We start from the raw sequence: 57671 nt of genomic DNA on the forward strand, positions 1-57671 counted from the left end.
CCACCAGCGACCAGGCGACGAAGCGCACCCACCAGCCGTTGACACCGGTCATCTGGTAGTCCAGGAAGAAGAAGCTCGCGCTGCCGTCGCCGAAGAAGGAGAGGTCGGTGAAGGGGTCGCGGTACTGCTTGCCCTGCAGCCCCTGCGCCGCGCCGGTGTAGTCGGTCAGCAGGGCTGAACGGCCGACGTACCGGATGATCTCGGCTGCCGAGATGGTCACGATCGCGAGGTAGTCACCGCGCAGCTTCAGGGTCGGCATGCCGAGCAGGAGGGCGAAGAGCACCCCCGCCAGGAGCCCCACCAGCGCTGCGACGGGCAGGGGCAGGCCCTGGATGATGGAGATGGTGAACCCGTAGGCACCCAGCAGCATGAACCCGGACTGGCCGATGTTGAGCAGACCGGTGAAGCCGAAGTGCACGTTGAGCCCGATGACCGCGATGGCCACGGCCGCCGTCTGCGGGCTGATCGCCTCGCGCACCATCGACCGGGCGATCGCGCCCGGGGCACCCGGCACGAACTCGCCCACCACCAGCAGGACCAGGAATCCGGCGAGCATGCCACCGGCGATGAGGAGGGCCCGCCGTGCCGCGCGGCTGCGCCGGGTCGGCTCCTCGCGGCCCTGGGTCTCGGTGTCGATCGTCATGTCGATGCCTCCTTCAGCCGACCCGCTGCGCCTTGCCGAGCAGGCCCTGGGGCCGCACGAGCAGGAGCAGGATGAGGATCAGCATCGCGGTCGCGTACTTGAAGTCGCCCGGCATGCCGAGCGCAGGTGCCAGCTCCACGACCAACCCGATGATGAGCGAACCGATCAGGGCGCCGAAGGCGGTGCCGAGTCCCCCCAGGGTGACGGCGGCGAAGAGGAGCAGCAGGATCTGCATGCCGGAGTCCCACTTGATGCCGTTCATCACCAGGGCGTACATGATCCCCGAGAGCCCGGCGAGGGCGGCCGACACGGTCCACACGAGACGGATCACCCGGTCGACGTCGATGCCCGAGGCGGCCGCGAGGTCGGGGTTGTCGGCCACCGCACGGGTGGCCCGACCGATCCGGGTCTTCAGCAACCCCAACCCGACCGCTGCCAGGACCACGACGGCGATGCCCATGGCGGAGAAGGAGATGGTGGTCATCGTGATCGGCCCGATCTCCGTCACCGCGGCATTCTCCTTGGTGACCCGGACCGTCCCTGCGCCCACGAAGAACTGGAAGCAGTACTGCAGTGCGAGGGAGAGGCCGATCGTCACGATCAGCAGCTGGGTCAGGCCCAACCCACGACGCCGCAACGGTTGCCAGATCACTCTGTCCTGGGTCCAGCCCACCGCCGCACAGATCGCGACGGTGATCGCGGCTCCCACCCAGAGGTTGAGACCGCCCACGTTGACGAAGCCGTAGGCCAGCATGCCGCCGAGCGTGACCTGCTCGGCGTGGGCGAAGTTGGAGAGCCGGGTCGTGCCGTAGATGAGGGAGAGACCGATCGACGCGAGCGCCAGCATCAGGCCCAGGCGTACGCCGTTGGCGGCACTCTGGACCAGGTAGTCGCCGAAGGTGCGCTCGGAGCTGTAGGAGGTGGTCCGGACGGGGATGAGGCCCGCGGTGGTCTTGCCCAGCTGGACCTGGACCGTGGCCGTGCCCTCGGTCGCCACGTTGTCGGGCAGGGAGTCGGCAACGATCTCGATCTCCCACTGGCCCTCCTCCGTGGCCTGGAGGTTCCACCGTCCGGTGTCACTGGTCGTGACGGTCTCCTCGACACCCGACGGGGAGGTCAGGACCAGGTCGACGTCGGGCAGGACCCCCTCCTCGGTGCGCAACGTGCCCGCGATGCACGCCGACTCCTCCGACGGCATGCACATGGTCTCGACGGCGTGCGCCGGTGGACCCAGGAGCGCGAGGAGCGCGAGCACCATCAGTGGCACCCCTCGTCGCGTGCCGTGCTGGAGAACGCGTCGCGCCCACCCTCCGGGCGGTCGTGGATGCTGCTTCACCGGGCCTCCGTTCCCACGCCCCCCACGGACGCACTGGGAAGTGTAGGTGCGGAACGCCGTTCGTGTGCAGCACGTCACACCGCCGGAGCGCAGTGATGCCAAAAAGTGACCTTCTTGGCCCAGCGGCACCAGTCCCCCGTGCCGGGATCAGCCCTTCGCGACTCCGGGACCGTGCTCGATGACCCCGTCGGCCACCTGACGCATGGAGAGGCGGAGGTCCATGGCGGTCTTCTGGATCCACCGGAAGGCCTCGACCTCGCTGATGCCGAGCTCGCTCTGGAGCAGGCCCTTGGCCCGGTCCATCGACTTGCGGGTCTCGAGCCGTTCGGCGAGGTCGGCCACCTCCGACTCGAGGGCGCGGACCTCGGCGAACCGGGCCACCGCCATCTCGACGGTGGGCGCCAGGTCGGAGCGGCTGAAGGGCTTCAACAGATAGGCCATGGCGCCCGCGTCCCGGGCGCGTTCGACCAGCTCGCGCTGGCTGAAGGCGGTGAGGATCACCACCGGACAGATCCGCTGGGCGGCGATGCGCTCGGCGGCGGCGATCCCGTCGAGCACCGGCATCTTCACGTCGAGGATCACCAGGTCGGGGCGGAGCTCCTCGGCCAGCTCCACCGCCCGCTGGCCGTCAGCCGCCTGCCCGACGACCTCGTAGCCCTCCTCCTGGAGCATCTCTGCGAGGTCCATGCGGATGAGTGCCTCGTCCTCGGCGATCACGACGGTGGGGGCGGCTACGGGCGATGCGGTCACGACCAGAGGTTATCCCCTGCCCCGAGGTGCCCCGACAGCCCGCACCTGGAGTAAGTTGTGCTCCGCACGCGGGCCCCGGTATCCCAACCGGTAGAGGAAGCGGTCTCAAACACCGTCCAGTGTGGGTTCGAATCCCACCCGGGGCACCCGTGTGGTCAGGAGTCCTTGCGGTAGGCCGGGGCCACGGCGTTGATCGCGTCCCCCACCCGGTGGACGCGCAAGGCGTTCGTCGAGCCGGGGATGCCCGCCGGGGTGCCGGCCGTGATGACGATGAAGTCGCCCTCCACGACGCGCCCCGAGGCCAGCATCACCTCGTCGATCTGCAGCACCATCTCGTCGGTGGTGGCCACGTGGGCAGTCTGCAGCGTGTCCAGGCCCCAGGTCAGGGCCAGCCGGTTGCGGGTCGACTCCAACGGCGAGAAGGCCAACATCGGGATCGCACCGCGGTAGCGGGCCAGCCGCTGGGCCGAGTCGCCGCTCTGGGTGAAGGCGACGAGGTACTTGGCGCCCATGCGGTGAGCGACCTCGTTGGCGGCCTTCGAGATGATCCCGCCCTTGGTGCGGGGCTGCCAGTCCACCGCTGCCATCCGGGCCAGGCCATGGTCCTCGGTGTTCTCGACGATGCGGGACATCGTGCGCACCGCGGCAATCGGGTGGCGCCCCACGCTCGTCTCCCCGGACAGCATCACCGCGTCGGCGCCGTCGAGCACGGCGTTGGCGACGTCGGAGGCCTCGGCGCGGGTCGGGGCGGGTGCGCTGATCATCGACTCCAGCATCTGGGTCGCGACGATCACCGGCTTCGCGTGGCGGCGGGCCAGCTCGATCAGGATCTTCTGGAGCAGCGGCACCTGCTCCAGCGGGCACTCCACCCCGAGGTCTCCACGGGCGACCATGAGGCCGTCGAAGGCGTCGATGATCGACTCACGGTTGTCGATGGCCTGCGGCTTCTCGATCTTCGCGATGACCGGGACGGTGACTCCCTCCTCCGCCATGATGGCCCGGACGTCGTCGGCGTCCTCGGCCTGGCGCACGAAGCTCAGCGCGATGAAGTCGACGCCCTGACGCAGCGCCCAGCGCAGGTCCTCGGAGTCCTTCTCCGACAGGGCCGGCACCGAGACCGCGACGCCGGGCAGGTTGATGCCCTTGTGGTTGGAGACCGCTCCCCCGACGACGACCTTCACGTGCACGTCGGGACCGTCGACGTCGACGACCTCCAACCGGACCTTGCCGTCGTCGACCAGGATGGGGTCACCGGGAGCGACGTCGCCGGGCAGGCCCTTGTACGTCGTGCCGCACTCGACGCTGTCGCCCTCGACGTCGCGAGTGGTGATGGTCCAGGCCTGCCCCGGCACCAGCACGACCGGACCGTCCCGGAAGACGCCCAGCCGGATCTTGGGGCCCTGCAGGTCGGCGAAGACCCCGATGGCCTTGCCGGTGGATCGGCTGACCTCCCGCACCATCGCGTAGGTCCTCGCGTGGTCGGCGTGGGTGCCGTGACTCATGTTGAGCCGAGCGACGTCCATGCCTGCCTCGACCAGCTCACGGATCTTCTCAGGGCTGTCGACAGCCGGGCCAAGGGTGCAGACGATCTTTGCTCTACGCACGGGCAGGAGTCTACCGACCCGCCCTGCTGGGTCGTGTCACCGCGATGTCACGCGCGTGAACATCGGCCCACTCACCCACCGCTGATGCCGAACGGCCGGGCCGCCCCCCGTGGGGGCGACCCGGCCGCGCCGGTCGTAAGTGCCGCTCAGACGGCCAGCGGTCGCTCCGTCGGGGGGATCGGAGCCGGCAGCTCCGTCGTCCCGGTGAGGAACTCGTCGACCGCGGCGGCGGCCGCGCGGCCCTCGGCGATTGCCCACACGATGAGAGACTGTCCACGCCCCGCGTCGCCGGCGACGTACACACCCTCGACCGAGGTGGCGTAGCGGTCGTCGCGGACGATCGTGCCGCGGGCGTCGATCTCCACACCCAGCTGCTCGACGAGACCGGGCTGCTCAGGACCCACGAATCCCATGGCGAGCAGCACCAGGTCGGCCGGCAGCTCGCGCTCGGTGCCCGGGACCGGCTGGAACGACCCGTCGACCTCGACGATGCGCAGGGCCTTGACCCGACCCTCCTCGTCGCCGACGAACTCGGTGGTGGAGATCGAGTAGACCCGTTCGCCACCCTCCTCGTGGGCCGAGGAGACCCGGAAGATCATCGGGTAGGTCGGCCACGGCTGGCCGGCCGGCCGCTCCGTGCTCGGCTGCGGAAGGATCTCGAGCTGCGTGACGCTGGCGGCGCCGTGGCGGATCGAGGTGCCGAGGCAGTCGGCGCCCGTGTCGCCTCCACCGATGATGACCACGTGCTTGCCGTCGGCGCGGATCTGGCCCTCGACGGTCTCGCCGAATGCCTCACGGTTGGCCTGCGGCAGGAACTCCATCGCCTGGTGGATGCCGTCGAGCTCCCGCCCCGGGACCGGCAGGTCACGCGGGACGGTGGAACCGACGGCCAGCACGACGGCGTCGTAGCGCTGACGGAGCCGCTCACCGGTCAGGGTGCCCTGACCGACCTCCACACCGCTGCGGAAGATCGTGCCCTCGCGGCGCATCTGGTCGAGGCGACGGTCGAGGTGCTTCTTCTCCATCTTGAACTCGGGGATGCCGTAGCGCAGCAGGCCCCCGGGCTTGTCGGCCCGCTCGTAGACCGCGACCGTGTGACCGGCCCGGGTGAGCTGCTGGGCGGCGGCCAGACCTGCGGGTCCGGAGCCGACCACGGCCACCGTCTTGCCCGAGAGCCACTCAGGGGCCTCGGGGCGGACGTACCCGGAGTCCCAGGCACGGTCGATGATGGAGACCTCGACGTTCTTGATGGTCACCGCCGGCTGGTTGATGCCGACGACGCAGGCCGTCTCGCACGGGGCCGGGCAGAGCCGGCCGGTGAACTCGGGGAAGTTGTTCGTCTTGTGCAGACGGTCCATCGCCCCGTCCCAGTCGTCGCGGTAGACCAGGTCGTTCCACTCCGGGATCAGGTTGCCCAGGGGGCAACCCTGGTGGCAGAACGGGATGCCGCAGTCCATGCAACGGCTCGCCTGCGTCCGGATGATCGGCAGGAGGGCACGCCCGGCGCTGCCGGGGTAGACCTCGTTCCAGTCGTTGACTCGCTCCTCCACCGCACGACGGTCAGCAACCTGACGCTCGTGCTTGAGGAAGCCCTTCGGGTCAGCCATGAAGCACCTCCATGATGCGCGCAGCAGCTTGGTCCTCGTCGAGACCCTCGGCGAGGGCCTCGGCGCGTGCGACGAGCACGCGACGGTAGTCCCGAGGCATGACCTCGGTGAATCGGCCCACGGACGCGGGCCAGTCGGCGAGCAGCTCCTCGGCGACCGTGGAACCGGTCTCCTCGAGGTGCTCCCGGACGATCGCCTCGAGCTCGGCGACCCGCTCGCCCTCGACGGGCGAGAGGTCCACCAGCTCGTGGTTGACCCGGATCGGGTCGAGGTCGAGCACGAACGCGTAGCCGCCCGACATGCCGGCCGCGAAGTTGCGTCCGGTCGGACCGAGCACGACCACGCGACCGCCGGTCATGTACTCACAGCCGTGGTCGCCCACGCCCTCCACGACCGCGGTGAGGCCGGAGTTGCGCACGCAGAAGCGCTCCCCCACCTGACCACGCAGGAAGATCTCCCCCGACGTGCCGCCGTAGCCGATCGTGTTGCCGGCGATGACCTGCTGGCTGGCGTCGTACGTCGCCTCGCGCGGCGGGCGCACCACGATCCGGCCCCCGGAGAGGCCCTTGCCGACGTAGTCGTTGCCGTCGCCCTCGAGGCGCAGCGTGACCCCCTTCGGCACGAAGGCGCCGAACGACTGGCCGGCCGAGCCGGTGAAGGTGATGTCGATCGTGCCGTCGGGCAGGCCGGCGCCGCGGTGACGCTTGGTCACCTCGTGGCCGAGCATGGTGCCCACGGTCCGGTTGACGTTGGAGATCCGCACCTGGGCACGGACCGGCTCGCCGGTCTCGATTGCAGGCCGGGCCAGCTCGATGAGCTGGTTGTCGAGGGCCTTGTCGAGGGCGTGGTACTGGGTCTTCGTGCAGCGCAGGTCCTGGTCGGCGAACTGCGGCGGGTTCTCCACCTTGTGCAGGATCGGCGAGAGGTCCAGGCCGGAGGCCTTCCAGTGGTTCTCGGCGGCGACGGTGTCGAGTGCCTCCACCTGGCCGACCGCCTCGTCGATGCTGCGGAAACCGAGCTCGGCGAGGAGCTCACGCACCTCCTGGGCGATGTACTCGAAGAACGTGACCACGAACTCCGGCCGGCCGCTGAAGCGCTGGCGCAGCACCGGGTTCTGGGTGGCCACGCCCACCGGGCAGGTGTCGAGGTGGCACACCCGCATCATCACGCATCCGGAGACCACCAGCGGGGCGGTGGCGAAGCCGAACTCCTCCGCGCCCAGCAGGGCGGCGATGACGACGTCGCGACCGGTCTTGAGCTGGCCGTCGGCCTGCACGACGATGCGGTCGCGCAGCCCGTTGAGCAGCAGGGTCTGCTGGGTCTCGGCGAGGCCGAGCTCCCACGGACCACCCGCGTGCTTGAGCGAGGTCAGCGGGGAGGCGCCCGTGCCGCCGTCGTGGCCGGAGACGAGCACGACGTCGGCGTGCGCCTTCGACACCCCGGCCGCGACCGTGCCGACACCGACCTCGGAGACCAGCTTGACGTGGATCCGCGCCTGGGGGTTGGCGTTCTTCAGGTCGTGGATCAGCTGGGCCAGGTCCTCGATGGAGTAGATGTCGTGGTGGGGCGGCGGGCTGATGAGTCCGACGCCGGGCGTCGAGTGCCGGGTCTTGGCCACCCAGGGGTAGACCTTGTTGCCGGGCAGCTGGCCACCCTCGCCGGGCTTGGCGCCCTGCGCCATCTTGATCTGGATGTCGTCGGCGTTCGTGAGGTACTCGCTCGTGACGCCGAAGCGGCCAGAGGCCACCTGCTTGATCGACGAGCGCCGCTCCGGGTCGTACAACCGGTCCGGGTCCTCGCCACCCTCGCCGGTGTTGGACTTGGCGCCCAGCCGGTTCATGGCGACGGCGAGGGTCTCGTGCGCCTCCTTGCTGATGGAGCCGTAGGACATGGCACCGGTCGAGAAACGCTTCACGATCTCGCTGATCGGCTCGACCTCGTCGATCGGCACAGGCGTACGCCCCAGGGCTTCCGCGTCCTTGAAACGGAAGAGCCCGCGCAGCGTCATCAGGCGCTCCGACTGCTCGTCGACGCGCTGGGTGTACTGCTTGAAGACGTCGTAGCGGCCCTCACGCGTCGAGTGCTGCAGCCGGAAGACGGTCTCGGGGTCGAAGAGGTGCGGCTCCCCGTCACGACGCCACTGGTACTCGCCGCCGGTCTCCAGCTCACGCTGGTGGGTGGGCACGGCCAGACCACGGGGGTAGGCGGTGGAGTGGCGGCGCGAGACCTCCTCGGCGAGCGTGTCGATGCCGATGCCACCGAGCTTGGAGGTGGTGCCGGTGAAGTACTTGTCGACCAGCTCCTGGGAGAGGCCGATCGCCTCGAAGATCTGGGCGCCGGTGTAGGACGCGACGGTCGACACACCGATCTTGCTCATCACCTTGACGACGCCCTTGCCCAGACCCTTGACCAGGTTCTTGACGGCGACCTCGGGCTCCACGGTGACGTAGTAGCCCTCACGAGCCAGGTCCTCCACGGACTCCATCGCCAGGTAGGGGTTGACGGCCGAGGCGCCATAGCCCAGCAGGAGGGCGACGTGGTGGACCTCCCGCACGTCGGCCGCCTCGACGACGAGCCCGACCTGCGTACGCGTCTTCTCGCGCACGAGGTGGTGGTGCACCGCGGCGGTGAGCAGCAGTGACGGGATGGGAGCCAGGTCTGCGGTCGAGTGCCGGTCGGAGAGCACGATGATGCGCGCGCCACTCTCGATGGCGACCGAGACCTCGCGGCAGATCTCGTCGATCTGCGCCGCCAGCGCCCGGCCACCGCCCGCGACCTCGTAGAGCCCGCGGGCGACGTGGGTGACGAACTCTGGCCGCTCGCTGTCCTGGTGGAGGTAGCGCAGCTTGGCCAGCTCGTCGTTGGAGAGCACAGGGAAGGGGATGACCACCTGGCGGCAGGAGTCCGGAGAGGGCTCCAGCAGGTTGGACTCCGGGCCGACCGTGCCCCACAGGGAGGTCACGAGCTCCTCTCGGATGGCGTCCAGCGGCGGGTTCGTCACCTGCGCGAAGAGCTGCTGGAAGTAGTCGAAGACCAGGCGCGGCTTCTCGCTCAACGCCGCGATGGGCGTGTCGGTGCCCATCGAGCCGAGGGCCTCGCCCCCGGTGTTGGCCATCGGCGCCAGGATGATGCGCAGCTCCTCCTCGGTGTAGCCGAACACCTGCTGGCGCCGGGTGACCGACGCGTGGGTGTGCACCACGTGCTCGCGGTCCGGCACGTCCTTGAGGTTGATGAGGCTGTCGCGCAGCCACTCCTCGTAGGGGTGCTCGTCGGCCAGGGTCGCCTTGATCTCGGCGTCCTCGACGATGCGGTGCTCCTCGGTGTCCACCAGGAACATCCGGCCCGGCTTGAGCCGACCCTTGCGCACGATCCGGGACTGGTCGATGTCGAGCACGCCGACCTCGGAGGAGAGCACGACGAGACCGTCGTCGGTGACCCAGTAGCGCGAGGGACGCAGGCCGTTGCGGTCGAGCACGGCGCCGACCTGGGTGCCGTCGGTGAAGACCACGCACGCGGGGCCGTCCCACGGCTCCATCATCGTGGAGTGGAACTCGTAGAAGGCGCGCAGGCGCGGCTCCATGAGCTCGTTGTTCTCCCAGGCCTCGGGGATCATCATGAGCACCGAGTGGGGCAGCGACCGGCCCCCGAGGTGGAGCAGCTCCAGCACCTCGTCGAACGAGGCCGAGTCGGAGGACTCCGGGGTGCAGATCGGGAAGAGCCTCTCGAGGTCGCCGCCGAACTCGTCGGAGGCGAGGAGTGCCTCACGGGCGCGCATCCAGTTGCGGTTGCCCTTGACCGTGTTGATCTCACCGTTGTGGGCGATGAACCGGAAGGGGTGGGCCAGCGGCCAGCTCGGGAAGGTGTTGGTCGAGAAGCGTGAGTGCACGACGGCGATCGCCGAGGCGACCCGCTCGTCGGAGAGGTCGGGGAAGACCTGCCCGAGCTGCTCGGTGGTCAACATGCCCTTGTAGGCCATGGTGCGCGAGGAGAGCGTCGGGAAGTAGGCCTCGGTCAGGCGCTCGGCGCGCTTGCGCAGGCAGAACGCCTGGCGCTCGAGGTCCATCCCGGTCACCGCGGCGCCGGGCGAGGAGACGAAGAGCTGGACGAAGGTCGGCATCACCGACAGGGCGGTCGCCCCCAGGACCTCGGGGTCGACCGGGACCTCACGCCACCCGAGCACCTCCAGGCCCTCCTCGCCGGCGATCTTCTCGATCGCCAGGCGGGTGTCGGCCACCGCGGCGGCGTCACCGGGGATGAAGGCGGTGCCCACGGCGTACGCACCGGCGGGCGGCAGCGCGAAGTCGACGACCTCGCGGAGGAAGGCGTCGGGCACCTGGATGAGGATCCCGGCGCCGTCGCCCGAGTTGGTCTCGGCGCCCGCGGCGCCCCGGTGCTCCATGTTGATGAGTGCTTCGAGCCCCTGGGCCACCACCGAGTGGCTCGGCACGCCGGTGAGGGTGGCCACGAAGGCCACGCCGCAGGCGTCGTGCTCGTAGCTCGGGTCGTAGAGCCCTTGTCGAGGCGGGAATGCGTGCATGGGCATTTCTCCCGTCGTCCTGGTGGTCACCACCCGCCAGGGGCGGGTGCGCCACGAAGTGCAGATCGCGCGGGACGACGTTGGCCCGGACGACGAACAGTAGCACCCCGACGCTCGAGGACGCCGAAACGGGGGAAGGGGGCCCCTTCAGGATCAGCCGTCGGACCGCGGGTCGTCAACACCCTGCGGTGCCGCGGACTCGAGGGGGGTCCCGGCGTCTCCCTGCAACGCTGACGGACGGCCGCTCCCCCGCCGCCCGAGGACGACGAAGGCGACCAGGGCAACCGCGAAGAGCACCAGCGAGGTCCAGGAGTTGAGGCGCAGGCCCAGCAGGTCGTCGTACTGGACCGTGTCGATGCGGAGGTTCTCGATCCACCCGCGACCGGCGGTGTAGACCATGACGTAGAGGGCCACGACCTGTCCCGGGTGCAGCCTGTGCCGACGATCGATCCAGAGCAGCAGCAGGCACCCGGCGACGGCCCACAGCGACTCGTAGAGGAACGTCGGGTGGAAGGCGACGTCAGCCCCGACGAACTCGTAGGGACGGTGGTCGTCGTCGATCTCGAGTCCCCACGGCAGGTCGGTGGGCGCGCCGTAGAGTTCCTGGTTGAACCAGTTGCCCCACCGCCCGATGCCCTGGGCCAGCAGCACGCCGGGGGCGAGGGCGTCCAAGAAGGGCAGCACCGTGATGCCCTTGAGCCGGGCACCGATGACGACGCCCAGCGCGCCGAGGGCGACCGCGCCCCAGATGCCCAGGCCGCCCCGCCACACGTACAGGGCGGTGATCGGGTCCTGCCCCTCCCCGAAGTAGAGGTGGTGGTCGGTGACCACGTGGTAGAGCCGCCCACCCACGAGGCCGAACGGGACCGCCCACAGGGCGAGGTCCTGGACGTCGCCGGGCGTGCCGCCGCGCGCGACCCAGCGCCGCTCGCCCATCCAGACCGCCACGACGACTCCGGCGATGATGCACAGGGCGTAGGCGCGCAGCGGGAAGGGCCCCAGCTGCCACACGCCCTGGTCGGGGCTGGGGATGGTCAGGGGCAGGAGCACGTCGAGCAGCATGGGGCCTCTCAGCGGGTCAGGAGGATCTCGATGTCGGTCGACATCTGACGAGCCGAGATGTCCTTGGTCCAGACGATCTGCCCCATGCCCTCGGCGTCGAGGCCGACGACATGGTCGGAGTGAACGACCTCGTAGCCGCCGCTGGGCAGCTTGTCGCCCTCCTCGACGGCCACCTTCACCGAGAGGCCGCTCTCGACCACCGCGTCGAGGTCACCGGTGAGTCCCTCGAAGGAGGGGTCGTAACGGTCGAGGTAGGCGCGCAGCGTCTTCTCGTCGTCACGGGCCGGGTCGGTGGTCACGAAGACCACGTCGACGCGCTCGCGCAGGTCGTCGTCGAGCTGGGTGACCGCGGACGTGATGGTGGACATCACGATGCCGCAGATGTCCGGGCACCGGGTGTACCCGAAGAAGACCAGCGTCAGGTCGTTGTCGACGTCAGACAGCGACCGCGCCTCCCCCTCCGTGGTCCGCAGCGGCACGGAGGACGCCTCGTAGGGCTGGTCGAGCTCGGCCCCGCTGATGCGGGCAGGCTCCTCGGTGGCCCCGCCGTCGCCGCAGGACGCGAGCGCCAGCAGGGCGACCAGGGCCGTGACCAGGGCCGCGAGCGACCGCGCGGCCCGGGTGGCCGGGCTCGTGAGAGGCGTCACCGGCGTACCCCGGCAGCCAGCTCCTCGGTCAGCGCACCGAGGGCCTTGAGCCCCGCGACCGGGTCGTCGAGGTGCTGCTGGAGCACCCGCACGAAGGCCGAACCCACGATGACGCCGTCGGCGAAGGCAGCGATCTCGTGGGCCTGGGCCCCGGTGCTGACGCCGAGGCCGACCCCGACGGGCAAGTCGGTGGTGGCCTTGGTGCGACGCACCAGCGGCTCGGCCAGGTCACTGGTGGTGGCGCGCGCCCCGGTCACCCCCATCACGGCGGTGGCGTAGACGAAACCGCGGCAGGCGGCCGTGGTCATGGCGATGCGGGCGTCGGTCGACGACGGGGCGACCAGGAAGATCTTGTCCAGCCCTCGGGCGTCGGCGGCGGCGATCCACTCCTGGCCGGAGTCGGGGGTGATGTCCGGGGTGATGAGGCCCGCGCCACCGGCAGAGGCCAGGTCCGTGGCGAACCGCTCGACGCCGTAGCGCTCGACCGGGTTCCAGTAGGTCATCACGACGGTGGGGGTGCCGGTCGCGGCCACCGCCTCGACGACGCGCAGCACGTCGCGGGTGCGCGTGCCGGCCTCGAGGGCGTGCTGGGCCGCGGCCTGGATGGTGGGGCCGTCCATCACCGGGTCGGAGTAGGGCAGACCGATCTCGATCACGTCGCAGCCGGAGTCGACGAGGACCTTCATCGCCTCGATCGACCCCTGCACGTCGGGGAACCCGGCGGGCAGGTAGCCGACCAGGGCGGCCCGCCCCTCGTCGCGGGCGCGGGCGTAGGCGCGTGCGGTGGTGTTGACGCTCACTTCGCGCCTCCGTCCTGCTGGTCGGGGCCGCCGAGGCCGAACCACTCGATGGCCGTGCCCATGTCCTTGTCGCCGCGACCGGAGAGGTTGACCACGACGGTGGCCTCCGGTCCCCTCTCCGCCACCAGGTCGGGGATCACCTGCAGGGTGCCGGCCAGGGCGTGGGCGCTCTCGATCGCTGGGATGATGCCCTCGGTGCGCGCCAGCAGCGCCATGGCTTCCATCGCCTCGGCGTCGGTGACCGGGAGGTAGGTCGCGCGACCGACCTTGGCCAGGTGGGAGTGCTGCGGGCCGACCCCGGGGTAGTCCAGGCCCGCGGAGATCGAGTGGGACTCGACGGTCTGGCCGTCCTCGTCCTGGAGCACGTAGGTGCGCGCGCCGTGCAGCACACCCGACTCCCCCGCGTGGATCGTGGCGGCGTGGCGACCGGTCTCGACACCGTCACCACCGGGCTCGAAGCCGTAGATCTTCACGTCCTCGTCGTCGAGGAAGGCGGTGAAGAGGCCGATGGCGTTGGAGCCACCACCGACGCAGGCGGTCACGGCGTCCGGCAGGCGACCGTACTGCTCCAGGCACTGGGCCCGCGCCTCGTCACCGATGCCGCGACAGAAGTCGCGCACCATGCTGGGGAAGGGGTGGGGGCCGGCAGCGGTGCCGAAGAGGTACGCGGTGTGGTCGACGCTGGCGACCCAGTCGCGCAGCGCCTCGTTGATCGCGTCCTTCAGCGTTGCGGAGCCGGACTCGACCGGGACGACGGTGGCCCCGAGCATCTGCATCCGGGCGACGTTGAGCGCCTGGCGGCGGGTGTCGACGGCACCCATGTAGACGGTGCAGTCGAGGCCGAAGTAGGCGGCCGCGGTGGCGCTGGCGACGCCGTGCTGACCGGCACCGGTCTCGGCGATGACCCGGGTCTTGCCCATCCGCTTGGTGAGCAGCGCCTGGCCGAGCACGTTGCGGATCTTGTGGGCGCCGGTGTGGTTGAGGTCCTCGCGCTTGAGCAGGACGCGGGCGCCGACCTGCTGCGAGAGCCGCTCGGCGTGGTAGAGCCGGCTCGGCGTGCCCGCGTAGTCGGCGAGCACGTCGTCGAAGGACTTCACGAACGCCGGGTCGGCCATGGCGTCCGTCCACGCCTCGGTCAGCTCGTCGAGCGCCGCGACCAGGGCTTCGGGCATGAACCGCCCGCCGAAGTCGCCGAAGAAGCCTCGCTCGTCGGCCCCGTAGGGCCCGGGGGCGGCGGTCACAGTCCCACTCCTGTCATGGTGCGCACGGCCTGCTCGGGGTCGCCGTCCTTGACGAGGGCCTCCCCGACCAGGACCACGCGGGCGCCGTCGGCGACGAAGCCCGCCACGTCGTCAGCTGAGCTGATGCCGGACTCTGCCACCTTGACGCGGTCGTCGGGCACGAGTGGCGCCAGCCGCGAGAAGGTGGCCGAGTCCACCTCGAGGGTCTTCAGGTTGCGGGCGTTGACACCGATCAGGTCGGCGCCGAGCGCCACCGCACGTTCGGTCTCCGCCTCGTCGTGGACCTCGACGAGCACGGTCAGCCCCAGCTCGCGTGCCTCGTCGTGGAGGCGTCGCAACGTCTCGTCGTCGAGCGCGGCCACGATCAGCAGCGCCAGGTCGGCCCCCGCGGCCCGGGCCTCGACGAGCTGGTAGCTCTCGACGATGAAGTCCTTGCGCAGCACCGGCACGTCGACGGCAGCGCGCACGGCGCGCAGGTCGTCGAGCGACCCCTTGAAGCGACGCTCCTCGGTCAGCACCGAGATCGCCGCGGCTCCGCCCCGGGCGTACGCCGCGGCGAGCTCGGCCGGCGCCGGGATGTCGGCGAGGTGACCCTTGGAGGGGCTGCTGCGCTTCACCTCCGCGATGACGCTCGAGCCGGGAGCGGAGAAGTGCGGCATCGGGTCGCGCGGCGGATCGACGTCGGCGAGCGCCGCCCTCACCTCACGCAGGGGCGTCTCGGACTCGCGGCGGGCGAGGTCGATCCGGACACCGGCGACGATGTCGTCGAGGACGGACACGCAGTTCCTCCAGGGCAGGCAGGACGGGACGGGACGGACGTGACCAAGCCTCTCACCTTGACCCAGTGGCTGCGCGACCAGTCCGAGCCGGACGGCGCAGGACGAGCGATGGAGGGCGCGGCTGCGGTCAGGGGGCGAGCCAGGCGACCGGCGCCCACGGGATGTTGCGCAGCACCGTGAAGACCACCAACGCGGCGGCGACGGTCCACCACACCGCGGCCGAAGGCGACGGGAGGAGGGGGACGCCACCGCGAGCGGCACGCCAGAGCGCCACGAGCCACAGGACACCGGCCACGGGCGCCGCCGCCACCAGCACCACGTTGCTCGACGCGGCGGCCGCCAGGTCGAGGTCGGTGAGGTGGTGGACCGCGCGCAGGCTGCCGCAGAAGGGGCAGGCCACCCCGAGGAGGGCGGAGGGACAGAACCCCCAGCTGCCCTGGACGTGCGGGTCGCGCAGGTGGAGGGCCAGGGTGGCGAGCGCGACGCCGGCTCCGGCGCCGAGCACGGGCGCGACCCGTCCCACCCACGTCGTGGGCGAGGAAGTGAGCGTCTCGGCCACCCCGGTCACGTCAGTGCCTCCCGGTCCCTCGGGATCAGTGCTTCTCGACGTTGTAACCCATCTTCGCCATCACGAGGAAGACGGGGAGGGCGAGGACTGCCAGCACCACACCGACCCAGAAGAGGGCCATCGAGACGGGGCTCAGCATGAGCGCGATGCTGCCCAGCAGGAACCCGACCGAGGCGACGCCCACCGCGGACCAGGCCGCCATGGTGTTGCCGTGACCGGGGGTGGTGCCGTCGTTGTCAGCCATGAGAAGTGAACTCCTGATCCAGCGGGTCTCGAACGCCCGCACCGCGGGCCATGCACAGTCTAGGGGGCCGCTCAGAGGGTCGGGTCCCGGCCCTCGTCGATCGCGCGCCACAGGTCCGCGGGGTCGCCCTCCTCCGCCGCGACCTTCTCCGAGGCCGGGGCTGCGGCAGCACGCGAGGCCGGAGCGTCGTAGCGTCCGCCCATCTCCGGCCAGCGCGGGGCCCTCAGCACCGCGACCACGTGGGCCGGCAGCAGGAGGAGCACGGACAGGCCGGCGAGCACGAAGGCGGCGCTCCACTCCACCTCCCACGCCGTCGCCAGGTCGGCGACCCCGGCCCGGTCGCGGACGTCGTCACGCAGGCTCAGGGCACCGACGACCCAGGCGACACCGATGCCCACGGTGGCGAGCAGCCCCATCCCGGCCACGGCTCGGCGCCACCGCCCACGGCTGACCAGCACCACACCCCACGAGGCCAGGGCCACCAGGCCCAGGGCCCCGGCGGCGGGCATCTCCCCCAGTCCCGGGTTGTTCTCGGTGAACCAGTCCACGGCCCCCTGCCCCGTCCCGGGAGCCGTCAGGGTGACCCACCGCTGGTGGCCGGTCGCCGCCGCCAGAGCGGCACCGAGCACCCCGGCGAGCACCGTGGGGCCGAACGAGCGGTCAGCCATCGGTGCTGGTCGCGAGGAGCAGGTCGGCGTCGAAGCAGGTGGCGTCGCCGGTGTGGCAGGCGCCGCCGACCTGGTCGACCTTGACCAGGAGCGTGTCCTTGTCGCAGTCCAGGCGCACCTCCTTGACCCACTGCACGTGGCCCGAGGTGTCCCCCTTGACCCAGTACTCGCCGCGGCTGCGCGACCAGTAGGTCGCCCGTCCGGTCGTCAGGGTGCGCGCGAGGGCCTCGTCGTCCATCCACCCCAGCATCAGCACCTCACCGGTGTCGTGCTGCTGGACCACGGCGGGGACGAGCCCCTCGGCGGTGCGCTTGAGGCGGGCGGCGATGGCGGGGTCGAGTGACGTCACCCCTCCAGTATCGCGCGGGTGGTCCCGCCCGTTGCCGTCACCGCCCGTGCTGGGCCACCCAGGAGGCGTGGAGACGGGCGTACACACTGCCGCTCTCGGCCACCAGGAGCGCGTGGGGACCGCGCTGGACCACCCGCCCTCGGTCGACCACGACGACCTCGTCGGCCTGTTCGGCCGTGGTGAGGCGGTGCGCGATCGTGACCGACGTGCGTCCGGACATCAGGCGCTCGAGCGCCCTCCCGATGCGCACCTCCAGCTGAGGGTCGACGGCGCTGGTGGCCTCGTCGAGCACGAGCAGGTCGGGATCGGCCAACCTGGCCCGCAGGAGCGCCACCAGCTGGCGCTCCCCCGCGGAGAGCGAGTCACCGCGCTGGCCGACCCGGGTGGACAGGCCGTCGGGCAGCGAGGCCAACCAGTCAGCCATGCCCAGCTCCGCGGCGGCCGCCTCGATGTCGGCGTCGGTGGCGTCTGTACGTCCGTAGCGGACGTTGGCGGCCAGGGTGTCGTCGAAGAGGAAGCCCTCCTGGGGCACGAGGACGACACCGCGACGCAGGCTGGACGCGGCGATCTCGCGCACGTCCACGCCGTCGAGCAGCACGCGGCCCCGCGTCGGGTCCATCAGTCGGGTCAGGAGCTTGGCGATCGTCGACTTGCCGGAACCGGTCTCCCCCACCACCGCGACGCGAGTGCCGGCGGCGAGGTCGAGGGAGACGCCCCGCAGCACCTCGGGCCCACCCGGGTAGGCGAACGAGACGTCCTCGAGGTGCACGTCGATGGGGCCCCGCGGCAGGACCACCCCGTCAGCACCCGGGTCGACCACGTCGGCCGGCGTCTCCAGGATGCCGATCACCCGGCGCCAGCTCGCGATCGCGTTCTGGGCGTCGGTGATGATCTGGGTGCCCATCTGCACCGGTCCGACGAAGAGGGTGACGAGGAAGGCGAAGGCCAGCACCGTGCCGGCGCTCATCTGGTCGGTGATGCCCAGCAGCACGCCCACCACCAGCACGCCGGCGTTGGCGAGTCCGGCGGAGATCCCGCCCAGCGAGAAGGAGATGACGGTGAACTTCTGCGCCCGGGTGCTCGCCGCCTTGAACCCGTCGATGGCCGTGTCGATGCGGGCCTGGGTGCGGTCCTGCACGGCGTGCGCACGCACCACGGAGGCCCCGACGACGGGCTCGGAGACGGCCGACAGCATGGTGGCCGCCTGGCGGCGCACCACGCCGTAGGCGTCGGCGAGCTTGCGCTGGAAGTAGCGGATGGAGGCGAAGAGGGGTGCGAAGCACAGCCAGACCACCAGGCAGAGCTGCCAGGAGTAGACGGCCATCACCACGGTGGCCACCAGCACCTGGCCCACGCTGATCACCAGGAGCAGCCCGCCGAAGACCAGGAACTGGCTGATCTGGTCGACGTCGCTGGTGACGCGCGAGACGAGGGCGCCGCGCCGCTCGGTGCTCTGGGTGGCGATCGAGAGGTCGTGCACGTGCCGGAACGCCTTCGTGCGCAGCGAGGCCAGGCCGTTCTCGCTGGCCGTGAAGAGCCGCGCCGTCATCAGGTAGGACGCCAGGCTGGTGACGACCAGGCCCAGGAAGGCGGCCAGGCCCATCCGGGTCACGAAGGCGACGTCGGGCCCCCCCGCTCCGCCCAGTCCCCGGTCGAGGGTCTGCTGCACCGCGATCGGCACCACGACCTGTCCCAGCGAGGCAATCACGGCGAGCACGAGCGTCCACCTCACGCCCTTCGTCAGCTCGGGGCTGTGGGCCAGGCCGCGGCGGATCGTCTCGACCGCCCCGATCTCCTCACCGCTGGAGACGCCGCTCATGCCTGCACCTCCTCGTAGGCGTTGACGAGACGGGCGTAGGTCTCACTGCGACGCAGCAGCTCGGCGTGCGTGCCGGAGTCGACGACCCTGCCTCGGTCGAGGTGGACGACCTCGTCGGCAAGGGCGATGGTCGCCTTGCGGTAGGCGATGACGACCAAGGTGGTCGCGGCCGCACCTTCACGCAGCGAGGCGAGGATGCGCTGCTCGACCTCGGGGTCGACCGCGCTGGTCGCGTCGTCGAGGACCAGCAGTCGTGGGCGTCGCAGCAGCGCCCGCGCCAGGGCGATGCGCTGGCGCTGCCCACCGGAGAGCGAGGTGCCGCGCTCCCCCAGCTGGGTGTCGAGCCCGGCCGGGAGGCGACGCACGAACTCGTCGGCCTGAGCGGTGCGCAGCGCGGCCCACACCTCCTCGTCGCCGACCTCCGCCCCCAGGGTCACGTTGCCGCGCACGCTGTCGTCGAAGAGGAAGGCCGTCTGCGGCACGACGGCGACGACCCGGGCCAGCTCGCCGGGTGCCAGGTCGCGCAGGTCGACGCCGTCGACGCGGACGGCCCCCTCGTCGGGATCGAGCAACCGCGCCAGCAGGAGGGTCAGGGTGCTCTTGCCGGAGGCGGTGGCCCCCACCACGGCCGTGGTCCGTCCGGGCAGCACCTCGAGGTCGACGTCCCGCAGCACCGGCACCTCGGGCACGTAGGCGTACCGGACGTGGTCGACCCGGAGGTGGGCCCCGGTGGCTGCCACGGGAGCGGGCGCCACTCCGTGGGGCATGGCGCCGGTGGCGTCGAGGACCGCCCGGGTGCGTTCGAAGCCGACGACACTGCGCGGGAACTCCCCCAGCAGCCAGCCGATCGCGCGGATGGGGAAGGACACGATGGTGAGGAGGTAGGCGACGGTGACGACGTCACCGGCGTCGCTGGCTCCCGAGCCCACGCGGGCAACGCCGACGGCCAGCACGACCAGGACACCGAGGTTGGGCAGGGCGGCCAGGACCGGGTCGAAGGCGGCCCGCACCCGGCCGGCGCGCACGTTCACGTCGCGCAGCTCGCGCACCCTGGCGTCGAACCGGGCGGTCTCCTCGGCCTCACGTCCCAGCGTCTTGACCACCATGGCACCGTCGAAGGACTCGTGCGCCACCTCGGCGACCTCGGCACGCAGGCGCTGCGCGCGGGTCATCAACGGCGAGGCCAGGCGCTGGTAGACGACGTTGGCCACCACGACCGCGGGGAAGACCAGCAGGCCGACCAGCGCCAGGACCAGGTCAGCCGCGAGCATCTGGGCCACGGCGATGACCATCATCACCACCGTGCCCAGGGCCATCGGGAAGGGCGCGATGGGCGCCCAGGCCGCCTCGACGTCACTGGAGGCGTTGGAGAGCAGCTGCCCGGTGGGGTGGCGCTGGTGCCACTCCATGGGGAGCTCGAGGTACTTGCGGGTGACCGCGCGGCGGGTGTGGGCCTGCATCCGGTACTGCATGATGCCGGCCCCGAGGCGACGGGCCACGATGCCCACCGCACGCAGGATCGCCACCCCCACGAAGAGGGCGACGACCGCGACCAGCATCGACGGGGCGACCTCACCCTCCTCGAACGTGGGCAGCACGACGTTGTCGGTGGCCCATCCCAGCACCCAGGCGTCGGCCACGGTCAGGACCGCGAAGAGGACACTGCCCACGGTCGACAGGGTGAACACCACCGGCTCGCGGCGCACGGCCACCCACAGGACGCGGAAGCCGGCAAGCGTGGTGGCGCCACGGCGCCGTGCCCCAGAAGTCACGTGGTCGTGAACCCGAGCAGGGGCCGCGGCATTCCCCGACGCCTCAGCGGACCGGGTGGCCCGAGGCCGCCAGGGCGCCCTTGACCTCGGAGATGCGCAGGGTGCCGAAGTGGAAGACCGAGGCGGCCAGGACCGCGTCGGCACCGGCGTCGACGGCCGGGGCGAAGTGCTCGAGCCTGCCGGCTCCGCCGGAGGCGATCACCGGGGTGGTGACCTCGCGGCGCACGGCCTCGATCAGCTCCAGGTCGAAGCCGTCCCGGGTGCCGTCGGCGTCCATCGAGTTCAGCAGGATCTCGCCGACGCCCAGCTCGGCGGCCCTCACGGCCCACTCGATCGCGTCGAGGCCGGCGGACTGCCGTCCGCCGTGGGTGGTGACCTCGAACCCGGAGTCGGTGCCCGGAGCACGGCGGGCGTCCACCGAGAGCACCAGGACCTGGTTGCCGAAGCGGTCGGCCACCTCGCGGATCAGCTCGGGACGGGCGATCGCCGCGGTGTTCATCGCGACCTTGTCGGCCCCGGCCCGCAACAGGCGGTCGACGTCCTCGACGGCGCGCACTCCCCCACCGACGGTGAGCGGGATGAAGATCTCCTCGGCGGTGCGCGAGACGATCTCCATGGTCGTCGCACGCGCCTCGTGGGAGGCGGAGATGTCGAGGAAGGTCAGCTCGTCGGCGCCCTCGGCGTCGTAGATCCGGGCCAGCTCGACCGGGTCACCGGCGTCGCGCAGCTCCTGGAAGTTGATCCCCTTGACCACCCGGCCGCCGTCGACGTCGAGGCACGGGATGACGCGGACCGCGAGGCTCATCGCTGCTCCCGCCTTGCGTCCGGCAGGGTCAGGGCCAGGGCCTCCTCGAGGGTGAACCGACCCTCGTAGAGCGCGGTACCGGCGATCGCGCCCTCCACGCCCAGGTCGACGAGGTCGGCCAGCGCGGCGATGTCATCGATGGTCGAGATGCCGCCCGAGGCGATCACCGGTCGGTCGGTGGCGGCGCAGACGTTGCGCAACAGCTCGGTGTTGGGCCCCTGCAGCATCCCGTCCTTGTCGACGTCGGTGACGACGTAGCGGGCGCAGCCCTCGGCGTCGAGCCGAGCGAGCGTCTCGTAGAGGTCTCCACCCTCGGAGGTCCACCCACGCCCGGCCAGGGTCGTGCCGCGCACGTCGAGCGCGATCGCGATGCGGTCACCGTGCTCGGCGATGGCGCGGGCGCACCACTCCGGGTCCTCGATGGCGGCAGTACCGATGTTGACGCGCTCGCAGCCCGTGGCCAGCGCCTTGCGCAGCGACTCGTCGTCACGGATGCCCCCGGTCATCTCGACCTTGATGTCGAGGGTGCGCACGATCTCGGACTTGATCTCGAAGTTGTCGCCCTTGCCGAAGGCGGCGTCCAGGTCGACCAGGTGCAACCACTCGGCCCCGGCCTGCTGCCAGCGCAGGGCGGCATCGAGCGGGCTGCCGTACTGACCGCCGGTGCCCTCCACCCCCTGGGAGAGCTGGACGGCCTGGCCACCGGAGATGTCGACGGCGGGCAGGAGCTGCAGGTAGTTCGTCATGTCGTCCTTGTCAGGAGAGGGGCCGCGAGGGCTCAGGTGAGGGTCCGGACCCAGTTGTGCAGCAGCGCCGCACCGGCGTCACCGGACTTCTCGGGGTGGAACTGGGTGGCCCACAGGGGGCCGTTCTCGACGGCTGCCACGAAGCGGTCACCGCCGTGCTCGGCCCAGGTCACCAGGGGCGCCGCCGTGCGGTCGTTGGTGACCAGCTCCCACTCGCGGACCCCGTAGGAGTGCACGAAGTAGAAGCGCTCGTCCTCGACCCCGGCGAAGAGCTGCGAACCGGGTGCGGCCTCGACCGTGTTCCACCCCATGTGCGGCACGACCGGCGCCTGCAACCGCTCGACGGTCCCGGGCCACTCGTCGCAGCCGTCGGTCTCGACACCGTGCTCGACACCCCGGGCGAAGAGGATCTGCATGCCCACGCAGATCCCCAGCACGGGGCGCCCGCCCGCGAGCCGACGACCGATGATCCGGTCGCCCTTGATCGCGCGCAGGCCCCGCATGCACGACTCGTACGCCCCCACGCCGGGCACCAGGAGTCCGTCGGCCGCCAGGGCGGCGTCGAAGTCGTCGGTGAGGGTGACCCGCGCGCCCGCGCGCTCCACCGCGCGCACGGCCGAGCGCAGGTTGCCCGACCCGTAGTCGAGGACGACGACGGAGGGCGCCGTCACGCGGTGGCCCCGCTGCCGTCGCCCTCGAGGGTCCCCTTCGTGGAGGGCACACCGGTCTCGCGCGGGTCGAGGGCGGCCGCGTCGCGGAAGGCGCGGGCGAAGGCCTTGAACTGCGCCTCCACCAGGTGGTGCGGGTCGCGCCCGGCCAGCACGCGGACGTGCAGGGCAATCTGGGCGTGGAAGGAGATCGACTCGAAGACGTGGCGGGTGAGCGACCCCTGGTAGTCACCCCCGATGGCCACGTAGATCTGCCCCTCAGGCTCACCGGTGTGCACGCAGTAGGGGCGGCCCGACAGGTCGACGACACCCTGGACGAGGGCCTCGTCCAGGGGCACGGTGGCGTCACCGAAGCGTCGGATGCCGCGCTTGTCACCCAGCGCCTGGCGCAGGGCCTGGCCGAGGATGATCGCGGTGTCCTCCACCGTGTGGTGGGCGTCGATGTGGGTGTCGCCCTCGGTCTTCACGGTGAGGTCGACCAGGGAGTGACGACCGAAGGCGTCGAGCATGTGGTCGAAGAAACCGACCCCGGTCGACACGTTCGTGCGACCGGTGCCGTCGATGTCGACCTCGACGAGGACCGAGGACTCCTTGGTGGTGCGCTCGATCCGGGCGGTGCGGCTCATCGGGTCTCCTTGACGGTGGTGGGTGGGTGCGTGGCGATCACGTCGGTCAGCGCCGCTCGGAAGGCGGCCATCTCCTCGCCGGTGCCCACCGACACGCGCAGCCAGCCCTCGGGGCCGGTCTCACGGATCAGGACGCCGGCGTCGAGGAGCGCCTGCCACACGGCGTGGCGGTCGGCGAAGGTGCCGAAGAGGACGAAGTTGGCGTCGGAGTCGGCGACCGCGCACCCCTGGTCGCGCAGCCACTCGACGGTCGAGTCGCGCTCGATCCGCAGGTCGGCCACCCTGCCCAACAGCTCGGGCGCGTGCCGCAGCGCGGCCAACGCCGTCGCCTGGGTGACCGCCGACAGGTGGTAGGGCAAGCGCACGATGCGGATCGCGTCGACCACCTCCTGGCGCGCCGCCAGGTAGCCCAGGCGAGCGCCGGCCAGCGCGAACGCCTTGGACATCGTGCGCGTGACGACCAGGTTGCGGTGGGTGTCGATGAGCTCCAGGGCACTGGGCACCCCGTCTCGCCGGAACTCGCCGTAGGCCTCGTCGATCACCACGAGTCCGTTGCCGGCCGCCTCGCAGAGCATGGAGACCGCCTCGGGAGGCAGCGCCGTGCCCGTCGGGTTGTTGGGACTCGGGAGCAGCACCACGGCCGGCTGCAGCTCCTGCACGAGCTGGCGGGCCTTGTCGAGGTCGAGGCTGAAGTCGTCCTCGCGCCGCGCCGCCACCCACTCGGTCAGGGAGTTGCGCGCGTACTCGGGGTACATCGCGTACGTCGGGGCGAAGGACAGTGCCGTGCGTCCGGGGCCACCGAAGGCCTGCAGGATCTGCATCATCACCTCGTTGGACCCGTTGGCCGCCCAGACCATGTCGGGCGTGAGGTCGCGACCACCGTCGCTGTTGAGGTAGTCGGTCAGGCCACGACGCAACGCGGAGAACTCCCGGTCGGGATACCGGTTGAGCCCGAGGGCCGCCTCCCGCACCGCCGCCGCGACGTCGTCGGCGGCCGCCGGCGAAGGACCGTACGGGTTCTCGTTGGTGTTGAGCTGGACCGGGACGTCGAGCTGGGGCGCACCGTAGGGCTCGTCCCCCACCAACGCGTCGCGCAGCGGGGGCCAGGGCAGCGAGCTCACTCCACGTCACCCCGGTCGCCCGCGAAGCGCACCTCGACGGCCTGGCCGTGGCCGGGTAGGTCCTCGGCCGTCGCGAGCGTGACCACGTGGCCCGCGACGTCGGCCAGCGCGCCGCGGGAGTAGTCGATGACGTGGACCGACTTCGTGAAGGCCCGCACCGACAGCCCGGAGGAGTGGCAGGCGCACCCAGCCGTCGGCAGGACGTGGTTGGAGCCCGCGCAGTAGTCGCCCAGCGACACCGGCGCCCACGGACCGACGAAGACGGCGCCGGCGTTGCGTACGCGAGCAGCCACCGCGGCGGCGTCGCGCGTGTGGATCTCCAGGTGCTCGGCGGCGTAGGCGTTGACCACGTCGAGGCCCTGCTCGACGTCGCGCACCAGCACCACGCCGGACTGCTGACCGGTGAGCGCCGTGCGAATGCGCTCGACGTGCTTGGTCGCGGCCACCTGGGCCTCGAGCTCGACCACCACGGCCTCCGCCAGCTGCTCGGAGTCGGTGACCAGCACCGACGCGGCCATCGGGTCGTGCTCGGCCTGGGAGATGAGGTCGGCCGCCACGAAGGCGGGGTCGGCGGAGTCGTCGGCCAGGATGGCGATCTCGGTGGGACCCGCCTCGGAGTCGATCCCGACGACGCCGCGCAGCTCGCGCTTGGCCGCCGCGACGTAGATGTTGCCCGGCCCCGTCACCAGGTCGACCCGGGCACAGGGGCCGGCGCCGTGGGCGAACATGGCGATCGCCTGCGCGCCTCCGACGGCGTAGACCTCCTCCACCCCGAGCAACGCACAGGCCGCCAGGATGGTCGACTCCGGCAGTCCGCCGTTGTGCTTCTGCGGAGGGCTCGCCAGCGCGATCGAGCCGACCCCGGCGACCTGCGCCGGGACCACGTTCATGACGACGCTGCTCACCAGCGGCGCCAGACCCCCGGGCACGTACAGCCCGACGCGGTCGACCGGGACCTTGCGGTGCACCACCGTCGCCCCGGGGGCGAGCTCGGTCGTGACCTCGCCCTCGAGCTCTGCCTCACAGGTCGCCCGCAGCCGTCGGACGGACTCCTCCAGGGCACGACGCACGTCGGGGTCCAGGGCGTCGAGAGCCTCGACGAGGGCGGCGGACGGCACCTGCACCTCCGTCTGCTCCACCCCGTCGAACTGGCGCGTGTACTCCAGGACCGCCTCGAGGCCCCGCGTACGCACCGCGTCGATGACCGGGCGGACGGCATGGGTCGCCGCCTCGACGTCGAACTCGGCACGAGGGACGCTCGCGCGGTAGTCCGTGGAGGCCTCTGCGGCCCGGAGGTCGATGCGGCGGATCATGCGGTCAATGATAGGTCTCGGCCGCGTACGGACACCCATCCGTGTCCACCGGCTTCGTCACACCGCGCTGCTCACGCCCCGCTGCCGGCACGCGCACCGTCCGGCGAGTGCAAGTCGGGCGTGGCACGACGGTGCCGTCTTCCCGGCCCACCCAGGAAGATGCCGATCAGGCTGATCAGCGCCCCGACGGCCGGCGCGAGGGTCGCGGTGGAGGCGAAGGGCCACCACTGCCGCTCCACGCCGGCGAGGCGCAGGTCGGAGATGATCGGTTCCCAGTCGCCCGCGGTGCGTGCGATCGCGTGCGGGTCGTCGGGACCGAGCAGGTGACCCACCTGGTACATCACCCACGCGTGGACCAGGGAGCCGAGCACGACCCCCGCGAGCACGACCAACGGCGCTCCGCGCACCCAGCGGGCCGCGACGGCCCCCAGGGCGATGCCCGCGACCAGACCCACGACCGTGTACCACCCCGTGGCCGAGGCGTCCTGCAGGAGACCGTCGCGGTCGAGGTACCACTCCCCCTCCCACGCGGCCCCGGTCGGCGGCGTCCACACCAGCTCCCACAGCCAGCCGGTCACCACACCCGTGAGGGCTCCCGCCACGACGAGACCCAGGAAGACCACGGCCTCTCGCCTCGAGGACGTCGACGTCCGAGGGGACCTCACGCCGCTCACGACCCCAGGCACCCAGGGCCCAGGAGCTGCTTGAGGTCGGCGAAGAGGGCCGAGGTCGGGGTCACGCGCAGGCGGTCGTCGAGCTTCATCACCGTGGTCGACGAGCGGGAGAGCAGTCGCAGGTGCACCTCGGTCATGCCCGGGTGCGAGGAGAGCACGTCTCGCAGCGAGTCGACGACCGGGGGCGTGCACCGGGTCGAGGGCAGCGACACGACGACGGGGCCACTCGGGCCCTCACTGAGGTCGGGCACCGAGACCTCCTGGCCGCGCAGCTCAGGCTGCTCCTTGTCACGCGACAGCGTGCCCCGGACCCGCAGGATCGCGTCCTGCACGAGGTGGGGCGTCGCGAGCTGGTAGGCGCTGGGGAAGAGCAGCACCTCGATGCCACCCTCGAGGTCCTCCAACGTCAGCGTCGCCCAGGCGTCTCCGCGCTTGGTGATCTTGCGCTGCACCTGGGTCACGAGCCCCGAGACGGTCACGGGTGCGCCGTGCTGACGGTCCTCGTCCATGAGCAGCTGGCCGATGGTGCAGTCGGTGCCACTCGACAGGACGTGCTCGAGACCCATCAGGGGGTGGTCGGAGACGTAGAGACCGAGCATCGCCCGCTCATGGCCCAGGAGCGTCATCTTGTCCCACTCGTCGACCTCGGGGATCGAGACCGCGACCCCGAAGCCGCCGGAGTCGTCCTCGTCCATCAGCCCCGCGAAGAGAGAGTCCTGACCGATGGCCTCGTTCTTCTTGATGTCGACGAACTGGTCGACGGCCGACTCGTGCACCAGGTGCAGCGCCCGGCGCCGGTGCTTCATGTCGTCGAAGGCCCCGGCCTTCACCAAGGACTCGATCACCCTCTTGTTGCACACCAGCGAGGGCACCTTCGACATGAAGTCGTTGAAGTCGACGTAGCGCCCCTGGGAGCGGCGGGCCTCGATGATGCCCTCGACCACGTTGGCCCCGACGTTGCGCACCGCCGTGAGTCCGAAGCGGATGTCGCGACCCACCGCGGTGAAGTTCGCCGCCGACTCGTTGACATCGGGGGGCAGCACCTGGATCTTCATCCGTCGGCACTCGTTGAGGTAGATCGCCATCTTGTCCTTGTCGTCCTTGACGGACGTCAGGAGGGCGGCCATGTACTCAGTCGGGTAGTTGGCCTTGAGGTAGGCGGTCCAGTAGGTGATGACGCCGTACGCCGCGGAGTGTGACTTGTTGAAGGCGTAGTCGGAGAAGGGCAGCAGGATGTCCCAGAGCTGGGTGATCGCCTCCTGGGGGTAGCCGCGCTCGAGCATGCCGGCCTGGAACCCGGCGTACTGCTTGTCGAGCTCCTCCTTCTTCTTCTTGCCCATCGCGCGTCGCAGGTTGTCGGCGGCGCCCAGGGTGAAGCCCGCCAGCACCTGGGCGATGGCCATCACCTGCTCCTGGTAGACGATGAGGCCATAGGTCTCGCCCAGCACCGGCTCGAGCGCCTCGGCCAACGCCGGGTGGATCGGCTCGATGGGCTCGCGCCCGTTCTTGCGGCGGGCGTACTTGTTGTGCGAGTCGGCGCCCATCGGTCCGGGCCGGTAGAGCGCGGAGACGGCCGTGATGTCGGCGAACTTGTCGGGCTGCATCGAGCGCAGGAGCGCACGCATGCCGTTGGAGTCGAGCTGGAAGATGCCCAGGGTGTCGCCCCGGCCCATCAGCTCGTAGGTCGCTCGGTCGTCGAAGCCGACCTCCTCGAGGACGACCTTCTCCTGGCGGTTGGCCTCGATGTTGCCCAGGGCGTCCTCGAGGATGCGCAGGTTGGACAGGCCCAGGAAGTCCATCTTCACGAGCCCGAGTGACTCGCACATGGGGTAGTCGAACTGCGTGATGACCGCGCCGTCCTGCGGGCGGGACATGATCGGCACGATGTCGATGAGCGGCTCGCTGGACATGATCACGCCCGCCGCGTGGACGCCCCAGTTGCGGATCTGGCCCTCCAGGCCGAGCGCCGTCTGGTAGATGCGACGCACCTCGGGGTCCTGCTCGTAGAGCGCCCGGAACTCCTGGCCGTCGTTGTAGCGCTTGTGCTGGGGGTCGAAGAGGTCCTTGAGCGGGACCCCCTTACCCATCACGTCGGCCGGCAGCGCCTTGGTGATGCGGTCGGAGATCGCGAAGCCGTGGTCGAGCACACGCGCGGCGTCCTTGATGGCCGCCTTGGCCTTGAGCCGGCCGAAGGTGGCGATCTGCGCGACCCGCTCCGCGCCGTACTTGTCGGTGACGTACTGGATCACCTCACCTCGGCGCGCGTCGTCGAAGTCGATGTCGAAGTCGGGCATCGAGGGACGCTCGGGGTTGAGGAACCGCTCGAAGAAGAGTCCGTGCTCGAGGGGGTCGAGGTCGGTGATGCGCAGGGCGTAGGCAGCGATCGAGCCCGCACCCGAACCACGTCCGGGACCGACCCGGATGCCGTTGTCCTTGGACCACTGGATGAAGTCTGCGACCACCAGGAAGTAACCGCAGTAGCCCTTCTGGGCGACGACGCCGAGCTCCATCTCGACGCGGTCCTTGACCTCCTGGGTCAGGCGGTCGCCGGGGTAGCGGTGCTCGATGCCACGCCAGACCTCCTTGCGGAACCAGGACTCCTCGGTCTCCCCCGCCGGGATCTGCGCGTTCGCCATGTAGCCGCCGGTCGACTCGGTGAACTCGATGTTGCAGCGTTCGGCGATGAGGAGCGTGTTGTCGCAGGCCTCCGGCATGCCGAACTGGTCGGCCCACAGCGCGCGCATCTCCGCGGCGGACTTGATGTAGTAGCCGCCCCCGTCGAACTTCAGCCGGTTGGGGTCGGAGAGCCGCTTGCCGGAGGCGACGCAGATCAGGGCGTCGTGGGCGTCGGCGTCCTCGGGGTTGTTGTAGTGCGAGTCGTTGGTCGCGATGGGTGGCAGCCCCATCTGCTTGCCCAGGCGCAACAGGTCGTCACGGACCCGCTTCTCGATGGAGATGCCGTGGTCCATCAGCTCGAGGAAGACGTTCTCCTTGCCGAAGATCTCCTGCAGCTCGCCGGCCTCACGCACCGCCTCGTCGTACTGGCCCAGGCGCAACCGCGTCTGGATGGCCCCGCTGGGGCAGCCGGTGGAGACGATCAGGCCCTTGCTGTGCTCGGCCAGGATCTCCTTGTCCATGCGGGGCTTGTAGAAGTAGCCCTCCAGGCTGGAGCGCGACGAGAGCCGGAAGAGGTTGTGCATGCCCTCGGTGTTCTCGGCCCACATCGTCATGTGGGTGTAGGCGCCGCCACCGGCGACGTCGTCGCCACCCTCCTCGGCCGTGTCGCCGCGTCCCCACTTGACCCGGCGACGTTCCCCGCGAGGAGTCCCGGGCGTGAGGTAGGCCTCGATGCCGATGATCGGCTTGACGCCGTACTTCTGCGACTTCTTCCAGAAGTCGTACGCGCCGTGCAGGTTGCCGTGGTCGGTCATCGCGATCGACGTCATCCCCAGGTCGGCGACCCGGGAGAAGAGGCCGTCGAGCAACGAGGCTCCGTCCAGCATCGAGTACTCGGTGTGGACGTGCAGGTGGGCGAACGAGTCGTTGGCGACCGACATGGGTGGTTCGCGGGCTCCTTCCGAGGAACGACGGTGAGCCCCACGACGGGCTCGAAGGTCCAAGCCTAGGCGAGTCCACCGACAGGAGGCACGCGACGCCACGTGACCCTCACCTCGGACTCACCACGAGGTGACTCCCACGCCGGGACCAGCTCCACCTCGTCCAGCCCGCGAGCACGGTAGAACGCCCGCGCGGACGAGTTGGAGGCGTGCACCCACAGGCCGAACCCGTCGCGCAGGAGGCCCTTCACCAGGTCCAGGAGCGCAGTGCCGACGCCGCGGCCGGCAGCCTCGGGGAGCACGTAGAGGTCGTCGAGCCAGCCCTCACGCATCGCGTCCGGACGCACGAGCCGCACGTAGCCCACCACCTCGCCGCGCTCCTGGGCCACCCAGAACTCGTCGCCGTCCCACCCCTGGGCCAGCTCCTGCGCCGCGGTCGCCAGGGTGACGTCGGGCATCGCCGCCACCACTCGGGCGCGCCGCTGGACGACGGCCATCGCCGGACGGTCATGCGGGGAGGCCGGCCGCAGGACCAGACCCTCCTCAGCGGCGTCAGTGGGCCTCACGGATGACGTCCAGCGCGTGGGCGAGGTCATCGGGGTAGCTCGACTCGTACTCCACGTAGTCGCCGGACTCGGGGTGCTCGAAGCCCAGCTTGACCGCGTGCAACCACTGGCGCTCGAGGCCGACCCGACGCGCGAGCACGGGGTCGGCGCCGTAGGTGATGTCACCGACGCAGGGGTGCTTCAACGCCGACATGTGCACCCGGATCTGGTGCGTACGACCGGTCTCGAGGTGCACCTCGAGGAGGCTGGCGAAGCGGTGGGCCTCGAGCGTCTCGTAGTGCGTGACGCTCGCGCGGCCGTCGCCCATCACGGCGAACTTGTAGTCGTACTTGGGGTGGCGACCGATGGGGGCGTCGATCGTGCCCTCCCACGGGTCGGGGTGGCCCTGGACCAAGGCGTGGTAAGTCTTGTCGACCGTCCGCTGGCGGAAGGCGTTCTTCAGGACCGAGTAGGCCCGCTCGGACTTGCAGATGACCATGACCCCGGACGTACCGACGTCGAGTCGCTGGACGATGCCCTGGCGCTCGGAGGCTCCCGACGTGGAGATGCGGAACCCGGCTCCGGCCAGGTGGCCCACCACGGTGGGGCCGCTCCATCCCGGGCTGGGGTGCACGGCCACACCCACCGGCTTGTCGACGACCACGATGGCGTCGTCGTCGTGGATGATCTTGATGCCCTCGACCACCTCGGGCACGACCTCGAGGGGGTCCACCCGGGCCGGGATCACGACCTCCAGCATCGCGCCCGCGTGGACCCGGTCGCTCTTCATGACCTCGGATCCGTCGACCTGCACGTGACCCTCGGCAATCAGCTCGGCGGAACGGCTGCGCGACAGACCGAACATCCGCGCCATCGCGGCGTCGACCCGCTCGCCGGCGAGCCCCTCGGGCACCAGGACGGTGCGGTGGTCGGCGTGGGTGCTCATCGCCCCTCCCCCGCGGGCTGCGTCGGCTCGTCGTCGGGCCGGGTGCCGTCCAGGGCGATCCCGCGCAGGCTCTGCACGATGATCACGCCGGCGGCGACGTTGATGCAGACGTCGGCCAGGTTGAAGACCGGGAAGCTGCCGAAGCTGAGGAAGTCGATCACGTGACCACGGAACGGCTCCGGGTCGCGGAGAAGACGGTCGGTCAGGTTGCCGACCACGCCGGCCAGCAGGGCGCCGAGCCCGAAGGCCCAGAGCCTGCTCCCGATCCGACGGGAGATGACGAGCACGACCGCGGTCGCGACCATCGACAGCCCCGTGAAGACGATCGTGTACTCGGTGCCGGTGCTGAAGGCCGCCCCCGGGTTGAAGACCAGTCGCAGCGTGAACCAGTCACCGATCACGGGGACGGATCGGTCCTCCAGCGCCGCCAGCGCCCAGGCCTTGGTCGCCTGGTCGGCGAGGTAGCCGGCGAGGGCCACTGCCGCAAAGAGGGACCAGAGGCCCTTGGACGGACTCGACGTGTGGTCGCTGGGGCTCAGCGACGCTCCTCGCGCTGCTTGCATGACAGGCACAGTGTGGCACGCGGGAAGGCCATGACCCGCATCTTGCCGATCGGCTGCTGGCACGACTCGCAGACGCCGTAGGTCCCGGCCTCGATCCGGGCCAGGGCACGGTCGACCTGCGCCAGCATCTCGCGCTCGTTGAGCATGAGGCTGAGTTCGTGATCCCGCTCGAAGCTCGTGGCGCCGACGTCAGCCTGGTCCTGCCCGGCGCCGTCTCCGGCGTCCTTCATCAGGCCGTTGAGCTCACGCTCCTGCTGGTCGAGCATCTGCACCAGGCGGGCGCGGTTGTCGTGGAGCTCGGAGAGCACCTCGTCCAGCTCGGCCGCGGTCCACTCACCCTCCCCCTCCTTGACGGCCAGGGCGGACGCCGACTCCTGACTCGAGGTCTTGGCGGCCGGGCTCTTGCGGGTGGTGGGAACCATGGTCAACTCCCCCTTCAGGGACGCTGCTGGTGTGGCGGAGGCCACATCGTGTGCTGCACGGTAGTGGTTCCCGGTGGAACCCTCAACGTGCCTTCCCCACGGCGTGTCGTTTCAATCCCCTCCGGGGCGTCCCCGGCCCCGGACGCGACGACGGCCGGCCCCGCGGCCGGCCGTCGTGCTCAGAACCTGGTGCTGGGAGAGGGAGGATCAGCCCTCGTCGTCCCCGAGGATGGACCGCAGACGCTTGGGCGCCGGCGCCTCGCCGGGCGTGGGGTTCTCCAGGCTGCCGGTGCCCTCGAGGGCCTCCAGCTGCTGGGAGAAGTAGGTCTTGAGCCGCGACCGGTACTCGCGCTCGAAGGAGCGCAGGGTCTCGACCTCACCGTTCAGCTTGTCGCGCTCGGTCTCGAGAGCACCGAACATCTGCTGGCGACGCTCGGCCGTCTCGGCGTCGAGCATCTGGGCGCGCTGACGAGCCTCGGCCTCGAGGCGGTCGGCCTTGCCCTTCGACTCGGACTCGAGGCGCTCCGCCTTCGTGCGGGCCTCGCCCACGATGCGGTCGGCCTCGTTCTTGGCGCTGTCGACGAGCTCGTCGGCGTTGCGCGTGGCGATCTCGAGCAGGCGTGCCGCGGCGTTGGACGCCTCGGCCACGGTCTCGACCCGCAGCGTCTCCGGAGTCGGCTGCGCGGCGACCACGGGGGCCACGACCGGCTCGGGGGCACGCACCGGCTCGGGCTCCGGCTCCGGCTCCTGGTGCTGGATCGCGAAGGGAGCAGGAGCGGCCGGGGCAGCGTTCTGCGCCGCCGCAAGCTTCGCCCGCAGGTCCTCGTTCTCCTTGGTCAACCGAGCGAGCTCCGCCTCGACCTCGTCCAGGAACTGGTCGACCTCACCCATGTCGTAGCCCTCGCGGAGCCGGACAGGAGTAAAGCGCTTGTTGCTCACGTCCTCAGGCGTCAGCGGCATGACCTCACCCAATTTCTTATCGACGACTAGTGGTTCTGACGTGGGAACAATAGCGCCCGTTCGGGCGCCGTGGTGCAGCACCCGTGAGGCTGGTGCGTCCAGATGGACGACCCACGCGTCGCCCATCCTCGCACGGGTCGGGCCTCAGACCCCGATGAAGACCGCTTGGACGACGCTGAGGAGCAGCCAGCAGGCGATGAAGACGATCATGAAGCTCAGGTCGAGCCCGACCTGACCGATGCGAACGACCGGCACCCAACGGCGCACCAGCTTGATCGGCGGATCAGTGGCGGTGTAGACGCCCTCGAGGGTCACCAGGAGCGCCCCCCGGGGCACCCACTGGCGGGCGAAGACCTGCACCCAGTCGACCACCAGACGCACGATCAGCAGGATCAGGAAGATCCAGATGACCGCGTAGAGCAGGACGCCGATCGCCTCCACCCGGCCTCAGCTCTGGTTGAAGAAGCCGCCCTCGACGAGCCGCTCCTTCTCCTCGGCCGCCACGGAGACGTTGGGCGGGCACAGCAGGAAGACCTTGTTGGTGATGCGCTCGATGCTCCCCCGCGTCGCGAAGACCAGGCCCGCGGCGAAGTCGACCAGACGCTTGGCGTCGGAGTCGTCCATGTCCGAGAGGTTCATGATCACCGGGACGCCCTCGCGGAAGTTCTCACCGACGGTGCGGGCCTCGTTGTAGGTGCGCGGGTGGAGGGTCGTGATCCGGCTCATCTCAGTCACCGTCGTCGGGGTCGGGACCGGCGCCGGGCGACGGCGTTCGGCCAGGTCGGAGACGGGTGCCGGACGGTGGTCGCCGGCCTGCCCCGCCATGGTCGCCTCGGTGTCCGCGGTGTCGTCCGCGTAGTCGTCGTACCGACCGGTGTCCTCGAGCAGGCCGAGGTACTCGCCGATCCTGCGCATCGCGCCGCTCATGAGCTCTTCCTCCGGTACATCGCGGTGCCCGTCATGGACACACCACTGATTCGTGACATTACAAGATCACCGGTCTCGGACCGAGGATCGCGGAGCCGACGCGCACGTGTGTCGCGCCGTGCGCCACCGCCTGCTCCAGGTCGCCGCTCATCCCTGCCGAGAGCACGGTGGCGGACGGGTGGTCGGTGAGGAAGGCGTGACGCACCTGCGCCAGCCTGGCGAACGCGTCCGCGGGGTCCTCCCCCAGCGGCGCGACCGCCATCAGGCCGGCCAGCTCGAGCCGCGGATGGTCGCCCACCGCGGCGGCCAGGGTCGAGAGGCCGGCGGGATCGACCCCGGCGCGGTGCACGGCCCCGGGCGGATCCAGGCTCACCTGCAGCAGGACCCGCAGCTCCCGCTCACCGGCACCGCGTGCCAGGGGACCCAGGAGCTTGGGGCGGTCGACGGACTCGACCACGTCGGCGTACGCGGCGACCGCGGCCGCCTTGTTGCTCTGCAGGCCGCCGATGAAGTGCCACGACAGGTCGAGGTCGGCGCACTCGCGCGCCTTGGCCTCGGCCTCCTGGTGCCGGTTCTCCCCCACGTCGGTGACACCCAGCTGTGCGAGCAGGCGCACGTCGCTGGCCGGGAAGAACTTGGTGACCACGACCAGCGTGACCTCCTCCGGGACACGGCCCACCTCCCGGCAGGCCCGGTCGATCCGCCCACGGACCCGGTCGAGGCCGGCGGCGAGCTCGTCCCTGCGGCTGGTCACGCCGCCACCCAGACGAGCCCGGCCATCCGACCGGCCGCGGCGCCCTGGCGGCGGTGCGACCACAGCAGGTCGTCCTCGAGGGTGCAGCCACCCACGTCCTCGTGCTCCACGTCCAGCGCGTCCAGCTGGGCGCGTACGCCTGCCCCCAGGTCGAGCGACGACGTACCCCAGGTGGTGTGGGCCGCGGCAGCCGGCACGGCCTCTGCCACCTGCGCACGCATCTCCTCGGGCACCTCGTAGCAACCACCGCAGACGTGGGGACCCACCCACGCCCGGAGCCGGGTGGCCCCTCGGCGTCTGAGGGCCTCGACGGCGGCGTGCACCACGCCGCGCAGGACACCTTCACGCCCTGCGTGGACCGCGCCCACCATTCCCTCCCGCGGGGCGGCCAGCAGGACCGGGACGCAGTCGGCGGCACGGGTCATCAACGCCAGCCCGGGGACGTCGGTGGTGAGGGCGTCCGCGGTCGGCACCCCCGCGGCGTCGCGGACGTGGGCCACGTCGGCGCCGTGCACCTGGTGCATGCGCGCGATCCCGGCTCCGATCGCGGCCTCGAGGCGGGACAGGTCAGCCTCGAGGCGCAACGGGTCGCAGGAGGCACCCTCACGTACGTCGACGGACGCGTCGGTGAAGGCGACCTGCACGGTCGTCGAGGTCGACTCGTCAGTCCACGTCCTGCGTGCGGTGAACATCGCCGCACCTCACTTCAGGAAGTCGGGGACGTCCAGCTCGTCGTCGTCGAACTCGACCCGGCGCTGGACCCGGGGGCGCTCGGCCCGCGGTGCCTCGGCACGCTCCTCCTGACGCTGACCCTGGCCGCCCTGGCTCTGGCCGCCCTGGGAGCCCACGCCGGCCCCCTGGACCGTCGGACGGGCTGCCTGGGGCTGGGCCTGGTCCTGCCGCTGGGTCTGGCGCTGGGCCGGAGCTGCCTGCGGGGCCCCCTGCGACTGCGCGATCTGTGCGGCGGCGGCGCGGGTCTCGGACTGGCTCTGCTGCGGACGGTTGAACCCGGACGTGTTCTCGCGGCGCTTGGGCATTCCGCCGTCGAAGCCGGCGGCGATCACCGTGACCCTGACCTCGTCGCCGAGGGCGTCGTCGATGGTGGCGCCGAAGATGATGTTGGCCTCCTCGTGGGCCGCCTCCGAGACGAGCGCCGCAGCCTCGTTGATCTCGAAGAGGCCGAGGTCGGAGCCACCGGCGATGGAGAGCAGGACCCCGTGGGCGCCCTCGATGGACGCCTCGAGGAGCGGGCTGGAGACAGCCATCTCGGCCGCGGCCACGGCGCGGTCCTCGCCGCGGGCCGAACCGATGCCCATCAGCGCGGAGCCGGCGTTGGCCATGACGGACTTGACGTCGGCGAAGTCGAGGTTGATCAGGCCGGGGGTGGTGATCAGGTCGGTGATGCCCGAGACACCCTGCAGCAGGACCTGGTCGGCCTGCTTGAACGCGTCGAGCACCGAGACGTTGCGGTCGCTGATCGACAGCAGCCGGTCGTTGGGGATGACGATGAGGGTGTCGACCTCCTCACGCAGCCGGGCGATGCCCTCCTCGGCGGAGTTGGCGCGGCGGCGGCCCTCGAAGGAGAAGGGGCGCGTCACCACACCGATGGTCAGGGCGCCCAGGGAGCGTGCGATGCGGGCGACCACGGGGGCGCCACCGGTGCCGGTGCCACCGCCCTCGCCGGCCGTCACGAACACCATGTCGGCGCCCTTGATGACCTCTTCGATCTCGTCGGCGTGGTCCTCGGCGGCGCTCGCGCCGACGTCGGGGTTGGCGCCGGCGCCGAGGCCTCGGGTGAGCTCGCGGCCGATGTCGAGCTTCACGTCGGCGTCACTCATCAGCAACGCCTGCGCGTCGGTGTTGATGGCGATGAACTCGACGCCCTTGAGGCCGACCTCGATCATCCGGTTGACGGCGTTGACGCCGCCTCCGCCGATGCCGACGACCTTGATGATCGCCAGGTAGTTCTGGGCTGCTGCCACGGTTCGTGCCCTTCTGTTCGGAGCCGGTCCTGCCACCGGCGCCAGGTGTCTCGTGCCTGTCGTGCCCCGGCGGCCTCCCCGCCCGTCCACTCCGTGAGCGTCCGGGCGAAAACCCTAACCGTGAGCCTGAGGGTTATAGTTATGTCAACCTCGTCGTGGTCACGACAGTAGGCGGGGCCCCCGGGCCCACCCCAGCCGGACACGCCGACCGCGCCCGAAATTGTGCGGAAGTTGGCGGGTCAGTCGGCGACGACGGGCTGACCCGGTGCGCTCACGTCGTAGCGCGAGGCCTGATGGGCCTTGAGGAGCGCCGCCAGGACGGCTGCCTTCTCCTCCGAGTGCTCCCCGCTCCCCCACAGCACCGTCCGGCCACCGGCGAGCACGAGGGAGACGTGGTCGACGGTCTCGACGTCGACCCGGCGGACGTCCTCGGCCAGGTCGGCGGGCAACGCCGACAGCACGGTGGCCGCCTGCTGCAGTGCCTCCCGGTCGACGTCACCGACGACGCGGACCGTCGGCAGACCCTTGGGTGCGCGGCGGAAGTCACGGAAGACCACGCCCTCGGCGTCCATCCCGCGCGGACGGCCGCCGATCCACGCCACGGCGACCGGGACACGTTCGGAGACCACCACGCGCACGCCGTGCGGCCAGTCACGCTCCACCTCGGCGCTGGCCACCGGAGCCATCGCCTCGACCCGCCGCGCCACCGCGGCGACGTCGACGCGCACCAGCGGGTCGCCGACCGGGACCGCGGCGGCGGCCAGCACGTCGTCGACGCTGAGGTGGTCGGTGCCCTCGACCACGACCTCCTCGACGGCCAGGACCGAGGAGAAGCCGACCAGCCACCCCCCGCCAGCGACCAGGCCGAGCACCAGCACCAGGGCCAGCAGCGGACGCCACACACCCCAGCGCCGCGCCCACTGGCGACGGGCGAAGCGCCGCCGCATCCGGGCCTGCTGGCGCGCCTCGGAAGGCGTGGGACCGTGGTCGGCCTCGGCGTCGGTCACCGCCGTCAGTCCTTGCCCAACAGGTCCAGCACCCGCGGACCGAGCTCGGTCACGCTGCCGGCTCCCAGGGTCAGCACCAGGTCGCCCGCCCGGGCCCGCCGGACGAGCTCGGCCGGAGCCGCGTCGAACTCCTCGACGTAGGACACCCGGTCGGCCGGGAGGCGACACGCCGCAGCGACCAGCTCGCCGGTGACCGAGGGGTCGGGATCCTCCCGGGCGAGGTGCACGTCGAGCACCACGACCTCGTCGGCGGCCTCGAGGGCGCGGCCCATCTCGGCACCGAAGATGCGCGTACGCGACACGAGGTGGGGCTGGAAGGCGACGACGACACGACCCTCACCGGCCAAGGCACGGGCGGCCTGCAGGTCACCGGCGATCTCCACCGGGTGGTGGGCGTAGGAGTCGTAGACCCGGACCCCCGCGACCTCGCCCTTGCGCTCCATGCGGCGACGGGTCCCGGTGAAGCCGGCGAGCCCCGCCAGGAGGTCGGCGGGCGCGAAGCCCAGACGCAACCCCGCGGCGAGTGCCGCAGCCGCGTCGAGGAGGTAGTGGCGCCCCGGGATCTGCAGCTCCAGCCGCAGGCAGCTGCCACCCTCACTTCCCTGGACGAGGGCGAGGTGCCCCGACAGGGTGACGTCGGCCGCGGAACGGTTGCCGGCGAAGGTGAGCGCGCCCAGGCGCAGGTCGGCAGCCGACGACTCCCCCACCCGGATCGTGTCGATGCCCCGCGCCTCGGCGGAGGCGGCCAGCGCCGCGGCCCCGGGGTCGTCGACCACGACCACGAGGAAACCCCCGGGCTGGATCCGGTCGAGGAACTCCTCGAAGGCGGCACGGTAGGCCTCCTCCGTGCCGAAGTGGTCCAGGTGGTCGGCCTCGACGTTGGTCACCACGGCACCGAAGGGCCGGTAGACCAGGAAGGCGCCGTCGGACTCGTCGGCCTCCGCGACGAACAGGTCACCACGCCCGTCGTGGGCGTTGGTCCCGGTCGCGGCGAAGTCGCCCCCGACCGCGAAGGTGGGGTCGGCCCCCGCCGCCTGCAGCGCGGAGGTCAGCAACGACGTGGTCGTCGTCTTGCCGTGGGTGCCGGCGACCGCGAGGGTGCGCTTGCCCTCCATCACGGAGGCGAGCCCCGCCGAGCGGGGCCACAGCCGCAGCCCGGACTGCTGGGCGGCGACCACCTCGGGGTTGTCCTCGCGCACGGCGGTGGAGACCACGAGGGTGTCGGCGCCCTGCACGTGGGCGGCGTCGTGCCCGACGTGCACCCGCGCGCCCAGCTTTGCCAGGGCGGCCAGCGTGGCCGAGTCGGCGCCGTCGCTGCCGGAGACCGAGACCCCGCGGGCGAGCATGATGCGCGCGATCGCCGAGAGACCGGCTCCGCCGATGCCGACGAAGTGCACGTGGCCGAGCTCGTCGGCCGGAAGGATGACGTCGGGGACGGGCAGCTTCACCGGGCGGCCTCCATGATCATGCGGGCCAGGGTCTCGTCGGCGTCGAGCTTCATGACGCCGCGCGCGGCCGCGCCCATCCGGGACAGGCCCTCGGGGTCGGTGAGCATCGGGGCCACATGGGCAGCCACCCACTCGGAGGTCAGCTCCTCGTCAGCGACCAGGAGGCCACCACCGGCCTCCACGACGGGCCGCGCGTTGAGCGCCTGCTCACCGTTGCCGATCGGGAGGGGCACGTAGACGGCCGGCAACCCCACGCCCGACACCTCGGTGACCGTGTTGGAGCCGGCACGGCACACCACGGCGTCAGCGGCCGCGTACGCCAGGTCCATGCGGTCGACGTACTGGCGCACCACGTAGGGCACGTCGGTGGCGGGGGCGTCGACCTCCTGGGTGGGCCCCGCCACGTGGAGCACCTGGACGCCGGCGCGCGACAGCGCGTGCGCGGCACCGAGGACGGCGGCGTTGATGCGGGCCGCGCCCTGGGAACCACCGGTGACCAGGAGCGTGGGACGGTCGGGGTCGAGGCCGAAGCTGGCACGCGCCTCGGCCCGCAGCGCGTCGCGGTCCAGCGTGGAGACCATGCGCCGCACCGGGAGGCCGACGTAGGTGGCGTGCGGGATGTCGGTGCCCGGGAAGCTGGTCGCCACGTGGCGAGTCAGTCGCGCCCCCAGCTTGTTGGCGATCCCGGCGAGCGCGTTGCCCTCGTGCACGACGAGAGGCAGGCGGCGCGTGCGCGCCGCGAGGTAGGCGGGCACCGAGACGTAGCCACCGAAGCCGACGACGACGTCGGGACGCACCCGGTCGACGACCTCGAGGGCGGCGCGTCGCGCGGCCAGCAGCTTGCCGGGCACCTGCAGCAGCGCCTTGCCGGGCCTGCGCGGCAGCGGCACCTTGGGCACGAACTCGAGCGGGAGCCCGGCCTCCGGCACGAGGCGCGCCTCCAGGCCCGACGTGGTGCCCAGGCAGGTCACCCTCACGGTCGGGTCCAGCCGACGCAGGGCGTCGGCGGTGGCGAGCAGGGGCGAGGTGTGTCCGGCGGTTCCTCCGCCGGCGAGAAGCACATGCATGGTGGCCCCAGCCTAGGAGGTGGACCGAGCTGCACCGGGGGCTGACACCCCGTACGTCCGGGTCCGGCGCGCCTCGAGCGCCTCCGCCGCCTCCGGTTCACGCCGGGCGAAGCCGACCAGCAGCCCGAGGGCGGCCAACGAGGGCACCAGCGCCGAACCGCCGTAGGAGATGAGGGGCAGCGGGATGCCGATCACGGGCAGGACGGCCAGGACCATGCCCACGTTGATGATCATCTGGCCCAGCAGCCACGCCACCACCCCGAACGAGCAGTAGCGGACGAAGGGGTCGGCCGTCCTCAGCGCCACCCGCACGGCCGCGAAGGCGATCGCGCCGAAGAGGCTCACCACCAGCACGGTGCCGGCGAGACCGAGCTCCTCACCCAGCACCGCGAAGATGAAGTCGGTGTGCGCCTCCGGCAGGTCGCCCCACTTCTGGGTCGAGTCACCGATCCCGTTGCCGAGCCACCCGCCGGTGGCGAGGGCGTAGAGCCCGTGGGCCGGCTGCCACCCGTTGTCGTGGTAGGTCTGCAGCGGGTCGACGAAGTTCGTCAGACGGTCGCGGCGCTCGGCACTGGTCGAGGCGGCGACGAACGCCAGGGCCACCAGCGCGGAGAGTCCGAAGGCGAAGTAGCGCCAGTTGAGCCCGACGACCCAGAGCAGGGCCATGAGGATGCCGCCGAAGACCAGGGCGGTGCCGAGGTCGCGGCCCAGGACCACCAGTCCGGTCACCAACCCGACCCCGGGCACCACGGGCACGAGGATGTGCGCGGTCCGGTCGAGCAGGGGCTCCTTGCGCGCGAAGACGTGGGCCGCCCAGATCACCACGGCGAACTTCGCGACCTCCGAGGGCTGCAGGCGGAACGGACCGACGCCGAGCCAGTTCTGGTTGCCCGCCACCTCGACGCCGAGCCCGGGGACCTGCACCAGCACCAGGAGCCCGGCGGCCACGCCCAGTCCGGGCCATGCGAGGCGACGCACCGCGGCCACCGGCACGCGACTCGCCACCCACGCCACGGGCAGCCCGATGGCGACCCACATGAGCTGTCGCTTCACGATCGAGTACGAGTCGCCACTCGTGCGGTAGGCCAGCACACTGCTGGAGCTGGTGACCATGATGAGTCCGATCGTCAGCAGCAGCGCAGAGGCCCCGAGGAGCAGGTAGTACGAGCTCAGCGGGTGGGCGAGGGCCTGACGCACGGCTGCCGGGGCGGAGGTGCGCGCCCGGGTCAGGGCGCCCTCCGGGTTGGCCGTGGTCATGCACCCTCCTGGGCCTTCGACGATGCGGCGCCGGGCGCCGTCCGCGGCGGAGGCCGCGTCCCCCCAGTCTCGCTGGCCGGGCTGGCCGGAGCGGGTCACCGACGCCGCGTGTCGCGGGCCGGGCCCCGCTGGCCGGGCCGGGCTGCCTCAGTCGCGGCCGAAGCCGCGCAGACCGTCGCGGACCGCGGTCCGGGAGACGCCGTGTGCGCGGGCCAGCGCGGCCGCGACGAGGGCGGCAGCCACGAACTCGGGCTCCTGGGAGGCCAGGTCGTCGACGGTGCAGAGCTCGGCGGCGCTCGTGGTCCGCTGCTCGATGAAGGCCCGGTCGGCCACGATCTCCTCGACGAGGCCGACCATGCCCACCGCGGGCATCGCGAAGGTCGTGCCGATCGCACGAGCCCCCTCGACCACGTCGGCCTCCTCCACCATGCGCCGGGTGCGCTCGTCGGCGTCGTCGTAGACGCACGCCTTCTCGACGTGGTGGTAGACCTTGGCCGTGTCGGCGAGCCACTCCTGCTCGGACCGGTGCCAGCCGGGGTGCCCGGCGCCCATGTCGTGGCCCAGGCCCATGACGGCCGCCGACTCAGCCCTCATCGAGCGGGTGTGGTGCAGCTGCTGGCTGGAGACGTCCACGGCGATCACGTCGTAGGGCTCGGGGTCCATGACGACCTCGACCAGCGACAGCCCGACGTTGCCGGCAGCGACCGACCGACGTCCGTCGGCACGCAGGATCGCGTCGAGCATGCGCACTGCGGTGCCGCGTCCCCGCTCGCCGGTGACGACCAGCCACGGTGCGAGGCGGTCGGGGTGGCGCAGTCGCCAGGCCAGCTCCACCTCGCCCCAGACGGGCACGCCGCGTTCGTGGGCCTGCGCCACCAGGGGGGCGTCCGGGCGCCAGCCGGGTGACACGACCAGGAGGTCGATCCCCTCCGGCAGCACGTCGGCGACGCCGTCACCCAGGCGTACGTCTGCCCCCAGCACGCCGAGCAGCTCAGCCTTCTCCTCCAGCTCGGGATCGCGACGGACGTCGAGCGCGACGACCTCGGCGCCGAGGTGGTTCAGGTTGTCGGTGGAGGCGAACCCGGCGACGCCGAACCCGGCGACCACGGCCCGCACCCCCGCCCACGAGTCGGCGCCCGTGAGCTGGTCGAGGTCCACGCTCATCGCTGCGTCACCCGATCCCCGCCACCCATTCGGCGTAGAAGACGCCGATGCCCGCGGCCACGAAGAGGCCCGCGATGATCCAGAAACGGATGACGACCGTCACCTGCTCCCACCCGAGCATCTCGAAGTGGTGGTGCAGCGGGGCCATGCGGAAGATCCGGCGACCCTTGGTGACCTTGAACCACCCCACCTGCAGCATCACCGAGAGCGTCTCGACCACGAAGAGGCCACCGATGATGACCAGCAGCAGCTCGGTGCGCGTCAGGATCGCGAGACCCGCGAGGGCCCCACCCAGGGCGAGGGAACCGGTGTCGCCCATGAAGATCTGGGCCGGCGAGGCGTTCCACCACAGGAAGCCGAAGGTGGCGCCCATGATCGCTGCCGAGACGACGGCGAGGTCGAGCGGATCTCGTACCTCGTAGCAGGAGGCCGAGGGCGCGACCGCGCAGGACTGGTTGTACTGCCACACGTTGACGAGCAGGAAGGCGCCGAAGACCAGCGTCGTCGCGCCCGCCGCCAGCCCGTCCAGCCCGTCGGTGAGGTTGACGGCGTTGCTGAAGCCCGTGATCAGGAACCACATGAAGACGAGGAGCAGGACGGTCGGGACCGTCCAGGCGCTGAAGTCGCGGAGGAAGGAGATGTGCTGCGAGGCCGGCGTCTGTCCCCGGTGGTCCTCGAGCATCGGCGAGAGCGCGAGCGCACCGAACGCCAGCGCCACGACGGTCTGGCCGATCATCTTGGCCTTGCTGCGCAGCCCGAGGCTGCGCTGCTTCACGATCTTGATGAAGTCGTCGAGGAAGCCGACGAACCCCAGCCCGACGAAGAGGAAGAGCAGCAGCCACGCCGAGGCGGACGGGGCCTGGCCGGTGGCGGCCTTGGCCAGCAGGTAGGCCACCACGGACGCACCGATGATGACGATCCCGCCCATGGTCGGGGTGCCGCGCTTGGTGTGGTGCGAGGTGGGGCCGTCCTCCCGGATCTCCTGCCCGTAACCCCGCCTGCTGAGCATCGTGATCGCCACCCGGGTGCCGAGCAGCGACAGGACGAGCGCGAGTCCGCCTGCGAACAGGATGGCTCTCATCGGGCAGCAGCCCCTTCCAGGATTCCTTCGACGATGAGCTCCAACGCTGCACCGCGTGATGCCTTGACCAGGACGACGTCACCGGACGTCACATTCTCCCGCACCCACACCAGTGCCTCGTCCCGCCCCGCCGTGACGATCGCCTCACCCTGCCAGCCGGCGGACCGGGCTCCAGCGGCGATCGCTGCCGCGGCCCCACCCACCGTGACGAGGACGTCGACGCCGGCCTCCGCGACGGCGGCGCCGACGGAGCGGTGCCCCTCGTCGTCGGCGTCGCCCAGCTCGCGCATCTCACCCAGCACGGCGACGCTGCGGCCCGGACGGGCCGCGCCGAGGTGGGCGAGCGTGTGCACGGCGGCCGACATCGACTCGGGGTTGGCGTTGTAGGCGTCGTTGACGACGAGCAGGCCGTCAGCACGCACGTGCGGCTCCATCCGCCAGCGCGACATCTCCCGGACCTCGCCGAGACGGGTGGCAACGTCGTCGAGCCCCACCCCCACGGCAAGGGCCATGGCTGCTGCGGCGGCCGCGTTCTCGACCTGGTGCAGGCCGAGCTGGGTCAGCTGCACGGGCACCCAACGACCTCGGTGCCCGAGCTCGAAGGTCGGCCGGCCCGAGGCGTCGAGCCGCAACCCGCGCCACGCCACGTCGCCGTCGGCGCCGAAGGTGAGCACGTGGGCGTCGGTGCGCTCCCCCATCGTCGCGGTGTACTCGTCCCCGGCGTTGAGCACGGCGGTCCCGTCGGCGGGCAACGCCTCCACGATCTCGCCCTTGGCCACGGCGATGCGGTCGCGTCCTCCGAACTCGCCCACGTGGGCGGTGCCCACGTTGAGGACCGCGGCCACCCGCGGCGGCGCGACGGAGCAGAGGTGGGCGATGTGGCCGACGCCTCGGGCCCCCATCTCGACGACCAGGAAGCGGGTCGACTCGTCAGCGCGGAGCACCGTGAGGGGCACCCCGAGCTCGTTGTTGAAGTTGCCGGCGGTCGCGACCGTGCCACCCTCGGGCGCGAGCAGGGCGGCCAGGTAGTCCTTCGTGCCCGTCTTGCCCTGCGACCCCGTCAGGGCCAGCACGGTGGTGGCGGGCAGGTGGTCGACGACGTGGCGCGCCAGGAGGCCCAGCGCGGCCACGGGATCGGGCACGAGCACGGCCGGCACTCCGCAGGGGCGCGAGGCCAGGACGGCGACGGCGCCCGCCTCGAGGGCGGCGCGGGCGTAGTCGTGCCCGTCGACGTGCTCGCCCTCGATCGCCACGAAGAGCCCACCGGCCGGCACCTGCCGGCTGTCGACGGAGGCCGCGCCGCTCACCACAATGTCACCGGGGTCGGCGGACCCGGGCTCCGGGTCCGGGCCCGACTCCCCCGCGCCCCTGTCGAGCGTGCCCCCGACCACGGCTGCCACCTCCGACAGACGCATCGCGATCACCGGGCGGCCAACTCCTCACGCACGACCTGACGGTCGTCGAACGGCGTGACCACTCCGGCCACCTCCTGCCCTGTCTCGTGTCCCTTGCCCGCGACGAGCACCACGTCGCCGGGACCGGCCAGACGGAGCGCAGCGGCGATCGCGGCGCGCCGGTCGCCGATCTCCATGACCTCGGCGGCCGCGTCGGTCGTGCCCGACAGCACCTCGGCGCGGATCGCAGCGGGGTCCTCGGAGCGCGGGTTGTCGTCGGTCACCACCACCACGTCGGCGAGCCGGGCGGCGATCTCGCCCATGACCGGGCGCTTGCCCCGGTCCCGGTCGCCGCCCGCACCCAGCACCACCAGCAGGCGTCCTGAGGTCAGTGGGCGCAGCGTACGCAGGGTCGCCTCGACGGCGTCCGGCTTGTGGGCGTAGTCGACGACCACGGTGAAGTCCTGCCCCGCGTCGATCCGCTCGAGGCGCCCCGGTACGCCCGTCCCGCGGGCGATGCCTTCCGCCGCCGAGCGTGGGTCGAGACCGACGAGGGCGCAGCTGGCCACCGCCGCGAGGGCGTTGGCGACGTTGAACTCCCCCGGCAACGGCACGGTGGTCGCGAGGTCGAACCCGTCGGGACCCAGGATCCGGAAGGAGGAGCCGTCGGCACCGCACACGACCTCCACGGCCCGCCAGTCGGCGTCGGCGCCCTCGGCCGAGAAGGTGGAGAGCGGCAGCGCGGTCTCCTGCGCCAGCCGGCGGCCGTGCTCGTCGTCGACGTTGACCAACGCGCGCCGAGCCCGAACCGGGGTGAAGAGGGAGGCCTTGGCGCCGTAGTACTCCTCCACGTCGGCGTGGAAGTCGAGGTGGTCGCGCCCCAGGTTGAGGAAGGTGGCGACGTCGAAGACGACGCCGTCGACCCGACCCAGCACGAGAGCGTGGCTGGAGACCTCCATGGCGCACACCGCGACGGACTCCTCGCGCATCCGGGCGAAGAGCGCCTGGAGGTCCGGGGCCTCGGGCGTGGTCAGTGACGTGGCGACGTCGTGCCCGGCCACCCGGGTGCCGACGGTGCCGATGACCGCAGCGCGGACTCCGGCCCGGCTCACCCCGCCCTCCGCGAGCTGGGTGACCGTGGTCTTGCCCTGGGTGCCCGTCACCGCCACCATGCGCATCGACGTGGCCGGACGGTCGTGGAGCTCGGCCGCCAGCTCACCCAGGAAGCGACGCGGGCCCTCGACGACGATCGCCGGCACCGTGTCGGGCACGAGGACCGCCCCCTCGGGGTCGGTGAGCACCGCGGCGGCACCGGCCTCCAGGGCGTCGGCGACGAACCGGGCCCCGTGCGAGGACATGCCCGGCAACGCCGCGAACAGGTCGCCGCCCTCCACCCGCGACGAGCTCAGGGTCAAACCGGTGACCTGGACGTCGCCATCACCGTGCACCAGCACCGGGGTCGAGGGACCTGCGAGCCGTCGCAACCACTGCGCGACCTCCCCCACCGAGGCACGGGGCGCGGTCGACGGTCTGGTCCAGGAGGTCTGTGGCTCGCCCATCCCCGGCAGGTTATCCGCGCCACCGGCGCGACGCACCACCCGGCTCACCACTCCACGGGCACGCGGTTGGGTCGCTTGCCCGTGGGTGGGACGCCGTAGTGCGACAGGGCGCGCGCCATGATCTTGGAGAACGCGGGGCCACCCACCGAGCCACCTCCGCCGTCGACACCCGGGGCGTGGATCACCACGTAGACGGTGAACCGAGGGTCGTCAGCCGGGGCGAAACCACCGAAGGACAGGGAGAGCGACCCGTCGTAGCAACCACACTCCTCGTCGGCGCGCTGCGCCGTGCCGGTCTTGCCGGCCACCCGGTAGCCGGGCACCTGGGCCCGCGGCGCGACTCCGGCCTCCGCGTCGACGACCCGCTCCATCATGAGCATCGTCTGGCGGGCCGCCTCGGGACTGACCACCCGCTCGCGGGTCGTGTGGTCGGTGCCGACCTGACGACCGTCGTCGGTGGTCGCCGACCCCTGGACCAGGCTGGGCGAGACCCGCACCCCGCCGTTGGCGATCGTGTTGATCGCCGCGGTCATCTGCACCGCGTTGACCGACAACGACTGACCGAAGGCGATGCGGTCCTTGTTCTGCGAGGTCATCGCCGCCGGCGCCGTGAGCAGGCCACGGGACTCACCCCGCACCCCCACGTCGGTGCGTCGGCCCAGGCCGAAGGCGCGGAGGTAGCGCCACAGCTCGCGCTTGGACATCTGGTCGGCGGCCAGCACCGTGCCGATGTTCGAGGACTGGGCGATGACGCCGGCCATCGTCATGCGCAGCACGCCGTGGGGGAACCAGTCGTTGATCGGCCGGTCCTGCCGCTGCAGCTGGCCCGGGACGCGCAACCGGGTGCGTGCCGTGACCTTGCCCGCGTCCACGAGCGCGGCGGCCGTGAGGACCTTCTGCACCGACCCCGGCTCGTAGACGTCGCTGAACGCCCGCGACCCCAGGTTGTCGGGATGGCTGTCGAGGGGCTCGTTCGCGTCGAAGGTGGGGGCGTCGGCGACCGCCAGCAGCTCGCCGGTGCGCGCATCCTGGACGACGGCGACGCCGGACTCGGCGCGGTAGTTCTCCACCGTCTCGGAGAGCACCTTCTGCGTGTACCACTGCAGGTCGCGGTCGATCGTCGTGCGCAGGTCGTCGCCGTCCACGGGCGCCACCATCGAGTTCTCCGCCAGGGGCACCCGGTAGCCGTTGCCCTGGGTGTAGCGACTCGAGCCCTCGCGTCCGGAGAGCAGGCCGTTGAACGCGACCTCGAAGCCACCCAGCGGCTCGTCGGTGCCCATGAAGCCCACGAGGTTGGCGGCCACCTCGCCGGCCGGGTAGTCGCGGATCGGGTCGTCGTCGGCGCTGATGCCCACGAACCCTGCCTCGCGGACCTTGTCGAGCACCCCGCGCGCCGTCGCCGCGGGGACACGTCGGGCGACGTACTGGTAGCGACTTCCCTCCTTGCGGAGCTTCTCCAACGTGGTGAAGTAGTCGAGGTCGAGCTCGTCGGCGAGCAGGGTGGCCAGCTCCGGCGCCTGGTCAGCCGTGCGGAACGGGTCCGCGATGATCATCCGACCGTTGACGGAGTCGGCCAGGGCGACGCCGTTGCGGTCCAGGATGTCGCCCCGAGCCGCCGGCAGGGTGATCTCCACGACGTCCTTCGCGGTCGCCATGTCGGCGTAGGAACGCGGGTCCAGCCCCTGCAGCTGCAGGAGCCGGGCCGCGAAGAACGAGAGCACCACCGCGATCAGCAGCAGCCCCACCTGGAGGCGCTGCGCGGGAGAGGCCCGCCGTCCGCCGCGAGGGCGTACGTCCTGTCGGCTGGTGCGCGGCAAGGGGGCTCCGTCTCCTCGGTGACCGGTGGGCCGTCTCGGCCCGGCGGGTACTCCTATTGAACCCGGCACCGGCCGCGATCACGGGCAGGCGCGGGCGTGTCGTCGCGTCAGCGGTCGCCGGGGCGCGAGGCCCGACGGGTGGCGCGGCCCTCGCCCCGAGCGACGGACGACTCGACCTTCACGACCCTCACCTCCGGCCGCAGGTCGGCCGGCAGCTGGCGGGGGCGGGGCCTGATGCGCAACGCGTCGTCGGCGGAGGCCGGACGCGGCGTGCCGACCACGGTGCCGTCGAGCTCGAGGAAGGCGGGGGCCGGCGGGATCACCATGCCCATCCGGACGGCCTCGGTGGCGATGCGCTGCGGGTCGCGCAGGTCGTCGAGCTCCATGCGCAGCGTCTCCTCACGGTCGGCGAGCGCGGCCGCCTTGTCAGCCAGCTGGGCCTCCGCGAACGACGCCTGCTGCAGGGAGGTGTTGAAGAGCAGGAGCCCCACCGCACCGACGAGGCCGAGCACCATGACGAGGGCGACGAAGGGAACCTTCGGTGCCCTGACCCGGGTCACCGGGACGACGGTGAGTCGAGCCTTCTCGACCGCCGCTCCGCTCAGGCTCGAGACGCGGGAACGCAGCTGCACTGCCGGACTGCTCATGCCTGGCTCCTGACGTCGGGAAGGACTCGTTCGACGGCCCGGAGTCGGACCGACGCTGCTCGGGGGTTGTGCTCGATCTCGACCGCGTCGGCCAGCTCGGCTCCACGGGTGACCGACCTCATCCGGGGCTCCGCGCCCTCCGGGACGAAGGGCAGGTCATGGGGCACGTCGAGGGTCGTGACCTGCGCGAAGGCCCGTTTGACCATCCGGTCCTCCAGGGAGTGGTAGGACTCCACGACGACGCGACCGCCCACCGCGACCACCTCGAGGGCGGCCGGCAGGGCTCGGCGCAGGACACCGAGCTCGTCGTTGACCTCCATGCGCAGCGCCTGGAAGGTGCGCTTCGCAGGGTGGCCGCCGGTCCGGCGCGCCGGTGCGGGGATCTCGGCGTACAGCAGCTCGACGAGTCGACCGGAGCGCGAGAAGGGTTCGACCGCTCGCTCCCGCACGACGGCGTGGGCGATCTTGCGGGCGAACTTCTCCTCGCCGTACTCCTTGAGCACACGGGTGAGCTCGGCCGCGGAGTAGGTGTTGAGCACGTCGGCCGCCGTCGGTCCGGCGTCACCCATCCGCATGTCGAGGGGTGCGTCCTCGGCGTAGGCGAAGCCCCGCTCACGTTCGTCGAGCTGCATCGAGGAGACACCGAGGTCGAACAGGACCCCCTGCACGGCGTCGAGACCGGCGTCGGTGACCACGGTGCCGATCTCGTCGTAGGTCGCCTGCACCGCGGTGAACCGCTCACCGAACCGCGCCAGCCGTTCGGTGGCGAGGGCGATCGCCCGGGGGTCGCGGTCGATGCCGATGACCCGGGCCTCGGGGCACGCCTCGAGGACGGCCTCGGAGTGGCCCCCGAGACCGAGGGTGCAGTCGACCAGGACCGCGCCGGGCTCGCGCAGGGCGGGGGCCAGCAGCGCGACGACCCGCTCGAGCAGGACCGGGACGTGGCGGGAGTTCGTCATCGACGCCTACTCGCCCAGTCCCAGGAGCAGGAGGAAGAGCAACGAGCAGACACCGGACGCGGCGGCCGAGAAGACCATGACGACCAGGGCGTCGCGGGCCTGGTGTCGCACCCGGAGCTGCGGCGCTCCCGGTGCGGTCCCTGCCTGCGTGCCGTCCATCGTCCTGACCCCCGTGTGCGGTGCGTGTGGTGAGTTGTCCTGCGGCGTACGTGCTGCGGCGTACGCGTGGTGGCGGCGTGTCGGTCAGGTCCCTGCCCGCTCCCGTGATGGGAAGACCTTCTGGTGCCGGGGAAGTGACCCCAGACGGTTCGCGGGAGCGGGCTCGAGACCTGGCCCCACGCCGCCACTGTTGACTTGTGAGTTCTGCTGTCCTGCTGTCGTGCTCGGTGGTGCTGGGTGCTGCTGGTTCAGATGCCGGGGAAGACCTCGTCGCTGAGGTCGGAGAAGACCTGCTCCTGCTCCTCGCTGTACTGCTGCCAGGAGGCCGGGTCCCAGATCTCGATGCGGTTCATCGAGCCGATGACCACCACGTCCTTGCGCAGTGAGGCGTACTCCCGCAGGACCGGCGGGATGGAGATCCGGCCCTGCTTGTCGGGGACCTCCTGGCTCGCCGCCGCGAACAGCATGCGGACGTAGTCACGGGTCCCCTTGTTGGTTACCGGAGCCTGCTGGAGGCGTTCGGTGAGCTTCGTGAAGTCCTCGAGCGACCAGATCGTGAGGCAGCGCTCCTGCCCCCTGGTCACGACGAGTCCTTCCGCCAATTCCTCTCTGAACTTTGCCGGGAGGAAGAGCCGACCCTTGTCGTCGATCTTGGGCGTGTAGGTGCCGAAGAACATCCGGCACCTCCCCTGGGATCCACCCTTCCACCACTTTCCACCACAGTACCCCACGATCCTCCACTTACAACCATCTTTCGACACTTCACGGCGTCGTTTTGCGCGGCGACCAGCCGCGGGCGACACGGGCCACGACCGGGGCTGCGGGCGTCCCGATGGAGGACGGGGGAGCAAACGTGCAGGTCACAGGCACGTTGGGAGCCGTCATCACGGCCGAATCACCGCGCTGGGGAGCGTGGGTGGAGCGCAGGTGGAGGAAGTGACCCACAGGTGGAGCGCCGTGGAGGACCCGTGACGCCCCGGGGGCATCAGGCCCGACCCGGGCCCGGATCGTGCACCCGGCGACTACGGTTGAGCCAGCACCCCGCGACGAAGCGGCACGTTCCCCGAGGAGACCCACGCGTGACCATGCCTGACCCCGCCGGCAACCTCGACACCCTGCGACAGGTCACCGACCGCCTGCGCGCCAACGTGGAGCGCGTCATCTCCGGCAAGACGTCGGTCGTCGACACGGCGCTGGTCGTGCTGCTCGCCGAGGGGCACCTGCTCATCGAGGACGTGCCCGGGGTGGGCAAGACCATGCTCAGCAAGGCGCTGGCACGCAGCATCGACGGCACGGTGCGCCGCATCCAGTTCACGCCCGACCTGCTGCCCTCCGACGTCACCGGCGTCTCCATCTGGAACCGGAGCACGGGTGAGTTCGAGTTCCGCCCCGGCGGGGTCTTCGCCAACATCGTGGTGGGCGACGAGATCAACCGCGCCTCCCCCAAGACACAGTCGGCCCTCCTGGAGTGCATGGAGGAGCGCCAGGTCACGGTCGACAACGCCACGTGGCCCCTGGAGGCTCCCTTCCTGGTGGTGGCCACCCAGAACCCCGTCGAGATGGAGGGCACCTACGCATTGCCGGAGGCCCAGCGCGACCGCTTCATGGCGAAGGTCTCCATGGGTTACCCCGTGCCCGAGGCCGAGCTCGCCATGCTGCAGGGGCACACCTCGGCCAACCCCCTGGACCTCCTCGAGCCGGTCACCGACGTCGCCGAGGTCCGCAAGATGATCGCGGTGGTCAACCAGGTGTACGTCTCCCCCGCCGTCCAGCAGTACGCGGTGGGCATCACGACCGCCACCCGCACCTCCCCCGACATCCGGCTCGGGGCGTCACCGCGCGCCACCCTCCACCTGGTGCGCGCCGGCAAGGCGGTCGCGGCGATGTCCGGTCGTGACTACGTCCTGCCCGACGACCTGCGCGCCCTGGCGCCGGTGGTGCTGACCCACCGGCTGCTGCCCAGCCCCGAGGCCGCGCGCAGCGGGCGCAGCGTCGTGTCCGTCCTCCACGACCTCCTCGAGCAGGTCAGGGTCCCGGACTCCCCCGGTGCGTGACGCACTCTCGTCCCTGACCACCCGGGGCCGGACCTTCCTGGCCGCAGGGACCACCACGGTGGTCTGCGGCCTGGTCCTGGGTCAGTGGGCGATGATCCAGCTCGGCCTTCTCGCCGCACTGGTGCCTCTCTGCGCCGCGGCGACCGTGGGGAGGGCCCCCACCCGACTCACCCTGCACCGCGAGGTCACGCCCCGACTGGTCACGGCTGGGCAGTCCGCCGCCGTGCGCCTGCACCTCGAGCACGACGGGCGCCTGCCCTCGGGCACGCTCCTGCTCGAGGAGGTCGTGCCGTACGCCCTGGGCGAGCGGCCCCGGTTCGTCGTCGACGATGCGCGGGGCGCGTGGCAGCGCGACCTGACCTACACGGTGCGACCGGAGGTGCGCGGCCACCACGTCGTCGGCCCCCTCACCATGCGGGTCACCGATCCCTTCGGCATGGTCGAGCTCGGCCGGACCTTCCACACCACCGCCCCACTCGTCGCCACCCCCAGGACCTACTCGCTGAGCGGGCAGGGTCCCGCTCGCGCCTGGGCGGGTTCGGGCCACAGTCGCCCGCGCTCCTTCTCGGTCGGCCAGGCCGAGGACGTCACCGTGCGTGACTACCAGCAGGGTGACGACGTGCGCCGGATCCACTGGCCCTCCTCGGCGCGCACCGGCGAGCTCATGGTGCGGCGCGAGGAGCAGCCCTGGCAGGCCCGCACGGTGATCGTGCTCGACTCCCGCTCGGGCGCCCACCGCGGGAGGGGGGCCGCCTCGTCCTTCGAGACGGCAGTGAGCATCACCGCCTCGCTCGCGCTCCACCTGACCGACGCCGGCCACGAGCTCCAGGTCGCCACGGCGGCCGGCCTGCTGCCGTTACCCCCCACCTCCGACCAGCCCTTCGGGGCCCGGATCGCCGACGTGCTCGAACAGCTGGCCGGAGTGGGCCTGGACCCCTTCGAGCGACTCGACACCACCTGGGTGCGCGAGGTGCCCAACGGCACGCGCGTGGTGGCCGTCCTGGGAGCCGCAGCCAGCGAGGACCGGGAGGCGTTGGCCCGGATCGAGCGTCTGGACCCCGCGCCCAGTGCCTTGGTGCTCGACGTGGACGCGTGGCACTCCGGACGAGCCCGTGAGGGTGCGGCCGGCGACCCGTCCTCCCGGGTCCGGGTCCTGACCGGCCACCGGTGGCGCGCCGCCTCGCTGGGGCCCAGGGATGACCTCGACGCCATCTGGCAGCAGGTGTGCCGATGAGTGCGGGCGTCGTCTCCTACCCCCGCGCCCTGCTGGCCGGCCTGGTCGCCGGTCTGACGGCGTGGGCCTGCATGCTGGCGTGGAGCCCGTTGCTCGAGCGTCCCGACCACGAGCTGCCCCTGCTCCTCGTGGCGGTCGTCGTCGGGGTGACCGGGGGCACGGCCCGGTGGGCCCGCGTGCCCGGGCTCGGCGTGCTGCTCCTGCACTTCCTCCTCACCGGCGCCGTCGTGCTCGTCCTCACGACGGGGACGCAGTGGTCGGAGTTCTGGGTGGTCCTCTCCGAGAGCACCACCTCGGCCAGGACCTACGCCGCTCCGGTGCCTCCTGACGTGCCACCGGTCTGGCCGCTCTTCCTGGTCGTCGGCGCGGTCTCGGCGGTCGTGGTGGACCTGCTCGCGCTCTCCTGGCGGCGGGTGGCGTTGAGCGCCCTGGTGGTGCTGGCGCTCCACCTCGTGCCGGCCAACCTGGCCGTCGAGGTGCGCTGGTGGGTCTTCTGCCTGGTGGCCGCTGGGTTCCTCACCCTCCTGCACCTCGACGCCGACGACCTGGTCCTGCGATGGGGCAGCCTCCACGCGCGGCGCCGCGAGTCGACCGGTGCAGCAGCGACCCTCGAGCCCGTGGCGGCCCGCGCACCGCGGGCGGGGGCACAGCGGGCGGGGGCACAGCGAGCGGGCGTACGCGGGGTGGTCCCGGCAGTGCGCATCGGCGTGGTGGCCGTGGTCCTCGCCATGGGGCTGGGGTCGGTGCTGACGGCCCTGGTGCCGGACTCGCCGATCCGACCCTGGACACCCGGTGCGGGCTCCACGGGCGCGGTCTCGTTGACCAGCCCACTGGTCGACATGCGCCGCGACCTGGACCGGGGTGCCGACATCAGCCTGCTCACGGTGGACTCGCCCCGCCGGCCCACCTACCTCCGCCACGCCGTGCTGCCGGAGTTCGACGGCACCGAGTGGAGCGCCGGGGAGCGCAGCGCGGTCGCCCTCCCCCGCGACGGCAGCGAGCTTCCGCTGGTCGGTGTCGACCCCCTGCTGAAGCGCACGGAACGAGAGCTCGTCCTCACCGCGTCCTACGCGCTGCGGAGCCGCTGGCTGCCGCTGATGCCGCTGACGTCGGGCGTGGAGGTCAGCGGCGACTGGCGGTGGGACCGGCAGACCACGGACGTGGCCAGCTATGACACCGACCTCACCACGGCGGGCGAGACCTGGACCACGACCGGCGTCGACCTGGAGTACAACCGCGCCATGCTGGAGGAGGCGCCCAGCGGTGTGGGCGAGGTGCCCAGCGTCTTCAGCTCCCTGCCCGAGGACCTGCCCCGCAGCGTACGGACGTGGGCCCGCGAGGTGACCGCCGACGAGACCAACCGCTTCGACCAGGCGCTGGCGCTGCAGGACTGGTTCAGGTCGGAGTTCGACTACAGCCTCGACCAGGTCGAGACGGTGGACAACGAAGCTCTGGCGGAGTTCCTCTCCCCCGAGGGTCGTGTGGGTTACTGCGAGCAGTTCGCCGCGGCCATGGCGGTGATGGCGCGCACCCTCGACATCCCCTCACGCGTCGCGGTCGGCTTCCTCGAGCCCCGACGCGTCGGGGTCACGCAGTGGGAGTTCTCCTCCCACGACCTGCACGCCTGGCCGGAGCTGTACTTCCCCGGTTCGGGATGGGTGCGCTTCGAACCGACTCCCGCCTCGCGGGCGCCCGGGGTGCCGGACTACACCGAGGAGCAGGAGCCTGCCCCCACCACGCCCTCACCCTCGGCCTCGGAGAGCGCCGAGCCCACCACCGCCCCGACCCGGGCCCCTGATCGACAGGAGCCCACGCCGACCACGGCGGCGGACGACACCGACGACGGCGGTGTCGAGTGGGGCACCGTGCTGCGGTGGACCGCGGCGCTGACGCTGCTCGCCGTGGTCGTGGTGACTCCGCGCTGGCTGCGTCGGCGCCGGAGGGCGGGACGCCTCGCCGTCGCCGAGGTGGAGGAGCTCTGGGAGGAGCTGCGTGACAGCGCGGTCGACCTGGGCCACACCTGGCCGACCGGACGCTCGCCACGCGCGACGGGCGCAGTCGTGGCCGAGTGGCTGGGAGCCGAGGACGACGGGGGCGGGAGCACGCTGTCCGGGACCGGAGCGGCTGAGCAGCTCGAACGCCTGGTCGTGGGGGTGGAGGAGCAGCGCTTCGCCCGTCCGGGCAGCGGTGGTGTCATGACCGCCGCGACCACGGGGTCGGAGCACGACCTGCGCGCCCTCGTGGAGGCGCTCAGCGCTCGGCGCGGGCGTCTCGACCGCTGGCGCGCCGAGTGGTGGCCGCGCTCACTGATGAGGCGGCCTCGGTCCTGACCGGGACCGGGGAGTGGATCAGAAGCCGTCCCGGCGACGACGCCAGCGCTCGTCCATGCGCTCCATGAACGAGTGCTTCGAGCGGGACCGGGGACGGCTGCGGGTGGCGCCACGGCGTCCGCCGTCGACGACACCGAAACCCTGGGTGGTCTCGCGGAACTCGGCGGGAGCCGCCTTGGCGGGCGACTTCAGGGCCGTCACCGCGACCGTGGCGGAGACGAGCATGATGACGAATCCCGCGACACCCACCAGGGGGAGGGCAGCGACGGCTCCGGTCATGAGCACGGCGACTCCCACGGCGAAGACCACGCCGGCGATGACGGCGCGTCGGCGCGAGGCCTGCTGGGCGACGGTGCCGCGCAGCGTGTGCGCGAACTTCGGGTCCTCCTCGACGAGAGCGCGCTCCATCTGCTCGAGCAGGCGCATCTCCTCTTCCGAGAGTGGCACGTTTCCTCCCGATGGTCCGAGGCGCGGAGCATCCGCACATCAAGTCTAGGCAGCGGTTCTGCTCCACGGTAGCCGCCGGGCGAAATTCGTCGTCATCCGGTGTGACGCACCAGGCGGGCCGGGCGGACCGCGCTCGCCCCGAACCGCCGGGTCGCCCGATCCATGGCACGCTCCGCCTCGGACCACCCGTGCTCACGTTCGCCCAGCTGCAGCTGGTGGTGCACCTGGGATCGTGGCACCAACCCCTCCACCCGGACCCCCACCAATCGCAGTCGGGCGCGCTGCAGACCCAGGCCCCGGAAGAGGGCGAGGGCCGTCCGATGGACCTCGACGGTGACGTCGGTGGCCTCCGGGAGCGTGCGTGAGCGGGTGATCGTGGTGAAGTCGGCGAACCTGATCCTGAGCGTCACGGTGCGCCCGGCCAGACCGGCGCTGCGCAGCCGTCCGGTCACCCGGGCACTGAGCCGCAACAGCTCGGTCGCCACCACGTCCGGGTCGTCGACGTCGCGGTCGAAGGTGTGGTCGGCCCCGGTCGAGCGTTCGGGGGCGTGGGGGCCGCTCTGCGGAGTCACGACCCTGCCGTCCACCCCCCAGGCCAGGGCGTGGACGCGGGCACCGAGCACACCTCCCAGCGCGCGCTGCACGGTCTGGACGGGGGTGTGGGCCACGTCCCCCACGGTGAAGAGGCCCAGGCGGTGCAGCTGTTCACGCGTTCGTTCCCCCACCCCCCACAGCTCGCCCACGTCGAGAGGGTGCAGGAAGGCGGTCACCTCACCCGAAGGCACCACGACCACGCCGTCCGGCTTGGCGTGCCGGCTGGCCATCTTCGCCACGACGGGCGTGGCGGCGACCCCCACCGAGCAGGTGATGCGCTGCTCGTCGTGGACGACGGACCGCAGCCTCTCGGCGATCTCCTCGGGAGTGCCGAGACGGCGCGCCGCGCCCGACACGTCGAGGAACGCCTCGTCGAGCGAGACCGCCTCGACCAGGGGGGTCACCTGCCGGAAGAGCG

The 57671-nt window shown here is 71.5% G+C and carries 54 protein-coding genes and 1 tRNA gene (2 of these 55 running past the window's edge); 4 read left to right on the forward strand and 51 right to left on the reverse strand.

All coding sequences use genetic code 11. The annotated features are described in order from the left end of the window. The 3 genes from IEQ44_RS00795 to IEQ44_RS00805 all read right to left on the reverse strand — a co-directional run. Positions 1-643 carry the 5' portion of a branched-chain amino acid ABC transporter permease gene (locus tag IEQ44_RS00795; protein WP_227486652.1) on the reverse strand. 476 nt of this gene lie to the left of the window's left edge, so only the first 643 of its 1119 coding nucleotides appear in the window; the start codon lies at positions 641-643; the stop codon falls past the left edge of the window. A gap of 13 nt (positions 644-656) precedes the next feature. Continuing rightward, complete coding sequence (locus IEQ44_RS00800; RefSeq protein ID WP_319804397.1) at positions 657-1979, reverse strand: branched-chain amino acid ABC transporter permease; 1323 nt, start codon at positions 1977-1979, stop codon at positions 657-659. A gap of 147 nt (positions 1980-2126) precedes the next feature. Continuing rightward, entirely contained in the window at positions 2127-2729 is a 603-nt protein-coding gene (locus IEQ44_RS00805; protein ID WP_193636521.1) for an ANTAR domain-containing response regulator, read from the reverse strand. Positions 2730-2801: 72 nt separating this feature from the next. On the opposite strand from IEQ44_RS00805, the gene IEQ44_RS00810 reads away from it, so the two are divergent. Continuing rightward, positions 2802-2875, forward strand: a tRNA-Leu gene (locus IEQ44_RS00810). Between the two features lie 9 nt (positions 2876-2884). Here the strand turns inward: IEQ44_RS00810 and pyk are convergent. The 46 genes from pyk to IEQ44_RS01040 all read right to left on the reverse strand — a co-directional run bounded on the left by pyk (position 2885) and on the right by IEQ44_RS01040 (position 51671). After that, positions 2885-4333, reverse strand: coding sequence for a pyruvate kinase (gene pyk, locus IEQ44_RS00815; RefSeq protein WP_193636522.1), 1449 nt, complete (start codon positions 4331-4333; stop codon positions 2885-2887). 146 nt (positions 4334-4479) lie between these two features. Continuing rightward, positions 4480-5940: a glutamate synthase subunit beta gene (locus IEQ44_RS00820; RefSeq protein ID WP_193636523.1), complete on the reverse strand. Its 1461-nt coding sequence runs from the start codon at positions 5938-5940 to the stop codon at positions 4480-4482. Next, positions 5933-10477 carry a glutamate synthase large subunit gene (gene gltB / locus IEQ44_RS00825; protein ID WP_438861831.1) on the reverse strand — a complete coding sequence of 1515 codons (4545 nt, stop codon included), beginning with the start codon at positions 10475-10477 and terminating at the stop codon, positions 5933-5935. The genes IEQ44_RS00820 and gltB overlap by 8 nt, the downstream gene beginning before the upstream one ends. Before the next feature lie 153 nt (positions 10478-10630). Then, positions 10631-11539 (reverse strand): prolipoprotein diacylglyceryl transferase, encoded by a 909-nt coding sequence (gene lgt / locus IEQ44_RS00830; protein ID WP_193636525.1) that lies wholly within the window; start codon positions 11537-11539, stop codon positions 10631-10633. An 8-nt stretch (positions 11540-11547) separates the two neighbouring features. Beyond that, the gene (locus IEQ44_RS00835; protein WP_193636526.1) at positions 11548-12186 is read right to left on the reverse strand and encodes an SCO family protein; all 639 of its coding nucleotides are present in this window, start codon (positions 12184-12186) and stop codon (positions 11548-11550) included. Further along, complete coding sequence (gene trpA / locus IEQ44_RS00840) at positions 12183-12986, reverse strand: tryptophan synthase subunit alpha (RefSeq protein WP_193636527.1); 804 nt, start codon at positions 12984-12986, stop codon at positions 12183-12185. The genes IEQ44_RS00835 and trpA overlap by 4 nt, the downstream gene beginning before the upstream one ends. Continuing rightward, complete coding sequence (gene trpB / locus IEQ44_RS00845) at positions 12983-14227, reverse strand: tryptophan synthase subunit beta (protein WP_319804398.1); 1245 nt, start codon at positions 14225-14227, stop codon at positions 12983-12985. Before trpB ends, trpA begins: the two co-directional genes overlap by 4 nt. After that, positions 14224-15006 (reverse strand): indole-3-glycerol phosphate synthase TrpC, encoded by a 783-nt coding sequence (gene trpC / locus IEQ44_RS00850; RefSeq protein WP_193636528.1) that lies wholly within the window; start codon positions 15004-15006, stop codon positions 14224-14226. The genes trpB and trpC overlap by 4 nt, the downstream gene beginning before the upstream one ends. Before the next feature lie 127 nt (positions 15007-15133). Then, a complete protein-coding gene (locus IEQ44_RS00855; RefSeq protein ID WP_319804399.1) occupies positions 15134-15574 on the reverse strand; it encodes a DUF2752 domain-containing protein in 441 nt (146 codons plus the stop codon). Positions 15575-15599: 25 nt separating this feature from the next. Then, a complete protein-coding gene (locus tag IEQ44_RS00860; RefSeq protein ID WP_193636529.1) occupies positions 15600-15818 on the reverse strand; it encodes an HGxxPAAW family protein in 219 nt (72 codons plus the stop codon). A gap of 71 nt (positions 15819-15889) precedes the next feature. Beyond that, complete coding sequence (locus IEQ44_RS00865) at positions 15890-16486, reverse strand: Trp biosynthesis-associated membrane protein (RefSeq protein ID WP_193636530.1); 597 nt, start codon at positions 16484-16486, stop codon at positions 15890-15892. Next, positions 16479-16835, reverse strand: coding sequence for a phosphoribosyl-AMP cyclohydrolase (hisI, locus tag IEQ44_RS00870; RefSeq protein ID WP_193636531.1), 357 nt, complete (start codon positions 16833-16835; stop codon positions 16479-16481). The genes IEQ44_RS00865 and hisI overlap by 8 nt, the downstream gene beginning before the upstream one ends. A gap of 37 nt (positions 16836-16872) precedes the next feature. Further along, positions 16873-18654: an ABC transporter ATP-binding protein gene (locus IEQ44_RS00875; RefSeq protein WP_193636532.1), complete on the reverse strand. Its 1782-nt coding sequence runs from the start codon at positions 18652-18654 to the stop codon at positions 16873-16875. Beyond that, entirely contained in the window at positions 18651-20426 is a 1776-nt protein-coding gene (locus IEQ44_RS00880) for an ABC transporter ATP-binding protein (RefSeq protein ID WP_193636533.1), read from the reverse strand. Before IEQ44_RS00880 ends, IEQ44_RS00875 begins: the two co-directional genes overlap by 4 nt. Before the next feature lie 43 nt (positions 20427-20469). Then, a complete protein-coding gene (gene hisF, locus IEQ44_RS00885) occupies positions 20470-21231 on the reverse strand; it encodes an imidazole glycerol phosphate synthase subunit HisF (RefSeq protein ID WP_193636534.1) in 762 nt (253 codons plus the stop codon). Continuing rightward, entirely contained in the window at positions 21228-21977 is a 750-nt protein-coding gene (gene priA, locus IEQ44_RS00890) for a bifunctional 1-(5-phosphoribosyl)-5-((5-phosphoribosylamino)methylideneamino)imidazole-4-carboxamide isomerase/phosphoribosylanthranilate isomerase PriA (RefSeq protein WP_193636535.1), read from the reverse strand. The genes hisF and priA overlap by 4 nt, the downstream gene beginning before the upstream one ends. A 32-nt stretch (positions 21978-22009) precedes the next feature. Then, complete coding sequence (gene hisH / locus IEQ44_RS00895; RefSeq protein WP_193636536.1) at positions 22010-22648, reverse strand: imidazole glycerol phosphate synthase subunit HisH; 639 nt, start codon at positions 22646-22648, stop codon at positions 22010-22012. Continuing rightward, entirely contained in the window at positions 22645-23271 is a 627-nt protein-coding gene (gene hisB, locus IEQ44_RS00900; RefSeq protein ID WP_193636537.1) for an imidazoleglycerol-phosphate dehydratase HisB, read from the reverse strand. Before hisB ends, hisH begins: the two co-directional genes overlap by 4 nt. Beyond that, positions 23268-24383 carry a histidinol-phosphate transaminase gene (locus IEQ44_RS00905; protein WP_193636724.1) on the reverse strand — a complete coding sequence of 372 codons (1116 nt, stop codon included), beginning with the start codon at positions 24381-24383 and terminating at the stop codon, positions 23268-23270. Before IEQ44_RS00905 ends, hisB begins: the two co-directional genes overlap by 4 nt. A gap of 5 nt (positions 24384-24388) precedes the next feature. Next, positions 24389-25705 (reverse strand): histidinol dehydrogenase, encoded by a 1317-nt coding sequence (gene hisD, locus IEQ44_RS00910; RefSeq protein ID WP_193636538.1) that lies wholly within the window; start codon positions 25703-25705, stop codon positions 24389-24391. Between the two features lie 71 nt (positions 25706-25776). After that, positions 25777-26370: a hypothetical protein gene (locus IEQ44_RS00915; protein ID WP_227486653.1), complete on the reverse strand. Its 594-nt coding sequence runs from the start codon at positions 26368-26370 to the stop codon at positions 25777-25779. Positions 26371-26375: 5 nt separating this feature from the next. Continuing rightward, positions 26376-29936, reverse strand: a complete 3561-nt coding sequence (gene dnaE, locus IEQ44_RS00920; protein ID WP_193636540.1) for a DNA polymerase III subunit alpha — start codon at positions 29934-29936, stop codon at positions 26376-26378. Positions 29937-30001: 65 nt separating this feature from the next. Then, complete coding sequence (locus IEQ44_RS00925; RefSeq protein WP_319804400.1) at positions 30002-30502, reverse strand: GNAT family N-acetyltransferase; 501 nt, start codon at positions 30500-30502, stop codon at positions 30002-30004. Continuing rightward, positions 30489-31427, reverse strand: a complete 939-nt coding sequence (locus tag IEQ44_RS00930) for an RluA family pseudouridine synthase (protein ID WP_193636541.1) — start codon at positions 31425-31427, stop codon at positions 30489-30491. The genes IEQ44_RS00925 and IEQ44_RS00930 overlap by 14 nt, the downstream gene beginning before the upstream one ends. Continuing rightward, on the reverse strand, positions 31424-31990 hold the full coding sequence (gene lspA / locus IEQ44_RS00935) for a signal peptidase II (protein WP_193636542.1): 567 nt from the start codon (positions 31988-31990) through the stop codon (positions 31424-31426). The genes IEQ44_RS00930 and lspA overlap by 4 nt, the downstream gene beginning before the upstream one ends. Then, positions 31963-32412, reverse strand: coding sequence for a TraR/DksA family transcriptional regulator (locus IEQ44_RS00940; RefSeq protein ID WP_193636543.1), 450 nt, complete (start codon positions 32410-32412; stop codon positions 31963-31965). Before IEQ44_RS00940 ends, lspA begins: the two co-directional genes overlap by 28 nt. 207 nt (positions 32413-32619) lie before the next feature. Next, positions 32620-33372: a DivIVA domain-containing protein gene (locus IEQ44_RS00945; protein WP_193636544.1), complete on the reverse strand. Its 753-nt coding sequence runs from the start codon at positions 33370-33372 to the stop codon at positions 32620-32622. Positions 33373-33516: 144 nt separating this feature from the next. Further along, entirely contained in the window at positions 33517-33813 is a 297-nt protein-coding gene (locus IEQ44_RS00950) for a YggT family protein (protein WP_193636545.1), read from the reverse strand. A gap of 6 nt (positions 33814-33819) precedes the next feature. Next, positions 33820-34299, reverse strand: coding sequence for a cell division protein SepF (locus IEQ44_RS00955; protein ID WP_193636546.1), 480 nt, complete (start codon positions 34297-34299; stop codon positions 33820-33822). Between the two features lie 58 nt (positions 34300-34357). Further along, the gene (locus IEQ44_RS00960) at positions 34358-35053 is read right to left on the reverse strand and encodes a YggS family pyridoxal phosphate-dependent enzyme (protein ID WP_193636547.1); all 696 of its coding nucleotides are present in this window, start codon (positions 35051-35053) and stop codon (positions 34358-34360) included. Beyond that, entirely contained in the window at positions 35050-35745 is a 696-nt protein-coding gene (locus tag IEQ44_RS00965) for a purine nucleoside phosphorylase YfiH/LACC1 family protein (protein ID WP_193636548.1), read from the reverse strand. Before IEQ44_RS00965 ends, IEQ44_RS00960 begins: the two co-directional genes overlap by 4 nt. Positions 35746-35754: 9 nt before the next feature. After that, positions 35755-37035, reverse strand: coding sequence for a cell division protein FtsZ (gene ftsZ, locus IEQ44_RS00970; protein WP_193636549.1), 1281 nt, complete (start codon positions 37033-37035; stop codon positions 35755-35757). Positions 37036-37274: 239 nt separating this feature from the next. Next, positions 37275-38042: a cell division protein FtsQ/DivIB gene (locus tag IEQ44_RS00975; RefSeq protein ID WP_319804401.1), complete on the reverse strand. Its 768-nt coding sequence runs from the start codon at positions 38040-38042 to the stop codon at positions 37275-37277. A 5-nt stretch (positions 38043-38047) separates the two neighbouring features. Beyond that, on the reverse strand, positions 38048-39490 hold the full coding sequence (murC, locus tag IEQ44_RS00980) for a UDP-N-acetylmuramate--L-alanine ligase (RefSeq protein WP_193636550.1): 1443 nt from the start codon (positions 39488-39490) through the stop codon (positions 38048-38050). Next, positions 39487-40557, reverse strand: a complete 1071-nt coding sequence (gene murG / locus IEQ44_RS00985) for an undecaprenyldiphospho-muramoylpentapeptide beta-N-acetylglucosaminyltransferase (protein WP_193636551.1) — start codon at positions 40555-40557, stop codon at positions 39487-39489. The genes murC and murG overlap by 4 nt, the downstream gene beginning before the upstream one ends. A 12-nt stretch (positions 40558-40569) precedes the next feature. Next, on the reverse strand, positions 40570-41913 hold the full coding sequence (gene ftsW / locus IEQ44_RS00990; RefSeq protein WP_319804402.1) for a putative lipid II flippase FtsW: 1344 nt from the start codon (positions 41911-41913) through the stop codon (positions 40570-40572). A 48-nt stretch (positions 41914-41961) separates the two neighbouring features. Then, the gene (locus IEQ44_RS00995) at positions 41962-42978 is read right to left on the reverse strand and encodes a Mur ligase family protein (RefSeq protein WP_193636552.1); all 1017 of its coding nucleotides are present in this window, start codon (positions 42976-42978) and stop codon (positions 41962-41964) included. Positions 42979-42985: 7 nt separating this feature from the next. Next, a complete protein-coding gene (mraY, locus tag IEQ44_RS01000) occupies positions 42986-44059 on the reverse strand; it encodes a phospho-N-acetylmuramoyl-pentapeptide-transferase (RefSeq protein ID WP_193636553.1) in 1074 nt (357 codons plus the stop codon). Further along, positions 44056-45474, reverse strand: a complete 1419-nt coding sequence (locus IEQ44_RS01005; protein ID WP_227486720.1) for a UDP-N-acetylmuramoyl-tripeptide--D-alanyl-D-alanine ligase — start codon at positions 45472-45474, stop codon at positions 44056-44058. The genes mraY and IEQ44_RS01005 overlap by 4 nt, the downstream gene beginning before the upstream one ends. 5 nt (positions 45475-45479) lie before the next feature. Next, the gene (locus tag IEQ44_RS01010) at positions 45480-47060 is read right to left on the reverse strand and encodes a UDP-N-acetylmuramoyl-L-alanyl-D-glutamate--2,6-diaminopimelate ligase (protein ID WP_319804403.1); all 1581 of its coding nucleotides are present in this window, start codon (positions 47058-47060) and stop codon (positions 45480-45482) included. Beyond that, positions 47057-48829: a peptidoglycan D,D-transpeptidase FtsI family protein gene (locus IEQ44_RS01015; RefSeq protein WP_193636555.1), complete on the reverse strand. Its 1773-nt coding sequence runs from the start codon at positions 48827-48829 to the stop codon at positions 47057-47059. The genes IEQ44_RS01010 and IEQ44_RS01015 overlap by 4 nt, the downstream gene beginning before the upstream one ends. A 107-nt stretch (positions 48830-48936) precedes the next feature. Further along, entirely contained in the window at positions 48937-49476 is a 540-nt protein-coding gene (gene ftsL, locus IEQ44_RS01020; RefSeq protein WP_193636556.1) for a cell division protein FtsL, read from the reverse strand. Next, the gene (gene rsmH / locus IEQ44_RS01025; RefSeq protein WP_193636557.1) at positions 49473-50435 is read right to left on the reverse strand and encodes a 16S rRNA (cytosine(1402)-N(4))-methyltransferase RsmH; all 963 of its coding nucleotides are present in this window, start codon (positions 50433-50435) and stop codon (positions 49473-49475) included. The genes ftsL and rsmH overlap by 4 nt, the downstream gene beginning before the upstream one ends. A gap of 6 nt (positions 50436-50441) precedes the next feature. Next, positions 50442-50594 (reverse strand): hypothetical protein, encoded by a 153-nt coding sequence (locus IEQ44_RS01030; RefSeq protein ID WP_193636558.1) that lies wholly within the window; start codon positions 50592-50594, stop codon positions 50442-50444. 248 nt (positions 50595-50842) lie between these two features. Beyond that, complete coding sequence (mraZ, locus tag IEQ44_RS01035; RefSeq protein WP_193636559.1) at positions 50843-51271, reverse strand: division/cell wall cluster transcriptional repressor MraZ; 429 nt, start codon at positions 51269-51271, stop codon at positions 50843-50845. Positions 51272-51356: 85 nt separating this feature from the next. Beyond that, positions 51357-51671 (reverse strand): hypothetical protein, encoded by a 315-nt coding sequence (locus IEQ44_RS01040; RefSeq protein ID WP_193636560.1) that lies wholly within the window; start codon positions 51669-51671, stop codon positions 51357-51359. Positions 51672-51679: 8 nt separating this feature from the next. On the opposite strand from IEQ44_RS01040, the gene IEQ44_RS01045 reads away from it, so the two are divergent. The 3 genes from IEQ44_RS01045 to IEQ44_RS01055 are packed head-to-tail and all read left to right on the forward strand — an operon-like array spanning position 51680 to position 56212. Beyond that, positions 51680-52648, forward strand: coding sequence for an AAA family ATPase (locus IEQ44_RS01045; RefSeq protein ID WP_193636729.1), 969 nt, complete (start codon positions 51680-51682; stop codon positions 52646-52648). After that, positions 52641-53882: a DUF58 domain-containing protein gene (locus tag IEQ44_RS17775; RefSeq protein WP_193636561.1), complete on the forward strand. Its 1242-nt coding sequence runs from the start codon at positions 52641-52643 to the stop codon at positions 53880-53882. The genes IEQ44_RS01045 and IEQ44_RS17775 overlap by 8 nt, the downstream gene beginning before the upstream one ends. Beyond that, complete coding sequence (locus IEQ44_RS01055; RefSeq protein ID WP_193636562.1) at positions 53879-56212, forward strand: transglutaminase TgpA family protein; 2334 nt, start codon at positions 53879-53881, stop codon at positions 56210-56212. The genes IEQ44_RS17775 and IEQ44_RS01055 overlap by 4 nt, the downstream gene beginning before the upstream one ends. 18 nt (positions 56213-56230) lie before the next feature. Here the strand turns inward: IEQ44_RS01055 and IEQ44_RS01060 are convergent, their stop codons facing one another. Continuing rightward, positions 56231-56659, reverse strand: coding sequence for an SCO2097 family morphological protein (locus tag IEQ44_RS01060; protein ID WP_193636563.1), 429 nt, complete (start codon positions 56657-56659; stop codon positions 56231-56233). A gap of 92 nt (positions 56660-56751) precedes the next feature. Continuing rightward, on the reverse strand, positions 56752-57671 hold the 3' portion of the coding sequence (gene dinB / locus IEQ44_RS01065; protein ID WP_319804404.1) for a DNA polymerase IV. It continues 292 nt past the right edge of the window; 920 of the gene's 1212 nt are visible here — the last part of the coding sequence; its start codon lies off the right edge, out of view; it ends in the stop codon at positions 56752-56754.

This window comes from Nocardioides malaquae (assembly GCF_015070385.1).
Classification (GTDB): domain Bacteria; phylum Actinomycetota; class Actinomycetes; order Propionibacteriales; family Nocardioidaceae; genus Nocardioides; species Nocardioides malaquae.

Coding starts and splice junctions, on each gene's coding strand:
- IEQ44_RS01055 (WP_193636562.1), top strand. CDS start 53,879: ATGAGTGCGGGCGTCGTCTCCTACCCCCGCGCCCTGCTGGCCGGCCTG.
- IEQ44_RS00995 (WP_193636552.1), bottom strand. CDS start 42,978: ATGAGCGTGGACCTCGACCAGCTCACGGGCGCCGACTCGTGGGCGGGG.
- IEQ44_RS00860 (WP_193636529.1), bottom strand. CDS start 15,818: ATGGCTGACAACGACGGCACCACCCCCGGTCACGGCAACACCATGGCG.
- IEQ44_RS00865 (WP_193636530.1), bottom strand. CDS start 16,486: ATGGCTGACCGCTCGTTCGGCCCCACGGTGCTCGCCGGGGTGCTCGGT.
- dnaE (WP_193636540.1), bottom strand. CDS start 29,936: ATGTCGGTCGCCAACGACTCGTTCGCCCACCTGCACGTCCACACCGAG.
- lspA (WP_193636542.1), bottom strand. CDS start 31,990: ATGCAAGCAGCGCGAGGAGCGTCGCTGAGCCCCAGCGACCACACGTCG.
- IEQ44_RS01005 (WP_227486720.1), bottom strand. CDS start 45,474: ATGCGTCTGTCGGAGGTGGCAGCCGTGGTCGGGGGCACGCTCGACAGG.
- IEQ44_RS00930 (WP_193636541.1), bottom strand. CDS start 31,427: ATGAGCACCCACGCCGACCACCGCACCGTCCTGGTGCCCGAGGGGCTC.
- rsmH (WP_193636557.1), bottom strand. CDS start 50,435: ATGACGAACTCCCGCCACGTCCCGGTCCTGCTCGAGCGGGTCGTCGCG.
- lgt (WP_193636525.1), bottom strand. CDS start 11,539: ATGCTGCTCGACGTGCTCCTGCCCCTGACCATCCCCAGCCCCGACCAG.
- hisF (WP_193636534.1), bottom strand. CDS start 21,231: ATGAGCCTCGCGGTCCGCGTCATCCCGTGCCTCGACGTCGACGGCGGC.
- IEQ44_RS00955 (WP_193636546.1), bottom strand. CDS start 34,299: ATGAGCGGCGCGATGCGCAGGATCGGCGAGTACCTCGGCCTGCTCGAG.
- ftsL (WP_193636556.1), bottom strand. CDS start 49,476: ATGAGCAGTCCGGCAGTGCAGCTGCGTTCCCGCGTCTCGAGCCTGAGC.
- IEQ44_RS00875 (WP_193636532.1), bottom strand. CDS start 18,654: ATGAGCGGCGTCTCCAGCGGTGAGGAGATCGGGGCGGTCGAGACGATC.
- gltB (WP_438861831.1), bottom strand. CDS start 10,477: ATGCACGCATTCCCGCCTCGACAAGGGCTCTACGACCCGAGCTACGAG.
- hisB (WP_193636537.1), bottom strand. CDS start 23,271: ATGAGCCGCACCGCCCGGATCGAGCGCACCACCAAGGAGTCCTCGGTC.
- IEQ44_RS01030 (WP_193636558.1), bottom strand. CDS start 50,594: ATGGACGGCACGCAGGCAGGGACCGCACCGGGAGCGCCGCAGCTCCGG.
- hisD (WP_193636538.1), bottom strand. CDS start 25,705: ATGATCCGCCGCATCGACCTCCGGGCCGCAGAGGCCTCCACGGACTAC.
- murG (WP_193636551.1), bottom strand. CDS start 40,557: ATGCATGTGCTTCTCGCCGGCGGAGGAACCGCCGGACACACCTCGCCC.
- IEQ44_RS00965 (WP_193636548.1), bottom strand. CDS start 35,745: ATGTTCACCGCACGCAGGACGTGGACTGACGAGTCGACCTCGACGACC.
- IEQ44_RS00945 (WP_193636544.1), bottom strand. CDS start 33,372: ATGCCGCTGACGCCTGAGGACGTGAGCAACAAGCGCTTTACTCCTGTC.
- priA (WP_193636535.1), bottom strand. CDS start 21,977: ATGACGAACTACCTGCAGCTCCTGCCCGCCGTCGACATCTCCGGTGGC.
- mraY (WP_193636553.1), bottom strand. CDS start 44,059: ATGAGAGCCATCCTGTTCGCAGGCGGACTCGCGCTCGTCCTGTCGCTG.
- mraZ (WP_193636559.1), bottom strand. CDS start 51,271: ATGTTCTTCGGCACCTACACGCCCAAGATCGACGACAAGGGTCGGCTC.
- IEQ44_RS00820 (WP_193636523.1), bottom strand. CDS start 5,940: ATGGCTGACCCGAAGGGCTTCCTCAAGCACGAGCGTCAGGTTGCTGAC.
- IEQ44_RS00940 (WP_193636543.1), bottom strand. CDS start 32,412: ATGGTTCCCACCACCCGCAAGAGCCCGGCCGCCAAGACCTCGAGTCAG.
- IEQ44_RS01045 (WP_193636729.1), top strand. CDS start 51,680: ATGCCTGACCCCGCCGGCAACCTCGACACCCTGCGACAGGTCACCGAC.